This window comes from Lentzea sp. NPDC020367 (genome assembly GCF_044387305.1).
Classification (GTDB): Bacteria; Actinomycetota; Actinomycetes; order Mycobacteriales; family Pseudonocardiaceae; genus Lentzea.
This window is the reverse complement of the sequence record NZ_JBIRVV010000001.1, coordinates 340,028-397,698: the sequence shown is the minus strand read 5'-3', so window position 1 is coordinate 397,698 and position 57,671 is coordinate 340,028. Positions and strand designations below refer to the sequence as shown.

30 protein-coding genes (2 of these 30 running past the window's edge) are annotated in these 57,671 nt (G+C 69.8%); 8 read left to right on the top strand and 22 right to left on the bottom strand.

From position 1 onward, the window contains the following. From ACH413_RS01740 to ACH413_RS01730, 3 genes are all read right to left on the bottom strand, one after another. Window positions 1-1,025, bottom strand: the 5' portion of a protein-coding gene (locus ACH413_RS01740; RefSeq protein WP_360029701.1) for an FAD-binding oxidoreductase. 382 nt of this gene lie to the left of the window's left edge; the window shows 1,025 of its 1,407 coding nt (coding positions 1-1,025); the start codon lies at window positions 1,023-1,025; the stop codon falls past the left edge of the window. 64 nt (window positions 1,026-1,089) lie between these two features. Further along, entirely contained in the window at window positions 1,090-2,187 is a 1,098-nt protein-coding gene (locus ACH413_RS01735) for an ionic transporter y4hA (RefSeq protein WP_360029700.1), read from the bottom strand. Between the two features lie 133 nt (window positions 2,188-2,320). After that, the gene (locus ACH413_RS01730; RefSeq protein WP_360029699.1) at window positions 2,321-2,722 is read right to left on the bottom strand and encodes an SSI family serine proteinase inhibitor; all 402 of its coding nucleotides are present in this window, start codon (window positions 2,720-2,722) and stop codon (window positions 2,321-2,323) included. A gap of 244 nt (window positions 2,723-2,966) precedes the next feature. Here ACH413_RS01730 and ACH413_RS01725 point away from each other — a divergent pair, with 244 nt between their 5' ends. The 5 genes from ACH413_RS01725 (at window position 2,967) to ACH413_RS01705 (ending at window position 7,708) form a co-directional block, all read left to right on the top strand. Beyond that, entirely contained in the window at window positions 2,967-3,554 is a 588-nt protein-coding gene (locus ACH413_RS01725; protein WP_360029698.1) for a D-alanyl-D-alanine carboxypeptidase family protein, read from the top strand. A gap of 90 nt (window positions 3,555-3,644) precedes the next feature. Further along, window positions 3,645-4,262, top strand: coding sequence for a TetR/AcrR family transcriptional regulator (locus tag ACH413_RS01720; protein WP_360029697.1), 618 nt, complete (start codon window positions 3,645-3,647; stop codon window positions 4,260-4,262). A 57-nt stretch (window positions 4,263-4,319) separates the two neighbouring features. Beyond that, window positions 4,320-4,712, top strand: a complete 393-nt coding sequence (locus ACH413_RS01715; RefSeq protein ID WP_360029696.1) for a hypothetical protein — start codon at window positions 4,320-4,322, stop codon at window positions 4,710-4,712. 33 nt (window positions 4,713-4,745) lie between these two features. Continuing rightward, window positions 4,746-5,243 (top strand): hypothetical protein, encoded by a 498-nt coding sequence (locus ACH413_RS01710; protein WP_360029695.1) that lies wholly within the window; start codon window positions 4,746-4,748, stop codon window positions 5,241-5,243. Window positions 5,244-5,467: 224 nt separating this feature from the next. Further along, window positions 5,468-7,708: a glycoside hydrolase family 3 N-terminal domain-containing protein gene (locus ACH413_RS01705; RefSeq protein WP_360029694.1), complete on the top strand. Its 2,241-nt coding sequence runs from the start codon at window positions 5,468-5,470 to the stop codon at window positions 7,706-7,708. Here ACH413_RS01705 and ACH413_RS01700 read toward each other — a convergent pair. The 10 genes from ACH413_RS01700 to ACH413_RS01655 all read right to left on the bottom strand — a co-directional run bounded on the left by ACH413_RS01700 (window position 7,686) and on the right by ACH413_RS01655 (window position 25,102). Continuing rightward, window positions 7,686-8,459, bottom strand: coding sequence for a hypothetical protein (locus tag ACH413_RS01700; RefSeq protein ID WP_360029693.1), 774 nt, complete (start codon window positions 8,457-8,459; stop codon window positions 7,686-7,688). The two genes, ACH413_RS01705 and ACH413_RS01700, sit on opposite strands and share 23 nt — an antisense overlap. Continuing rightward, the gene (locus ACH413_RS01695; protein ID WP_360029692.1) at window positions 8,456-10,204 is read right to left on the bottom strand and encodes a class I SAM-dependent methyltransferase; all 1,749 of its coding nucleotides are present in this window, start codon (window positions 10,202-10,204) and stop codon (window positions 8,456-8,458) included. Before ACH413_RS01695 ends, ACH413_RS01700 begins: the two co-directional genes overlap by 4 nt. Continuing rightward, the gene (locus tag ACH413_RS01690) at window positions 10,201-11,337 is read right to left on the bottom strand and encodes a glycosyltransferase (RefSeq protein WP_360029691.1); all 1,137 of its coding nucleotides are present in this window, start codon (window positions 11,335-11,337) and stop codon (window positions 10,201-10,203) included. The genes ACH413_RS01695 and ACH413_RS01690 overlap by 4 nt, the downstream gene beginning before the upstream one ends. Further along, window positions 11,334-12,101, bottom strand: a complete 768-nt coding sequence (locus ACH413_RS01685; protein ID WP_360029690.1) for an alpha/beta hydrolase — start codon at window positions 12,099-12,101, stop codon at window positions 11,334-11,336. The genes ACH413_RS01690 and ACH413_RS01685 overlap by 4 nt, the downstream gene beginning before the upstream one ends. Beyond that, a complete protein-coding gene (locus tag ACH413_RS01680) occupies window positions 12,094-12,354 on the bottom strand; it encodes an acyl carrier protein (protein WP_036014077.1) in 261 nt (86 codons plus the stop codon). The genes ACH413_RS01685 and ACH413_RS01680 overlap by 8 nt, the downstream gene beginning before the upstream one ends. Next, complete coding sequence (locus ACH413_RS01675) at window positions 12,354-16,019, bottom strand: beta-ketoacyl synthase N-terminal-like domain-containing protein (RefSeq protein ID WP_360029689.1); 3,666 nt, start codon at window positions 16,017-16,019, stop codon at window positions 12,354-12,356. The genes ACH413_RS01680 and ACH413_RS01675 overlap by 1 nt, the downstream gene beginning before the upstream one ends. Beyond that, the gene (locus tag ACH413_RS01670; RefSeq protein ID WP_360029688.1) at window positions 16,007-22,516 is read right to left on the bottom strand and encodes an SDR family oxidoreductase; all 6,510 of its coding nucleotides are present in this window, start codon (window positions 22,514-22,516) and stop codon (window positions 16,007-16,009) included. The genes ACH413_RS01675 and ACH413_RS01670 overlap by 13 nt, the downstream gene beginning before the upstream one ends. Window positions 22,517-22,711: 195 nt before the next feature. Further along, window positions 22,712-23,506, bottom strand: a complete 795-nt coding sequence (locus ACH413_RS01665) for a hypothetical protein (RefSeq protein ID WP_360029687.1) — start codon at window positions 23,504-23,506, stop codon at window positions 22,712-22,714. Beyond that, a complete protein-coding gene (locus ACH413_RS01660) occupies window positions 23,503-24,348 on the bottom strand; it encodes a protein-ADP-ribose hydrolase (RefSeq protein WP_360029686.1) in 846 nt (281 codons plus the stop codon). Before ACH413_RS01660 ends, ACH413_RS01665 begins: the two co-directional genes overlap by 4 nt. Window position 24,349: 1 nt before the next feature. Further along, window positions 24,350-25,102, bottom strand: coding sequence for a nuclear transport factor 2 family protein (locus ACH413_RS01655; protein ID WP_360029685.1), 753 nt, complete (start codon window positions 25,100-25,102; stop codon window positions 24,350-24,352). Between the two features lie 55 nt (window positions 25,103-25,157). Here ACH413_RS01655 and ACH413_RS01650 point away from each other — a divergent pair, with 55 nt between their 5' ends. Continuing rightward, complete coding sequence (locus ACH413_RS01650; protein WP_360029684.1) at window positions 25,158-25,976, top strand: helix-turn-helix transcriptional regulator; 819 nt, start codon at window positions 25,158-25,160, stop codon at window positions 25,974-25,976. On the opposite strand, the gene ACH413_RS01645 is transcribed toward ACH413_RS01650, so the two are convergent. Together ACH413_RS01645 and ACH413_RS01640 are read right to left on the bottom strand one after the other, a co-directional pair. Further along, window positions 25,953-26,810, bottom strand: coding sequence for an aminoglycoside phosphotransferase family protein (locus tag ACH413_RS01645; RefSeq protein WP_360029683.1), 858 nt, complete (start codon window positions 26,808-26,810; stop codon window positions 25,953-25,955). The two genes, ACH413_RS01650 and ACH413_RS01645, sit on opposite strands and share 24 nt — an antisense overlap. Then, a complete protein-coding gene (locus ACH413_RS01640) occupies window positions 26,810-27,682 on the bottom strand; it encodes an aminoglycoside phosphotransferase family protein (RefSeq protein WP_360029682.1) in 873 nt (290 codons plus the stop codon). Before ACH413_RS01640 ends, ACH413_RS01645 begins: the two co-directional genes overlap by 1 nt. Window positions 27,683-27,983: 301 nt before the next feature. On the opposite strand from ACH413_RS01640, the gene ACH413_RS01635 reads away from it, so the two are divergent. Both ACH413_RS01635 and ACH413_RS01630 read left to right on the top strand, forming a co-directional pair. Continuing rightward, window positions 27,984-46,637 (top strand): type I polyketide synthase, encoded by an 18,654-nt coding sequence (locus ACH413_RS01635; RefSeq protein WP_360029681.1) that lies wholly within the window; start codon window positions 27,984-27,986, stop codon window positions 46,635-46,637. A gap of 28 nt (window positions 46,638-46,665) precedes the next feature. Further along, entirely contained in the window at window positions 46,666-51,867 is a 5,202-nt protein-coding gene (locus ACH413_RS01630) for a type I polyketide synthase (protein WP_360029680.1), read from the top strand. On the opposite strand, the gene ACH413_RS01625 is transcribed toward ACH413_RS01630, so the two are convergent. From ACH413_RS01625 to ACH413_RS01595, 7 genes are all read right to left on the bottom strand, one after another. After that, a complete protein-coding gene (locus tag ACH413_RS01625) occupies window positions 51,857-52,327 on the bottom strand; it encodes a GNAT family N-acetyltransferase (protein WP_360029679.1) in 471 nt (156 codons plus the stop codon). The genes ACH413_RS01630 and ACH413_RS01625 overlap by 11 nt on opposite strands. Continuing rightward, the gene (locus tag ACH413_RS01620) at window positions 52,324-52,776 is read right to left on the bottom strand and encodes a winged helix-turn-helix domain-containing protein (protein WP_360029678.1); all 453 of its coding nucleotides are present in this window, start codon (window positions 52,774-52,776) and stop codon (window positions 52,324-52,326) included. The genes ACH413_RS01625 and ACH413_RS01620 overlap by 4 nt, the downstream gene beginning before the upstream one ends. A gap of 15 nt (window positions 52,777-52,791) precedes the next feature. Further along, entirely contained in the window at window positions 52,792-53,724 is a 933-nt protein-coding gene (locus ACH413_RS01615; protein ID WP_360029677.1) for an ABC transporter substrate-binding protein, read from the bottom strand. 12 nt (window positions 53,725-53,736) lie between these two features. Continuing rightward, window positions 53,737-54,459, bottom strand: coding sequence for an amino acid ABC transporter ATP-binding protein (locus ACH413_RS01610; protein ID WP_360029676.1), 723 nt, complete (start codon window positions 54,457-54,459; stop codon window positions 53,737-53,739). Further along, a complete protein-coding gene (locus tag ACH413_RS01605) occupies window positions 54,456-55,331 on the bottom strand; it encodes an amino acid ABC transporter permease (protein ID WP_360029675.1) in 876 nt (291 codons plus the stop codon). Before ACH413_RS01605 ends, ACH413_RS01610 begins: the two co-directional genes overlap by 4 nt. Window positions 55,332-55,542: 211 nt before the next feature. Further along, the gene (locus ACH413_RS01600) at window positions 55,543-56,814 is read right to left on the bottom strand and encodes an LLM class flavin-dependent oxidoreductase (protein ID WP_360029674.1); all 1,272 of its coding nucleotides are present in this window, start codon (window positions 56,812-56,814) and stop codon (window positions 55,543-55,545) included. Window positions 56,815-56,826: 12 nt separating this feature from the next. Beyond that, window positions 56,827-57,671, bottom strand: the 3' portion of a protein-coding gene (locus ACH413_RS01595; RefSeq protein WP_360029672.1) for an LLM class flavin-dependent oxidoreductase. Its footprint extends 7 nt past the window's final position; only the last 845 of its 852 coding nucleotides appear in the window; the start codon falls outside the window, past its right edge — the gene reads right to left on this strand; it ends in the stop codon at window positions 56,827-56,829.

Genomic DNA, 57,671 nt, shown 5'->3' with positions numbered 1-57,671 from the left:
CGCGACGTCGCGACGTAACTCCCGCGCGACTGCGAGCCGCCGCCACCATTCCAACTCGGGCGGCACGAACCGTCGTTGACCTTGCACCACGCGAACCGTTCCATCGCGGCGAGGAAGCTCTGCTCCTGCTCACGACGGGAGGTCGGCTGCGAGCCGACGCGACGGACCAGGTCGTCCAGCAACGGCTTCAGGTTCACCGGCGTGCCGACGAAACAGCCGCCGACCTCGACGTACGGGGTCGAGCCACTGCCCACCCCCACCGTCGAGGTGAGTGCGTCCGGCGCTTTGCCCTGCCAGTCCGGCCAGACGCTGAGCAGCGAGGCCAACGCCGCCGACGGGAAGCCGAGGGTGAACGTCGTGAGGTTGCGCGCCGGTTCGGTGCGGAACACGAACGACGTGACGACGCCGAAGTTGCCGCCACCTCCGCCGCGCAACGCCCAGAACAGGTCGGAGTGTTCCGCGGCCGAGACCGTGCGGTGCACGCCGTCGGGCGTCACGATCCGCGCGCTGACCAGCCGGTCGCTGGTGAGGCCGAACTGCCGGGCGGTCACGCCGATGCCGCCGCCCAGCGTCAGCCCGGAGATGCCGACGGTCGCGCACGTGCCGGCCGGCATCATCCGGCCGGCGTTCGCCAGCGCGACGTACAGGTCCATCAGCAACACGCCCGCGCCGACCTCGACCGTCCCGTCGGCGCGGACGTCGATCCGGTTCAGGCCACGCACGTCGACCACCAAAGCGCCGTCCGCCGTGGAGTAGCCGGGATAGCTGTGGCCGCCGCAGCGGGCGGTGATCCGCGTGCGCTCAGCGCGCGCGATCTCGATGCAGCGCTGAACGTCCGCCGGTGACACGACACGGGCGATCGCGCTGGGACGTTGAGCGTCGTACTGCGTGAAGTAACCGAGCTTGGCGTCTCTGTAGGCGGCGTCGCCGGGCCTGATCAGCTGGACGTCCATTGTGGACTTGCCGGCCAACGCCGACACAGCTCCCAAAGCGGCCGATTGCAGAAGTGCCCTGCGACGCAACATCCCACGAACGTAGGAGTCGGACAAACCGGGGCACAACGGATCAAGCGACCGGTCAAAATCCCGGCTAGGGGTTCACAGCCAGGAACAGGAACGCCGCCAGCAGCACCAGGTGCACGCCACCCTGCAGACGCGTCGCACGACCCGGCACCACGGTGAGAACGCTGACCAGAACCGTGAGCAGCAGCAGGATCATCTGCGTCGACCCGAGGCCGAGCATCAACGGCCCGTCCAGCCAGATGGTCGCGAGCGCGATGGTCGGGATCGTGAGGCCGATGCTCGCGATCGCCGAGCCGTAGCCGAGGTTGATGCTGGTCTGGATCCGGTCGCGCAACGCGGCGCGGGCGGCGGCGATCGTCTCGGGCAGCAGCACCAGCAGGGCGATGACGACGCCGACGAACGACTGCGGGAACCCGGCGGCGCGCACGCCCGCCTCGATCGCGGGCGACTCGATCTTCGCGAGGCCGACCACGGCGATCAGCGCGACGAGCAGGAAGCCGAGGGAGAGCAGCGCGGCCTTGCCGGACGGCGCCTCGGCGTGTTCGTCGGCCTCGATGACGCCGTCCTCGTCGACGGGCAGGAAGAAGTCGCGGTGCCGGACGGTCTGGGTGAAGACGAACATCGCGTACAGGCCGAGGGACGCGAACGCGGCGAACGCGAGCTGCGGGCCGGAGAACTCAGGTCCGGGCGTGGTCGTGGTGAACGTCGGCAGCACCAGCGTGAGGGTGGCGAGCGTCATCACCGTGGCGAGCGCGCCGCCGCTGCCCTCCGCGTTGAACAGGATCGTGTGGTGCTTCATCGCCCCGAGCAGCAGCGAGATGCCGATGATGCCGTTCGTGGTGATCATGACCGCGGCGAACACCGTGTCGCGCGCCAGCGACGACGCCTCGGGCCCGCCGGACACCATCAGCGTGACGATCAGCGCCACCTCGATGATCGTCACCGCGACCGCGAGGACCAGCGATCCGTACGGCTCCCCCACCCTCAGCGCGACGACCTCGGCGTGGTGCACGGCGGCGAGCACGGTCGCGGCGAGGACCAGGGCGACGAGCGCGACCAGCACGCCCCCGAGGTCACGGCCCCAGGTCACGGCGAGCAGGAGCAAGCCGAGCACGGGGGTGATGGTCGTCCAGTGCAGCAGTGGGAAGCGCGGGGCGGCGGCCATGATCCAACCCTCGCATACCGGGCGGGCCGTCCGCCATTCGGCGCAGACCTCATTCCGGACGCAACAAAATGTGGAGCGGAGCGCCCCTGCCGCGCCCCGCTCCACATTTTTATTTCGATGCCGTGTTCGATCCCTAGAAATCGAAGAGGGCACCGGTGTGCGCCAGCATGACGCACGAGTTCGGGTAGGTGTGAACCTCGTTCACGGGCTCACCGCGCCAGAAACCGAACATGGAGACCTCGACAGGCGCGTAGTGGAACGTGCACGCCCTGTCGTCCGCCTGCATGGTTCCCAGGTCGGTGCCCGCCGAGGCCAGCGTCGCGCAGGCGAGGGCCCTGCGCGGGTGCTGGTCACCTCGTTCGCAGGTCAGGACGGTCGCCTTGAAGACGCTGTCGTCGAACTCCGAGTACTGGACGGACAGGAACAGCGCGGTACCCCGATGTGCGGCAGGGGCGGCCGGTGCGGCCTGCGCGGTGCCGGTGAAGACGAAAAGTGACGCGAACAGAGCGACGATCGCAAGAATGCGGCCGAACATGAAAGCGGTCCTCCTGAGACCTCATTAAAACGGGCCGGTTCTCGGCCGAGGCAGATGTTGCCATCATGTTTCGTCGTCGCGAAAGGGGCCAGCACCTGTTCACCGATCACATTTCCACGCTCCACCGAAAGCGTGATTGGGCCGAATGGATGTGGCGCTCGCCACGTTCACCGAGACGCAGCTGCCGACGGACTGTTACGGGTTGCTGACAGACGAGGTTGCGCGCGGACGTATTATTCGAATCATGTCCAAGACCTCCAGACGCGTCGTGTTCGGCGTGCTCCTGATCGTCACACTCGTGGTTTCCGCCGGCGGCGCGCTGGGTTACCTGGGCAGATTGACGCTCGTGTTCGACCGCCATCCCGGAAAACCGCTCGCGATTGTCGAGGAAGTGCCCGGACCACCGGACGGGCCGAACTGCTCGATCGACGCCCGCTACTTCGACGAGGACCCGCGAGGCCTGCGTCCGGAGGTGCTCAAGGCGTGGCTGGCGCTGCGCGCCAAGGCCTCTGAGCAGGGCGTGAAGCTCTGCCTGAACGACGGCAAGCGCAGCCGCGGGCAACAGCAGGCCGAGTTCGACGAGGCGGTGAAGAAGTTCGGCACCGCAGAACTCGCCTCGAAGTACGTGCTGAACCCGCCGGACCGTTCGATGCACGTGATCGGATTCGCCGTCGACATTCAGCCGATCGAATCCGCGAAATGGGTCGAGAAAAACGGCAACAGCCTCGGCTGGTGCCGTCGTTACGAAAACGAGCAGTGGCATTTCGAGTACAACGCCGGCTACCCCACCGGGGGTTGCCCCGCCCTGATCCCCAGCGCGACGGGCAGCTGACCCCCGCGCAAAGGTCTAGACGCCTGGGGTGCGCGGAAGGTTGCGCCGACGTAATCTGACAAGCCCAGTTACCAGATTGGAGCACCCCCGGTGGCCCGTGCCTACGGCGGCATTTCACCCGAGCAGCGCAAGGCGGAGCGCCGGGCGAAGCTGCTCCAGGCAGGCCTCCAGCTCTTCACGAGCGCGGGCTTCGCGGCCACCAGGATCTCCGAGCTGTGCACCGAGGCCGGCGTCTCCACGCGCAACTTCTACGAGGAGTTCGCCTCGAAGGAGGACCTGCTGCGCGACCTGCACGACCTGATCAACGCCACGGCGTTCGCCCAGGTCCGCACGGCGCTCAGCGAGCTGGAGAGCGCCGACGTGGCCGTCCGGATCACGACGCTGCTGGACGTGTTCGTGCGCAGCGTCACGGCCGATCCCCGTGCGCCGCGCCTCAACTACGTCGAGGCCGTGGGCGTGAACGCCGAGATCGAGCAGCAGCACGTGCGCTGGGTGAACACGTGGGCGGAGTTCATCGAGTCCGAGGCGCTGCGTGCGGCGGCCACGGGCGTAGCACCACGGCGGTCATACCGGCTCACCGCGATCGCGCTGGTGGGGGCCATCACGGGGCTGCTGCGGGAGTGGCAGGCGCACCAGCCGCCGCTCGCGGTCGACGAGATCGCCGCAGAGATCCGCGAGCTGATGCTGGCGGCCATCACTCGCCCGTGAGGGTGTTCCGGCACGAAAGCGACCGCACGCTCGCCGCGAGGCTCGTACGGTGCCCGCATGGTCGAGCTTCCGGCACCGCTGGCGCAACTCGCGGCCGACCGCGGCCTCGGGCCGTGCGACCACCGGTTCCGCCGGCGCGTGACGCTCTTCACCGTGCTGGGACTGGTCGCGGCGGCCGCGGTCGTCTTCCTCCTGCTGACGCTCACCGCGGCGCCCCTGTTCATCCTCGCGCTGCCGGTCCTGGTCGCCCTGCTCTTGCTGCAACGCCGCCGCGGCGCCGGTCTGTACCTGTTCGACGGCGGGTTCGTCGTGGCGAGCGGCTGGACGGCACCGCGGGTCGTGACGTGGGAAGAGGCTCAGGGCTCCACGGTCAGGCTGGACGGCACCTACGAGGACTTCCAGCGGGCGGCGACCATCATCCAGACGCGCACTGCCCGCAAGCCGCGCTGAACCGGTGGGGCATCTCTGTCCGTAACCACCCATGTGAGCCGATTCGCCGTTCTCGCGCTGTTGGTGTGCCTTGGGGCCTGTTCCGCGCAACCGGAAGAGGAGACAGCCTCGCCGGCCGAACTGGAGGCCGCTGCCGGTCCGGTGGCGGGGCCCACCAAGGTGTTGCCGGGCGACATCGCGAAACTGCAGGTCGAGGAGTCGCCCGCGGTCGGCGCAGTCGTCGCCGACCGCGAGCACAACACCCTCTACTTCAGCACCCAGGACGGCCCGTCGAAGTCGGCCTGCCTCGAACCCGAGTGCACGCTCGTGTGGCCGCCGTTGCTGGCCGCGGGCGGCCAGATCGAGGCGCCGGGCCTCGACCAGGCGCTGCTCGGCACCACGAAGCGCCCGGACGGCCTGGAGCAGGTCACGATCGCCGGCAAGCCGGTGTACCGCTACGTCGACGACGAGGGCGCCGGCGACACGACCGGGCACGGCGTGGACGACCGCTGGTTCGCCATCTCCCCCACCGGCACGAAGGCCGCCCGCTAGCACCCGAAATTTCGGCGTCCTGCGCAACTGCGTGGTGTGACGCCTGGGCCACACACTGGAACCGGCTGCTCTGCTGAGTAGCCGGTTTGTCGCGTTCGTGTTACTCAAACGATTCGTTTGTACCGGAAATCCCGAAACCGGTTTCGCGCGGAACCGGTTTCAGGTATCAACTGTGAGAGCGCTCCCATAGACGCTGCCGCCGCACGAGCCCTCTCGGAGACCACATGGATCGCGACGACGTGCCCTACCTCGACGCCACGCTGCCGACCCCAGAGCGGGTGGCCGACCTGCTGGGCCGCATGACGCTGGCCGAGAAGGTCGGCCAGATGATGCAGCTGGACTCGAGGGAGGACCTGGACGACCACGTGCTGCGCAAGCACGTCGGCTCGATCCTGCACACCTCGCCCGAACGAGTGCTGCGCGCGCAAGACCTCACCACTCAGACACGACTGCGTGTCCCGTTGCTCATCGCCGAGGACTGCATCCACGGCCACTCGTTCTACGAGGGCTCCACGATCTTCCCGACGCAGCTCGGCATGGCCGCGAGCTGGGACCCGGAGCTGGTCGAGCAGGTCGCCCGCGTCACCGCCGTCGAGGCCGCCGCGACCGGCGTGCACTGGACGTTCTCGCCGGTCCTGTGCATCTCGCGGGACCTGCGCTGGGGCCGCGTGGACGAGACGTTCGGCGAGGACCCGGTGCTGATCGGCGAGCTCGCGGCCGCCATGGTCCGCGGCTACCAGGGTGACGGCCTCGCCGACGAGACGGCGATCCTCGCGACCGCCAAGCACTTCGCCGGCTACTCGGAGACCCAGGGCGGCCGGGACGCGAGCGAGGCGGACCTGTCGCGGCGCAAGCTGCGGTCGTGGTTCCTGCCGCCGTTCGAGAAGGTCGCTCGCGCGGGCTGCGCGACGTTCATGCTCGGCTACCAGTCCACCGACGGTGTGCCGATCACGGTCAACTCGTGGCTGCTCGACGAGGTCCTGCGCGGTGAGTGGGGCTACAAGGGCACGCTCATCACCGACTGGGACAACGTCGGCCGGATGGTCTGGGAGCAGAAGCTCCAGCCCGACTACGCGCACGCCGCCGCGGCCGCCGTGAAGGCCGGCAACGACATGATCATGACGACCCCGCAGTTCTTCGACGGCGCGTTGCAGGGCGTCGAGGAGGGGCTGCTGGCCGAGTCCGACCTCGACCGCGCGGTCACCCGCATCCTGACGCTGAAGTTCGACCTCGGCCTGTTCGAGAACCCGCGCAGGCCCGACGCCGAACGCCAGCGCGTGATGATCAATCACGACGACCACGTGGCGCTGAACCTGCAGGTCGCGCGCCGTTCGCTGGTGCTGCTGCGCAACGACGGCGTGCTGCCGTTCGCGCAGGGCAAGGGCAAGATCGCCGTCGTCGGTCCCCTCGCCGACGACGCCCAGACCCAGCTCGGCGACTGGGCCGGTTCGTCCGGCCAGGCCGACTGGCTGCCCAACGGCCACCCGCGCGAGATGATCACCACGGTCCTGGACGGGCTGCGCGAGCTGTCGTCGCAGGAGATCACCTACGCCCGTGGCGCCGACATCCTCACGCTGGAGCCGGACCCCGAGGGCGACACGTTCCCCGACGGCCAGCCGCGCCCGCCCGTGGTGAAGGCCTGCGCGCCGGACGCGGCCCTGATCGCCGAGGCCGTCGCGGCGGCGCAGGACGCCGACTACGTGGTCGCCGTCGTCGGTGACGTGATCGAACTGGTCGGCGAGGGCCGGTCCACCGCCACGCTCGACCTGATCGGCGGCCAGATCGCCCTGCTGGACGCGCTGGCCGAGACCGGCAAGCCGCTGGTCGTGGTGCTGCTCGCGTCGAAGCCGCTGGTGCTGCCCGCGTCGGCGCGCAACGCCGCCGCGCTGCTCTGGGTGGCCAACCCCGGCATGCAGGGCGGCCGGGCGATCGCCGAGGTGCTGCACGGGCTGGTCGAGCCGAGCGGCCGGTTGCCGATCTCGTTCGCGGCGCACGCCGGTCAGCAGCCGACGTACTACAACCAGATCCGCGGTCAGCACGGCACGCGCTACGCCGACCTGACGCAGGAGCCGGCGTTCGCGTTCGGCGAGGGCCTGTCGTACACGACGGTCGAGTACGGCGACCTGCACGTGGAGACGGCGGTGCTGCGCCCGGACGAGACGGTCAAGGCGTCGATCACGCTGTCCAACACCGGCTCACGGCCCTCCCGCGAGACCGTGCAGGTCTACGTGAGCGACGCCGTCACGTCGGTGAGCTGGGCGGACAAGGAGCTCAAGACGTTCAGGCAGGTCGACGTGGCGCCCGGCGAGACCGTGAAGGTCGACCTGGAGCTCCCGGTCTCCGCCTGCACGATCGTCGACGCGGCCGGGCTGCGCGTGGTGGAGCCCGGCGAGTTCGTCCTGCTCGTGGGTCCGAGCTCGAAGGACCTGCGCCGGGCCGAGTTCACCGTAAAGCCGCTGTCTTGAAGGGACCGGGGACGATCGTGAGGTAGCGGGGAGGGATCTCCACCGCCTTCGTGATCGCCTTCTTCACCGCCGGGACCAGGTCCGCGTCGACGAGTGCGACAGCGGGCCTGCCCGGCGGGTCGATCAGCATGCTGGCGCCGCGCGCGCCTGCGGCCAGCGCCGCCCGCACCACCGCGTCCTGCTCGGGATCCGGGTCCTGGGCGCGGTGGTACGCCGACAGCGCGACGCCGAGGTCGTCCGCTTCCTGGACGTACGGCCGTTCCACCTGCGGTTCCTGCCGCCGGACCCGCGTGTCGACGACCAGCAGCCGTTGGCCGGGCAGGTCGAGGACCTCCTGTCGAGGTTCCTCGAACTGCTCGCCCGCGAGGTCCTTCAGCGCCAGCGCGACGGCCGTCCTGAGTGCCTCACCGGCGGACAGACCACTCCCCTGCGGCAGGTCGACGCTGCACATCAACGCGGCGCCGCCGTTCGCCTCGACTCCCGCCGCCCAGGCCGGGACGTCGTCGGACGGCAGCAGGGCGCGTTCGGTCGGCCGGTTCACCGACACCAGCTCCAGCAGGCCGTCGTCGCGCCGGTCCCCCGCCACGATCGCACCCCACCTGGCGTGCACCTTGATCGCACCGCCAAGCAGGTTCAGCACGCCCGGCGCGTACCAGACTCCTTCGGCGGGCCTGCCGAACGTGCGCCGGAACGCGTGCGGCACCAGCCTGAGCTCCGGCGCGAGCTCAGGCCGATCCGCGATGTCGATCATGCCTGCTCAGCCGATGCCTTCTGGGCCAGCAGCCGGTAGGCGTTGCCGTTGCCGGTGCGCGCGGCGACGAAGCGGTTCACCGTCTGGTCCAGCGCCAGCGCGACGAAGAACGCCGGGATTCCCAGCGACCACACCAGGAAGCTGCGGGTCCGGCGGAGCCTGACCTTCTCCGGGCGCCACGGCGCGGGCGTGCGCGGTGCCTTGTCGCCCAGCCACAGCAGCAACGCGAGCGTGAAGTCGTTGCAGAGGTGGGCTTCCTTGCGTTCGGTGGCCACCGTGGTCAGTCCGCGGTCGGCGAGCGCGTGCTCCAGGTTGCCGATCGGCATCATGTGCTGGTGCTGCGGCTGGAACCACGGCATCCAGTACTGGCCGAACAACCGGCCGAGCCGCCACTCCGGGTCCGGCAGCTCGATCAGCAGGTAGCCGCCGTCGGGCAGCACGTCCGCCGCGATGTCAAGCTCCTCCCACGGATCGCGCACGTGCTCCAGGTAGTGGTGCATGCTGATCACGTCGTACTGGCCCTTGAGCTCGCCCGCGAAGTCCTTGAAGCTGCCCCGGTAGGAGTTCTCGATCCGGCCGAGCCTGGCCGCGTCCTCGATGGCCGCGCCCTGGTCGAGCCCGTCGAACGTCGTGGCCGGCAGGACCTCCTTGGCTCCCAGGCAGAAGTGGGCGTGCCCGGAACCGACGTCCAGCCAGCGTTCGGGTTTCGTGAACGGCTCGACCATCCGCGCCCGGCCGTAGTACGGGTCGGTCTTGCCGGAGAACACCGCTTCGGCCGACGTCTCACCGAGGCCGTCGTAGAAGTCGCGGTAGTAGAAGCCCAGGCCTTCCTCGGTCAGCCGCGGGTTCTGCCAGACGTGTCCACATCGGACACACCGGTCCATCGTGAACGTGCCGGGCTTGCGCTGCACCAGGTCCGTCGCGGTGACCCAGCGGCGCAGGTCCGTGCTGCCGCAGGACGGGCAGTTGTCGCGCGGTGCCTCGTGGAAGTTCCGGTCGCGGTTCTGCTCGTACCAGGGCGCGGCGGCCTTGAGGGTCTCGGCCTGGCGCTTCTCGGCCGTGGACTTCTTGCCCCCGGACGTCTTGAACCACAGGTAGGGCGTGCGCAGCACCCGTGGCACCCACAGGTCGCGCGGGCTCAGCGGCGTTCCGGCGAACACCAGGATCGGGTGCGCCCAGTACGCGGCCAGTGCGACGAGTCCCCACTGCCAGTTCGTGATCAGGGCACCGATCACGGTCGCGTACCCGATGACCGAGCCCGCGATCCACAGCGACGGCCGCTTCCCGAGCCGCCGCAACGTCGCCGCGCGATAGCCGAGGTCGTACGGACCGGCCTTGAGCCCCGGCGCGACGGCGATGTCGACCACCGCGTGCACGTGGTCCTTGACCCGCCGCACGTAGGCCACGAACTCGGTCGGGTCGTCGGGATCGACCTCCTCGACGTACTTCTCCCGCACCAGAACGGCCTGCGACGCGCTGATGCCGCGCGCCCACTGGTCGTCGCGGTACTTGCCGGGATCGAACGCGCCGAGCAGGTCCAGCGCGGCCACCGTCGGCAGGTCGCGCGGCACGAGGTCGACGAGGTCCGCGTCGGTCTCCCACGAACCCTCCGGGTGCACCCCCGTGGCGGTGAGGAGCGAGTGCTCGCTCACGCCCGGAGCGAGCACTCGCAGCTTGGACGCGCGGGAACGCAGGCGCAGCACGTCCAGCAGGACGACGAGCACCACCAGCACGGTGAGGATCACCCGGCCACCACCTTCTCCAGTCGGTCGGCTGCGGCCGCTGCGCCGCCTGCCGCCAAGAACGATTCGCGCACCAGTCCGGCGGCGGCCGCGTACTCCGGCTCGTCCAGCACGGACTCCAGTGCGCTGCGGATGTCTGCCGCGCGCGCCCGCGAGTAGGTCAGTCGCACTCCGGCACCGGCCTCCACGACCTGGGCGGCGACGGTCGGCTGGTCGTCCCGGATCGGTGCCACGACCAGCGGCAACCCGTGTGCCAGCGCCTCGCAGACCGTGTTGTGTCCGCCGTGCGTGACGACCGCGTCCAGGTGCGGCATCAGCGCGAGTTGCGGCACGGACGGGAGCATCAGGACGTTGGGCGGCGCGGGCCGCGGTTCGGCGACCATCACGACCCGGACGGCGAGACCGGCGACGGCTTCCAGGACCTGACCGAGGAAGCGTTCGCCGGCGGGTCCGTTCAGGGTTCCCAGGGAGACCAGCACGGTACGTGGCTCCGCTCCGCGCACCAGCCACTCCCACGGGAAGTCCACCCGTTCCACGCGATGGCTCAGCGCGGGCCCCACGAACGCCACCTCGTCGCCGAACTCCCCCGCCACCAACGCCTTCGAGCTGTAGACCAGCACGAGCAGCTCGGAGAACCTGATGTCCCCGTCGGCGAAGTCGTGCAGCAGATCGCGCACCCAGGCGTCGACCTTCGGCATCGTCCTCAGTGGATTGACCAGCTCCGCGGAGGTGCTGGCGGACGTCACCCAAGGCACGCCTGCGTTGCGCGCCACCAACGGCCCTGCCAGTGCCTGTTGATCGGCGACGATCACGTCCGGCTGGAAGCCCCTGACCGCCAGGTCGACTCCGGGCACCATGGAGTGCCCGAGCGGGATCAGGAACTCCTCCCAGAAGAACTTGAGCACCGCCATCCCGCGCAACGCGAGCCAGCGCTCCCGTTTCGCGCGGATGTCGGCTTCCAGCAGGTCGTCGATCGCGGGGAAGACCCGTGCGTCGTCCGGCAGGAGTGGCTTCAGCGTGCCGGGATGCCCGACCCACGCGACGTCGTGCCCGCGCGCCAGCAACTCGCCGCCCACCGAGGCGGTCGGGTTGACGTGGCCGGTCAGCGGCGGCACCACGAACAGGAACCGGCTCATGACGGCAACCAGTCCAGCAGCACGTCGAGCAGCTCGGCCGTGGCTTCGCGGAGCACCGTGTGCCCCAGGCCGGTCACGACGTGCAGCCGGCACGCCGGAATCCGTTCCTGCAGCTCCGCGGCCGCCCCGATCAGTTCGGACTCGGCGCCGTAAACCCCGAGCACCGGGCACTGCACCTGCGTCAGGTCGAGCTTCGCGCCGGAGCCGAGGTCGTCGATCAGCGTCGTGCCGTTGAGCAACGCGTGGGCGTTCACGGCGAGCTTCGCGATCTTGCGTTGTCCCAGGGCCATCAGCTGGTCCTGCGTGCGGTCGAACTCCAGGCCGAGCGCGGCGACGGTCAGCGTGTTCGTGATGTCCTCGAACCACGCGTCGCCGACCACTCCCCCGACCGCCGACTCGACCAGCACGACGCCGCCGACCCGTTCGGGAGCCTGGACGGCCGCGTGCATCGCGACGACGCCGCCGTAGCTGTTGCCCAGCAGGAAGACCGGCTCGGTCACGCCGATCTCGTCCAGCACGGCCACCAGGTCCAGCGCGCTCTCCTCCGGCGTGTAACCGGACGGCGGCCGCTCGGACAGGCCGTGCCCGCGCAGGTCGAACAGCACGGTGCCGAACCCGGCCTGGGCCAGCGGCGCGGCGAGCGTGTAGTAGAAGCTGGACAGGTTGTCCATCACCAGTCCGTGCACGAACACCACGGTCGGTCCCGTTTCCGGCCCGAGCCGCTGCACGTGAAATCGCAGCCCTCGGGCGTGAACGTCAGACACGCGCCGTGATGTGGTCGACGAGGCGGCCGACGGACATCGCCATGATCTCGTCGATGTCCATGTCCGCCAGGAAGGCCACGAGATCCACGCCGTAGTGGGCGTTGAGCTTGTCCGCGAGCGCGACGAACTCGATCGACTCCAGGCCCAGGTCGTCGCTGAACGTGGTGTCGCGGGTGATCTCCACGCCCAGCAGGAAGTCCGGCCCGACCACCTCGGTGATCAGCTTGGCGACCTGCTGCAGCACCTCGTCCATCACATCTCCGTTCGCACGCGGGCCGCGGCTCGCCCGAGTTCTGCAATGACTTCGATCCGGGGCACGGCGAACGCGCCGCGCACCCGGCCGTCGGCGGTCACGGTCAGCTCCGCCGGATAGACCGGCCCTGCCCCGCGATCCCACAGCCACCCCCGCACGGCGTCCTTGGCCGCGATCACGCGCAGCAGCCAGTCGCGCTGGGCAGGCACGTCCAGGCCGCCGTAGTGCCGTCGTTCGGCGGAGTTCAGGTAGCGGCGCATGATCAGGTCACGCGTCGCGCTGTCGGACCAGGTCTCGGTGACCCGCAGCCACTCACCGTCCGGTGTGGACAGCATCTCGGTGCCGGGCTTGAGCTTGACCTGCCAGATCCGGTCGTTCGTGGTGAAGCGGCGGGTGGTCCAGCCGGTGATCCGGCACCACAGCGCGCCGTTCACGGTCAGTTCGGCGTCCGCGATCATCACCTGCTCGGTGACCTCGCGGATCCACGCGGTGCACTGGACGTCGGCGGTCGGCACCGGCCCGTGGAACGTCACCTGCTCGATCCCGGTCGGCAGCACGGTCTGGTCCTCGGTGCGGCAGACCTGCATCCAGTGGCCGATCAGCTGCCCGGCGCTGTCCAGCAACGCTCCCGGCGCGGGCAACGGCGTCAGCACGCCCGCGATCCCGTTGTCCGCCAAGCAGTCGATCTGCGTGACGCCCGCGAACGCCGGTCCGTGGAACATCCAGTTGTCCTTGTACAGCTCGTCTGCGGACACTGGTGCCTCACGAACGCCTTGCAGCTCCTTGCGTTCGGACTGGACCGCCTGCGGTGCCATCAGCACGATGCCCTCGGCGTAGTCGCCGACCTTGACGACGACCCGGTCCTGGCCTTCCGCGCGGGCGGAGATCTTCACGGTCGTCGCGGGCAGGGCCGTGAGCCAGCGCTTGGCCTTGACCTGCGCGAACCCGTGCACGGTGCCGCCGGTGAGCCGGCGCGCGGCGTCCGCGAACACCTCCAGCAGGCCGGTCGCGGGCACGATCGGGAACCCGTCCGCGAGATCCGGCCAGCCGGGTGCCTGCGGGAACACCGAGTGGTCGGCCAGTTCCGGCATCGTCCGCAGCGAGAACTCGCGGGTGAACCCGGCCTCGTTCGGCCGGAGCGCACCGACCACCTCGCGTGCGACGGCGTTGGTGTGGGCCAGGAGCTTGTTGACCGCCGCGGACATCGGGCTGTCGTCGGCCACCAGCACCGGTTCGGTGCCGAGCGCGTCGAGCCTGATCTTCGGCGTACCGAGCTTGAGCTTGACCTTGTGGGCCGTGCCGCGCTTGAGACCGAACGCCCACAGGGCCTCCGGTGCGATGTCGGCGTTCACGGCGATGTGCGGCCGGTCGGTCAGGGTGTCCCCGATGAAACCGGGCAGGCTGCCCTGTCCGATTTGGACGAACGCGCGGAAGCCGGCGCCGTGCAGGCGTTCCAGCAACGGCCGGAACCGGACGGGCTCGACCAGGTGCCGCAGGACCAGTTCGCGGACATCGCCGGCGGCCATCGGTTCGAGGGAGTTCGCCGACCACACCGGGATGTCCGACGTGCGGACCGGCAGTGCGTCGAGCATCTCCTTGGCCCGGCCCAGGTACGGGGCGAGCGCCGGGGTGTGGAAACCGGTGCGAAACGGCATGAGCTGCGCCATCACGCCATTGGCCTTGAGCGTGACGAGAACTTCTTCAAGGCGGTCGATCGGGCCGCAGATCACCGACTGGTGCGGGCAGTTGTCGTGGCTGACCGTCACGCCGTCGACCAGGTACCGCTCGGCGGTGTCGGCCGAGCACCCCAGTGCGGCGTAGGCGATGTCGACGACCGCGACCGCGCCGGGTCCGAGTGCGGAGACGAACTCGTCGATCGTCGGGTAGATGCCGCCGACGACCATCGCCGTCCACTCGCCCATGCTGTGCCCGGCGAGCGCTCCCGGCGTGATGCCGAGTGCCATCAGTTCGCGGGCTTCGCGGCGGCCGTCCTGCAGCAGCCCGACGGCGTGGTCGACGACCTCGCCGCTGAACTCGCGCTCGAAGCCGGGGAACACGAACGCGACCTGGTCCGTGCCGGTCAGCAGCGGTTGCGGGGAGAACCAGATGTCGTGCCGGCCTGGCCACGCCTTGCCCTGGGCGAGAACGCGTTCGGCGAGCTTGAGCTTGCGGTCGTCCGGGTTGCCGATGGCGAGCCGGAACGCCCTGTCCGCGCTGGACGTGCGGCGTTCTTGGAGTGCCCTGGCCAGTTCCTCCGCGGTGTCGGCGGCGAACGTCATCACCGGCTTGCGCGGCTTGGCGATGGTGTGGCCGTCGAGCACCGCGTGGGCGTTGATCCCGCCGAACCCGAACGCGTTGACGACCGCGCGGTGCCGTCCGGTCCACTCGCGAGCGGTCGTCACGGGCGTGAACCTGGTGCCGGTCAAGCTGCTGTGCGGGTTCTCGACGTGCAGGGTCGGCGGAAGCGTGTTGTGGTGCAGGGCGAGCGCGGCCTTGATCAGCCCGGCCATGCCGGCGGCGGGCATCGCGTGGCCGATCATCGACTTCACCGTGCCGATGCCGATCTCGTCGCCCTGCCCGCCGAACGCGGCGATCATCGTCTGGAGTTCGGCGGCGTCACCGGCGGGTGTGGCGGTGCCGTGCGCCTCGATCAGTCCCGGTGGGTTCTTCCGCGGGTCGAGGTCCGCGCTGGCCCAGGCCCGTTGCACGGCAAGGATCTGCCCGTCCGGGTTGGGCGTCATCATGCTCGTCGCGCGGCCGTCGCTCGCCGTGCCGATGCCGCGGATCACCGCGTAGACGCGTTCGTCGCCGACGTCCTCCAGCCGCTTGAGCACGACCATGCCGACGCCCTCGGACAGCAGCGTGCCGTCGGCTGAAGCGTCGAACGGCCGGATGCGCTCGGTCGGGCTCAACGCCCTGAGCTGCGTGAACACGCTCCACAGCGTCGGGTGGTGGCAGACGTGGACGGCGCCGGCGAGCATGGCGTCCGCGCGACCCTCCTGGAGTTCGCGGACGGCGTGCTCGACGGCGACCAGTCCGGACGCGCACGCCGCGTCCACGGTGTAGGCGGTGCCCTTGAGGTCGAACCGGTTGGCGATGCGCGACGCCGCGAGGTTCGGCACGAGGCCGATCGAGGCTTCCGGCTGCTCCGGCCCGAGACGGTCGCGGATGGCCTGGCGCACGGTGTTCAGCTCGGTTCCGGCGATGTTCGGGAAGAGGTCGCGCACCACCGACATGACCTCGTCGGCGAACCGGACCCGTTGGTCGAGCCGCGCACAGCCGGGCGTGAGGTACCCGCCGCGTCCGACGACCACGCCGACGCGGTCCCGGGACGGCAGCATCGACTCACCGCCCGCGTCGGCAATCGCCTCCGCGGCCGTGGCGAGCGCGAGCAACTGGTCGGGCTCCGCGCCGTCCACTGTGGACGGCATGATGCCGAACCGGGTCGGGTCGAACTCGGCCAGGTCGTCGACGAACCCGCCCTTGCGGCAGTAGAACCGGTCGCCCGTCCTGCTGTCCTGGTCGTAGTAGGTGGCCGGGTCCCAGCGGCCGGGCGGGATCTGACCGATCGCGTCGACGCCGCTGACGATGTTGCGCCAGAACGTCGCCGCGTCGGGGGCACCGGGGAAGACGGCGCCGATCCCGACGATCGCTATGCCTCCCATCGGTAGACCACCTGCACGTCCTGACCGTTCGCGATCTCGTTCAGCAGCGCGTCGACGCCCTGCTTCGGCTCGATCAGCGGGATGCCGCGCCGCGCGTACTCGTCGGCGAGCCCGACCGCCATCCCGGCACCGGCCCAGGGGCCCCAGTCAACGGCGACGACCCGTCGTTGGGCTCCCCAGAACCTCGCCATGCGGTCCAACGCGTCGTTGGCGGCCGAGTAGTCGGCCTGGCCGCGGTTGCCGAAGACGCCGCTGACACTGCCGAACAGCACGAGGAACCCGTCGCCGAACGCCTTGGCGCCGTTGACCTTCGTGGCCCAGACGCGGTCGAACGACTCCTGCGTCTTGGCCTCGATCAGCTTGTCGTCCAGCACTCCGGCACCGTGGATGACCCCGTCGATCCGGCCGAACCGCGCCTTGACGTCGTCGATCACCTTGCCCACGGCCTCGGCGTCGGTGACGTCGCACTCGTGGTAGCGGACACTCGAGGCGTTGGCGCGCAACCGTTCCATGGTCTGCCGGACTTCGCGTTCGGCGAGCACCTTGCGCGCCTTGGCCGGCACGTCGTCCTTCTCGCCCAGCTCGAACAGCGCCTTCACGAGCTCGGGCTCGGTCGTGGCGTGGCTCAGCCGGTGGTCTTCGGCCGCGATCGGGGTGCGGCCGATCAGTTCGACGTGGCAGCCCGTGCGCTCGGCGAGTTCGATCGCGGCGAGCGCGGTGATGCCGCGGGCGCCGCCGGTCAGCAGCACCACGCTGTCGGCGTCCAGGTCGAGGGTTCCCGCTTCGAGGTCTCCCGGGATCGCCTCGATGACCTGCCGCCTACCGGCCTGGTAGCCGACGACCGCCGGGCCTGGCCCGATCTCGGCGAGCAGCGCGGTGGCGATGTCGCGGTGGCTCTCCTTGGGGTTGACGTCGACCGAGCGCACCACGAGGTCCGGGTACTCGAGCGCGGCCGTGCGGATCAGGCCGTGCAGACCGATGTCCGCGGGCAGCTCGTCGGGCGTGTGGTCGAAGCCGAACGTGCCGCCGCCCGTGGTCACCACGACGAGCGCGACCCCGTTCGTCACGCACCGCTTGACCTCGCTGAAGGCCTCCGGCAACCGCGCCTGGAGCCGGATCACGACGTCGATGCCGGTCAGGTCGTCCGGGAACGCCGGTTCGACGCGCGGGCGGGCGGTGTGGCGTTCGAGCAGGTCGGCGAGTTCGAGGCCGATCCCGTTGTCGTCGATGATCAGCACGGTCCTGCCGGTGAGGTCGGCCGGTGAGGCGGGCTCGGCGGGCACCACCTGCGGCACGAGCCGGACGAGCTTGCCTCCGGACACCGGCAACGCGAGCGCGGGCGCCGGAGCGGGCAGTGCCGGGGTCTCGCCGAACCACGCGACGATCCCGTCGATCGTCTTGAGCTGGGCCAGTTCGTCGACGCCACCCGCCGCACCCAGTTCCTGGGCCAGCTCGCCCACGATCTCGGCGCGCTTGATGGAGTCGATCGACAGGTCCGCTTCCAGGTCCAGGCCCGGCAGCAGCATCTCGATCGGATAGCCCGTGCGCGTGCTGATCGTCTGGAGCACGACCGCCCGGACGTCCTTCGCGGGAGCGAGGACCGGGACCGCCGAGCCGAACCAGCCGACGATGCCGTCGATGGTCTTGAGCTGCGCGAGTTCGTCCACCTCACCGGCCGCGCCCAGTTCCGCCACCAGTTCGCCGACGATCTCCGTCCGCTTGATGGAGTCGATCGACAGGTCGGCTTCCAGGTCCAGGCCCGGCTGCAGCATCTCGACCGGATAGCCCGTGCGGGCGCTGATCGTGCGCAGCACCACCGTCGCGACGTCTTCCTGCGGCGCGGCCTGCGGTTGCGGCACGACGACCACCGGCTGGTCGATCACCTGCCTGGGTGCGGGCACCGCGGCCGGTTCGGTGCCGAGGTAGCTCAGCAGCACGTCCCGCTGGGCGCTCACCGCGTCCCGCATCCCGTCCAGGAACTTCTCGATGATCTCGTCGCGTCCCAGCCCGGAGCCGACTCGGAGAGTCGGGAACTCGGTCGCGGGCCGGAGCCCACCGGGTAGAGCGTCGCCGTTCGCGTCCCGCACGAGTCCTCCATCCACGTACCAGCCCGGCCGTGGCGGCACGACCGTGGCGGGTTCGGCCCTGTCCTCGAACAGCGGTGCGGTGTCCACCTCGACACCGGCGACCGCGAGAGCTGCCAATGTGCGCAGGAACGTCACGTGGTCGTCGCAGCGCAACGCCTGGTGCGGCCGGTCGCCGAGGGTCTTGCCGACGAGCGACGTCAGCACCCCGCCGGGGCCTGCCTCGACGAAGATCCGCGCACCCGCCGCGTACATCGACTCGATCTGGTCCACGAACCGAACCCGGCCCGCGAGTTGCTCGGACAGGCCTTCGCGCACATCGGCATGAGGAGCCGCGGATACGTTGGACCACACCGGGAACCGCGTCTCGCCCAGGTCGATCGCCGCGAGCCGGGCCGCGAACCGGTCGCGGGCACCGGCCATCAGCGGGCTGTGGAACGCGGCGGCGACCGGGATGTTCTTCACGGTCAGCCCGGCGTTCTTCAGCACCTCGACGGCGTTGTGCACGGCCTCGGTCGGACCCGAGATGACGACCTGGTCGGGCGCGTTGTGGTTCGCCACCACGACATCGGCCGGCAGCAGGGCCTCGACCTCGGCCACCGCGGCCGTCACGGCGGCCATCGTGCCGGGGTCCTCGCCGACCGCGTCCAGCATCGCCTGGGCGCGGGCCGCGCTGAGGTCCAGCAGGTCGGCGGCGCCGAACGCACCGGCCGCCGACAACGCGACCAGTTCGCCGTAGCTGTGGCCACCGGCCAGATCCGGTCGCACGCCGACGGAGTCCAGCAGTGCCGTGACCATGAGACCGGCGATGCCGAGCGTGGGCTGGGCGTTGCGGGTGTCGGTGATCTCCGCGCGCTGCCGGGACACGTCCTCGGCGGTCAGTGCAGCCGGCGGGTACATGACCCGCTCGTAGCGCGCGTCCAGGAAGTCCTGCAGTCGCGGGAAAGCAGTGACCAGGTCGAGCAGCATGCCCGGCCGCTGGCTGCCCTGACCTGGGTAGAGGAACGCGATCTGGGGCCGTTCCCCGGACCTCAGCGACACCACGCCGGACTCGCGCCAGGCCTCGACATCCGCGAGTGCCTTCCGCAGGCCCTCGTGATCGCTGGCGACGAACGCTGCCTGAACGGTGCCTTCTCCGCACGCTGCGGCCAGCGAACGCAACGGGGTGCGCTCGTCGACCAGGGCGGCGAGGCGAGCGGCTTCCCGTTGGGCGGCAACCTGATCGTCGCCGCGGATCAGGAACAGCTCGGCGGGCCAGGCGGTCAGGCCGTGGCGGGGTTCGTCGGCGCCGGTGTAGCCCGCGATGACGGTGTGGAAGTTCGTGCCGCCGAACCCGAACGCGCTCACGCCCGCGACCCGGTTCCTGCTCGCCCACGTGCGGTGGCCGAACGCGAACGGGCTGGTCTGCGCGTCCCAGAAGGCGTTGGGCTGCTTGACGTGCAACGTGCCGGGCCGAAGTCCGGTGTGGATGGACAACGCCGCCTTGATCACGCCCGCGAGGCCCGCCGCGCACTTGGTGTGGCCGATCTGCGACTTGACCGAGCCGATCGTGCAGGTGCCGGGTTCGACGCCGGAGAACATCTCGGTGAGCGACTTGAGCTCGGTCCGGTCTCCCACCACGGTTCCAGTGCCGTGCGCCTCGACCAGACCGACGTCGGTGACCGGCAGCCCGGCCGACGCGTACGCGCGGCGCAGGGCTCGTTGCTGGCCTTCCGGACGGGGCGCGGTCAATCCCAGGGACCGGCCGTCACTCGACGCGCCGATGCCCTTGATCACCGCGTAGACCCGGTCGCCGTCGCGTTCGGCGTCGGCCAGCCGCTTCAGCACGACGGCGGCCACGCCCTCGCCGAGCGCGATGCCGTCCGCCGCCGAATCGAACGTGGCGCAGCGCCCCTTGGCGGACAGGGCTTTCACCGAGGCGAACATCTGGTAGTCGTGCGCGCTGTTGTGCAGGTCGACCGCGCCGCACAGGACCATGTCGCTGGTGCCGCCGACGAGTTCCTTGCAGGCCACGTCGAGCGCGGCGAGGCTGGACGCGCAGGCGGCGTCGACGGTGCAGTTCGCGCCGCCGAGGTCGAGCCGGTTCGCGACGCGGCCCGCGATCACGTTGCCGAGCACGCCGGGGAACGAGTCCTCGGTCAGCTTCGGCAGGTGGTCGTCCAGGCCGGTGACTCCCAAGGCGGGCAACGCGGTGCGGACCGTGTAGGCGTTCGCGAGGTCCGCACCGGCTTCGGCGCCGAAGATCACCGATGTGCGTTCGCGGTCGAACACCCTGGTCTGGTACCCGGCGTCGGCCAGCGCCTTCGCCGACACTTCAAGCGCCAGCAGCTGGGCGGGTTCGATCGAGGTCAGCGAGGCGGGCGGGATCCCGTACGCGAGCGGGTCGAAGGCCGTGCGCGGGAGGAAACCGCCCCAGCGGAACGGGCTGCCGTAGCGCTCGGGCGACCAGCGGTCAGGTGGGATCTCGGTGATGGAGTCGGTACCCGCCAGGACGTTCGCCCAGAACTCGGTGACGTCGCGGGCGCCCGGCATGATCGCGGCCATCCCGACGATGGCGACGTCCAGCGGTTCCTGGGCGGTCTCGTGCTCGGTGGTCTCGGGGACGACACCGGAGACGATGTCCTCGTGCAGCTGGGCGATCGTGGTGCGTTCGGACCGCAGGGTCGCGACCTGGCCGATCATGAACATGCCCTCGCGGCGCTGTTCGTCGTCGCCGACCTCTTTGAGGACGCCGTCGTCGCGGACGAGACCGCGGCTGGCGAGCCGGAGCCGTCCCAGGTTGAGCTGTTCGAGCCTCTCCCAGCTCTCCTGCTTCGACAGTCCGGTGAGCTCGGCCCGCGCCTGCTCGAAGGTGTCCACATAGGACGTCTGTGCGCAGCGGACGGCGTGGCCTGGTGAGGTCTCCAGCAGTGCGGTGTCCTCGCACTCCAGCGCGACCTGCTGGAACACCGGCCGGATCGCGCCGTGCGACACGGCTTCCTCGGTGAACAGGTAGGCGGTGCCGACGAGAACGCCGACGGCCGCACCCCGTGCCGCGATGGACGCGGTCATGGCGGAGATCATCGCGGCCGAGCGGGCGTCGTGAATGCCGCCGGCGAACAGTGCGACGACGTCCTTCTCGCGGCCTTTGAGGACGTCGATCTGCTGCTGCCACAACGTGAAGCTGGTCCGGGGTCCGGTGTGACCGCCGCACTCCGAGCCCTCGAAGACGAACTTGCGCGCGCCCTCGTCGAGGAACCGGCGCAGCAGCGCGGGCGACGGCACGTGCAGGAACGCCTCGATGCCGGCGTCCTCCAGTTCGCGTGCCTGCGTGGGCGTGCCCCCGGCGACGATCGCGTACTTCGGCCGGACGGCCAGCACGGCCTCCATCTGCCGCGCCCGCAGTTCGGGCGGCGCGAAGCCGAGCAGCCCGACGCCCCACGGCCGGTCGCCGAGCTTCTCCGCGGTGTGCTCGAGCAGCGTCCGGACAGCCGGGCCCTCCATCAACGCGAGTGCCAGGAACGGCAGCGCGCCACCCTCGGCGACGGCCTCGGCGAACGCGGGCTGGTCGCTGACGCGGGTCATCGGCCCCTGCGCGATCGGGTACCGCAGGCCGGGGACGCGGTCGCAGAACGGTCCGCCCGACCGGATCGAGCGGTGCTCACCCGCCAGGGTGAGATTGTCCCGAATGCCCGCCGCAATCGCGCCGACCACGCCTCCGACGGTCCCAAACGAGGTACGGTAGAAATCAGCCAAGGAACCTTCTTGACCAATTTCGAGCGTGTTTTGACGAACATGAACGCGTAACCCGCGGTTCACGACGGTGTCGGCGCCATCCATCATCCGGACGGCGTTGACAATTTCGCCGGAAATATGTTTTCGAGCCTCCGCGACGAGCGTGAGCTGGCCTTCCAGCACCACTCCGCGCGCACCGCCCGCGACCGCCGCGGCAGCCGTGTCAGGGCCGATCGAACCCGCCACCCAGACCGGTAGATCGGTCAGCGCGAGCACCTGCTGGAGCAACACGAACGCGGGCGAACCACCCACTCGGCCGCCTGACTCGGCACCCTTCGCGATCAGGCCGGTGGCCCCGAACTCGATCGCCGCAACGGCTTCCGCCACCGAGGTGATCACCGCGAGAACACGGCGTTCACCCAGCTCAGCGAGGTTCGGCGCGAAGAGGGCGAGATCGACTACGACGGTGTCCACGGCTTCTGGCAGCGGCACCGTCAACGGTCCGTGCAGTCTCACCCCGAACGCGCGCGGATGACGCGCGGCCACGCGGGCGAGGTCGGCGGCAGCGTCCGGCCCGAGGTCGAGCACGCCGAGCCCACCGGCTCGTTCGGCCGCGACCACGAGGGCCGGGTTGGGGGTGCTGAACGGACTCAGACACAGCACCCGTTCTCGATCCGACAGCATGTTCACTGTGCTCACTTCCTCACCCTGCAGGGGTGGGGAGAAAGGAATTCAGCTAGGGTTCCTACTGACCGGTACGGTGACAACGCGCTCACCGTACGCACAAACCCGATGCGCCGTCGAGAGGGTGATGAAACTTTCTCACATACGTAACCTGACGAATGGCCCCGGATGGCGGGGGGCCTTACTCCAGTTCGCGGATAGCGCGACGTGCTATGGCAGACCCAGCACCTCGGTGATGTCCGCCCGGACAGACACCGCCCGTTCACCAAGATCGGCAGGCACCTCGGCGTGCGCGGTGTTGATCCGCACCAACCGAGCGCTTGGCAGGGCGCGGACCAGCGACTCCACCGGCCGGCGAATGACCGTGGGCGTGCTGAACCCGGCCCCGATCTCGATCACGAGCACGCCGTCTCCCAGCCACTCACGCAGCCGCGCTCCCGCAGGCACGTAGTGATCCGGCACGTACTCGGGCCCCTTGTGCACGTTCAGGAACACCGCTCCGCCGCATCGCGGACATGACGGCAGCGTGTCGGACTCCCCTGTCAAGACGTCATAGGTGGCCAATGCGGCGTCCACGATCGGCCTACTGGGCCACGTTTCCCGTGTGCACGGCGTCTCGCACTGGTAGCGGCCGTAGTCGCCCTGCGGCGTCCACACCCTGTCCTCCGCGAACCCGTTGCGCGCGAACAACCCGTCCACATTGGACGTCAGTACGAAGTGGTCACGGGTACCGACCAGGTCCCGCAGCCGCGTGTAGACGGGGTTCGGTCCTTCACCGAACCTGATGTCGTTGACGTGCACGGACCAGTAACCCCACAGCAACCTGGGCGGCAGCGGCAGCCCGATCAGCTGGTACCTCGCCCACAGACCCTTCTCGTGCAGCACCGGGAACAGCTCCGCGAACCGTTCGGCGTCCGAGTAGTCGTAACCCGCGGCGGCGGACAGTCCCGCGCCCGCCGCGATGAGCACGCGATCGGCTTCGTCCAGCCAGCGTTCCAGCGTCACGACAACTCCCGGTAGACGGCCTCGTCCTCGCCCCTGAACGCCACGAACACCACGCGGTCGAACCGGCCGGGGTGTGCGGCGAGCCAGTCCCGGACCGTGCCGACCGCGATGCGCGCGGCCGGTCTCCCCGGAAATCCGAAGATCCCGGTGCTGATCCCGCAGAACGCGACCGTGCGGATTCCTGGTACCTCGGCCGCGACGTCGAGGCACGCCCGGTAGGAGTCGGCGAGCGCCGTTCCGTGCGCGGGCAACAGGTTCCCGCGCACGATCGGGCCTACGGTGTGCAGCACGAACGGCGCGGGCAGGTGGTACCCGCGGGTGATCTTCGCGGTCCCGGTCGGCTCCGGCGCGCCCTGCAGGGTCATGATCCGGTGGCAGTCGGCCCGCAACCGCGGCCCCGCGGCGTTGTGGATGGCGTTGTCGACGCAGGCGTGCATCGGCTGGAAGCAGCCGAGCAAGGCGTCGTTGGCGGCGTTGACGATCGCGTCCACCCTCAGCCGGGTGATGTCGCCCCGCCACACCGCGATCGGCGCGGGCAGCGCCAGGGCGTTCGCGGACGGCCGCTGCTGACGTTCGCCGCCGAGCAGCGCGTCCAGCACGGCGACGAGTTCGGGGTCCAGCGGCGCCGGTTCGCGGACGGTGAGCACCGCCCGCAGCATGCGGCGCCGCTCCCCCGCCTCGCGCGGCAGCCGGAACCGGCCGACCCACGGGTCGTCCCCGAGCATCCGCAGGGCGAGGCTGGTGAGCAGGTCGAGTTCGCCGGCGGGCGCGGGCGCGCTGAGCGGCCGGAAAGGCTCGTCCAGCGCGACCGCGTGCCGGTAGTCGGGCAGTGTTGTGAGCACGTCAGAACAGCCCGTTGGAGTGCGGCAGCTCGGCCGGGATGGGCGCGATGACGTCCCAGTGCTCGACGATCCTGCCGTCCTGGACGCGGAACAGGTCCCAGTACGCGACCGGCTCGCCGAACTCGCCTTCCGACTGCAGCAGAACGAGATCACCTTCGGCCACCACCTGGTGCACCGTCTTGTAGACGAGGTTCTTGCCTTCCCCCGCCCACTTCGCCGCGGCCGCCCCGAACCCGTCGAGCCCGTCTGCCGCCTCCGGGTTGTGCTGCAGGTAGGTCTCGGTGGAGATGTAGTCGGTCAGCACCGAGTAGTCGGCGTCCTGAAGGATCCGCTGCGCGAACTCCTTCACCAGCTCACGACTGCGTTCGGTGCCCTCGGCGGCGGGCTGCGCCGCACCGTCCGTCTGGGACCGTCCACTCGCGGTGTTCGCGACCACGGGCGTCAGTGCGTCCCAGTGTTCGGCCAGTTTGCCGTCCCGGACCCGGAACAGGTCGAACGCGACGAGCGGCTCCGGCCCGAACCCGTGGTAAACGCCGTGCAGCGCAACGAGATCACCATCCGCGATCACCCGCGCCAGTTCGTAGCGGAAGCCTTCCGGCAGGCCGGCGACGAGCCCGCGCAACGCCTCGGGTCCGTCCGCGATGAGAGAGCTGTGCTGGCGGTAGTCGGCGGCGACCCAACGGTCCACAGCGGACGGGTCCTTGTCGCCGAACAGTTCGCCGGTGGCCTTGAGCACGAGTTCCTTGTTGTTCATGGCTGCAACGATGTCCCAGCCAGGCGCCTGCGACGAGGTAGGATCACGCCTCACCATGGTCAGAAGTGGACAGGTCGCGCAGTTCGGCTTCAGCAACCCCGACCGCGGGCAGCTGGGCCTGGAAGCGCTCGACCTCGGCGTGCTCCGCCGCAGACTCACCGAGGAAACGCTGAGCAAGGTGCACCGCACCGACTTCCACCAGCTGTTCCTGTTCACCGCGGGCACCGGCACCACCATGGTCGATTTCGTGGACCACCCGTGCTCCCCCGGCACACTCCTGCACGTCAGCCCCGGCCGGGTGCTCCGCCTGCCGACCGGTGCGGCAGAGGCGCTCATGGTGCTTTTCACCCCGGCGTTCCCACCCCTGGCGCTCAGCCCGTTCGGCCCGGTCCGGCATCTGGTCCCGAAGGCTGAGCTGGCGGTCTTCACCCGCGCCGTGCAGGACCTCCGCCAGGAGTACCGCCGCAACCTGCTGACCAACGAACCGGTGGACCTGCTCCGCCAACTCCTGGGCGCGTTGCTGCTGCGCGTCGCCCGCCTGCCCGGCTCCACCCCCGGCCACGCCGACGCCCGTTTCGAACGCTTCCAGCAGGAACTGGAGCGCTCGTTCGCCGCCACGCGCAACGCCGCCGAGTACGCGGCCCGCATCGGCTACTCGACGCGCAGCCTCAACCGCATCTGCCTGGCCGCGACGGGCCAGTCCGCGAAGGCGTTGATCGACGCCCGCGTGACGCTGGAGGCCAAACGGCTGCTCGTGCACACCGACCTGTCGTCGGCGGCGATCGGGCACCGGCTCGGGTTCAGCGAGGCCACGAACTTCACGAAGTTCTTCGCCCGCGAGACGGGCACGTCACCCGGCGCATTCCGCGAGTAGCTGGCCAAGAGCGTGGCGGGCGATGCCGGCGACGAACGGGTTGCTGTCGCCCCGGCGGGCGAGGGCGAGCACCGACAGTTCCATCGCCCAGCCTCGCGCGCGCACCCAGGTGGCGTCGTCGAACTCGGTGAGCTCGCGCCGGAACTGCGCGCGGCCTCGTTCGTCGAGGAACAGCCACGCGGTCATGAGGTCGCCCGCCGGATCACCGGCGGCGGCGCAGCCCCAGTCGATCACGCCGGTCAGCTCGCCGCCGGCGAACAGCAGGTTGCCCCGGTGGAGGTCGGCGTGCACCCACCGGAGCGGCCGGTGCCAGCGCGGGGCGCTGATCGCGTCCTCCCAGATGCCGGTGAGCCGCGGATCCCCGCCGAGCTTCGCGATCGCCCAGCGCACACCCGCGTCGCTGACGGAGATGTCGTGGCGGCCGCGGTAGGTGGTCCACGGTTCGCCCGTGGTGTCGATCTTCTGCAACGCCAGGAGCACCTCGGCCAGGCGCGCGCCGGTGTGCGGGCTGACGGCGTCGATCGTGGAGAGGTCGCCCGGCAGCCAGCGCACCACCGACCACCGGTACGGGTAGTCCTCCGCGGCCTCGCCCAGTTCCAGCGGTTCCGGCACCGCGACCGGGAGGTGCGGGGCCAGTCGCGGCACCACCTGGAAGTCCCGTTCGGCCTGGTCCTTGGCCTCTTCCAGGCGCGGGAGCCGCACCGCGAGCTCGTCGCCGAGGCGGTAGATGGCGTGGTCGGTGCCGCCGTGCCTCAGTTCGGTGAGTTCGAGGCCGTGCCAGCGCGGGAACTGGTCGCGGATCAGTCCGTCCACAAGGGACACGTCGATCCGCATCAGTCGTCCCAGCCGGGGCAGAGCTGGTCGAGCGTGCGGCTGGCGATGCCGGCGAGGAACTTGTTGGTCTCGCGGTAGTAAGGCAGCGCGAGCACGGCGAGGTGCAACGCCCAGCCCTTCGCGCGCACCCAGGTGGCGTCGTCGAACTCGGCGAGTTCGCGCCGGAACTGCTTGCGTCCACGTTCGTCCAGGTAGAGCCAGGCCGTCATGAGGTCCGCCGCCGGATCGCCGACGCCGGCGCTGCCCCAGTCGATCACGCCGGTCAGCTCGCCGTCGCGGAAGAGCAGGTTGCCGACGTGCAGGTCGGCGTGCAGCCAGCGGCCGGACCGCTCCCAGCTCGGGGCGTTCAGCGCGTCCTCCCAGAGGGTGACGAGCCTGGGATCGCCGCCGACCTGGGCGATGCAGCCGCGGACGGCGTCGTCGTGGTCAGCACCGTTCACCCGGCCTCGACCGGTGGTCCACGGCTGCCCGGTCGCGTCGATCTCGTGCAGTGCGCGGATCAGTTCGGCCAGCCGGAACGGGGTGTCCTCGCCGACGTCCCCGATCGGGGCGGTCTCGCCGTCGAGCCAGCGCACCACCGCCCACTGGTACGGGTAGTTCCCGGCCGGTTCGCCCAGCGCGAGCGGTTCCGGTACCGCGACCGGCACGTGCGGCGCGACCAGCGGAACGACGACGGCTTCCTTGCCCGCCCCGTCCTGGGCCCACTCGCGGCGCGGCAGCCGCACCGCCAGGTCGTCGCCCAGCCGGTACATGGCGTTGCTGGTGCCACCGTGCGCCACCTCGCGAATCGGCAGCCCGTGCCAGTGCGGGAACTGCGTGCGGATCAGTTCGTCCACAAGGGACACGTCGGTGGCGGTCTCGCCGTCGAGCATCGATCAACTCCCCCAGAGGCCCGGTCGCCCTCGCATGCAACACCGGGCCGCTGACCGCAGCAACCCGTTTTAGCGCCGTCCTCGGATTCCACGCGTCGTCGTGCCGGGTTCGTGGTATTCACGGGCGCCGGAACGAGCGCCCGTACGGACCACGCCGTGTGGTCGCGTTCCCAGACCGTGCCGTGGAAACGTTCCCAACGAGCAGAAGCTGTGGAATCCACTACAGGTCCGGCTGTTCGAATGTGCCAACGAGGATCGCCTCGGGGAGCACCGCGGGATTCGGACTGACGGAGCGCAGAGCATGAGCAACTCCAGTGAGAAGGTTGTCGAGGCGCTGCGTGCGGCCGTGAAGGAGGCCGACCGCCTGCGCCGTGCCAACCGGCAACTGGTGGCCGCGGCCAGTGAGCCGGTGGCGATCATCGGCATGGCCTGCCGCTTCCCCGCCGGAATCACGTCCCCGGAACAGCTCTGGGACCTGGTGTCCACCGGCAGGGACGCGATCACGGGCTTCCCCGCGGACCGCGGCTGGAACGTGGAGGAGTTGCTCGGCAGCGGGGTCGACGCCCGCGGCAACAGCGTGTCGGTGCAGGGCGGCTTCCTGCACGGCCTGGCGGACTTCGACCCGGCGTTCTTCGGCATCTCACCGCGCGAGGCCGTGACCATGGACCCGCAGCAACGCCTGCTGCTGGAAGTCTCCTGGGAGGCCCTGGAACGAGCGGGCCTCGACCCGTCCACCCTGCGCGGCTCCCGCACGGGCGTGTTCATCGGCACCAACGGCCAGGACTACGAACATCTCCTGATCCGCGGCCTGGACGACGCGACCGGCGACGTCGGCACCGGCATCGCCGCCTCCGCCGAGTCGGGCCGGATCTCCTACGCGTTCGGCTTCGAGGGCCCGACCCTGACCGTCGACACGGCCTGCTCCTCGTCCCTCGTCTCCCTGCACCTGGCCGTGAACGCCCTGCGCGGCGGCGAGTGCACGCTCGCTCTGGCCGGCGGCGTGAACGTCATGTGCACCCCAGGCTCGCTGGTCGAGTTCTCGCGCCAAGGCGGCCTGGCCCGCGACGGCCGCTGCAAGGCGTTCTCCGACGACGCGGACGGCACCGGCTGGTCCGAGGGCGTCGGCGTCCTCGCACTGGCCCGCCTGTCCGACGCGCAGGCCCTGGGATACCCCGTCCTGGCCGTGGTGCGCGGCTCGGCCGTCAACTCCGACGGCGCCTCCAACGGCTTCACCGCCCCGAACGGCCGCGCCCAGCAACGCGTCATCCGCGCCGCCCTGGACCGCGCGGGCCTCGGTCCGTCCGATGTGGACGTCGTGGAGGCGCACGGCACCGGCACCGCGCTGGGCGACCCGATCGAGGCCCGCAGCCTGCTGGCCGTGTACGGCGCGGACCGCCCGTCGCCTCTGCTGCTGGGTTCGGTGAAGTCGAACATCGGCCACACCCAGGCCGCCGCCGGTGTCGCGGGCATCATCAAGATGGTGCAGGCGATGCAGCACGGCGTCGTGCCCGCGACTCTGCACGTCTCCCGCCCGTCCACGCACGTCGACTGGTCCGCCGGTGACGTCTCCCTGGTGACCACGGCTCGGTCCTGGCCGGAGTCGGAGCGTGCGCGACGTGCGGCGGTGTCGTCGTTCGGCGTGTCGGGCACCAACGCGCACGTGATCATCGAGGCCGCCCCGACCGCTCCGGAATTGTCAGACCTGCCTGAGATGATTGGGATGGGGGGTAGTTCCCCCCAGGGGGCCGGCCAATCCGAATCGATCCCGAAGAGCGCGCCGGCCCCAGCAGGCAGCGCGGGTGCGGCAGACCAGGTGCCACTGGTCGTGTCGGCCAAGTCCGAAGCCTCCCTGCGAGCCCAGATCGACCGCGTCCGCACCCACCCCGGCGACCCGCGCGACATCGGCCACTCCCTCGTCACCACCCGCACGCTCTTCGAACACCGCGCCGTCCTCCTCGGAACCACCGAGATCACCGGCCAGGCCAAGCGCACCGAGCTCGCGATGCTCTTCACCGGCCAGGGCGCCCAACGCCTCGGCATGGGCAAGCAACTGCACGCCCACTACCCAGCGTTCGCCGAGGCCTTCGACGCCTGCACCACCCCCGAACTCAGACAGATCATCTGGGGCGACGACGAAGACCTGCTCAACCAAACAGGCAACGCCCAACCGGCGCTGTTCGCGTTCGAAGTGGCGCTCTACCGCCTCCTGCAGCACTTCGGCGTCGAACCCACCCACCTAGCCGGCCACTCCATCGGCGAGATCGCCGCCGCGCACGTCGCCGGTGTCCTCAGCCTCGACGACGCCAGAACCCTCGTCACCGAACGCGCCCGCCTCATGCAGGCCCTCCCGCAGACCGGCGCGATGGTCGCCGTCCAAGCCTCCGAAGCCGACGTCACGCCGCACCTCACCGGCAACGTCAGCATCGCCGCCGTCAACGGCCCCACCTCTGTCGTCCTAGCCGGCGAAGAAGAGGCCACCCTCGAACTCGCCCAGCGCTGGAAGCACAAGCGCCTCCGCGTCTCGCACGCGTTCCACAGCCCGCTGATGGAACCGATGCTGAACGACTTCCGCGACGCCATCAGCACCCTCACCTTCCACCAGCCGCAAATCCCCATCCAAACGCACGCAGACGTCACCGACCCTGAGTACTGGGTACAGCACGTCCGCAACACCGTCCGCTTCCACGACAACGTCCAAGCCCTGCAAGGCAAGACGTTCCTGGAGGTCGGCCCGGACGGCGTCCTGGCCGCACTGGTCGAGGGCGCCATCCCGACGATCCGCAGGGACCGCGACGAGGTCGAGGCGTTCGAAACCGCACTGGCCCACCTGCACGTCAGCGGCACGCGAGTCGACTGGCTCCCCTGCTACCCCAACGCCAAACGCGTCGACCTGCCCACCTACGCCTTCGAGCACGCGCCCTACTGGCCGTCGGTCTCGGTCAGCGCGGGCGACGCCACCGGACTCGGCCTCTCCCCCGCCGGGCACCCGCTGCTCGGCGCGGCCATGACCGTCGCCGGGTCGGGCGAACTGATCCTCACCGGCACGCTGTCCGGCGCGCAGTGGCCTGCCTTCCCCACGGCCGGATTCGTCGAGCTGGCGCTGAAAGCCGCGGACCTCACCGGCCACAGCGCCGTCGAGGAACTCACCACGATCGAACCGCTCCGCCCGGGCAACGGTTCCGTGCAGGTCCAGCTGCACGTCGGCACCGACGGCCGCTTCGCCCTGCACTCGCGTGCCGACCAGCAGGAGTGGGTCAAGCACGCCGAAGGCAGGCTCGGCACCGGCACGCAGCCTGAGAACATCGCCGTGTGGCCGCCGAAGGGCGCGCAGGTCGTCGACAGCTCCCACGACGAGAGCCTCCGCGCGGTCTGGCGGCGGAAGGACGAGATCTTCGTCGAGGTCGCACTGTCTCAAGACGCCACCGGTTTCGGCATCCACCCGGCCTTGCTGGACGCCGCACTGAACGCCGCGTCGTTCCTCGGCGTCGAAGGCGATCCCGCGGACTGGCGTTCGGTCACCCTGCACGCCACGGGCGCCGAAGTCCTTCGCGTCCGGCTGTCCGAAAAGGACGGGCAGGTTCAGCTCACCGCCGCCGACGCCAACGGGGAGGCGGTCCTGGACGCCGCCATCTCGTTCCGCGAGTTGGCGGCGACGCAACGCACCGAACTGTACCGGCTCGACTGGGTCCCGATCGAGGTCCACGGCGCCAACGACTGGGCCGTGCTCGGCGAGGACCTCCTCGAACTCGGTGTTCCGGTCGTGGACTCGTTGGCGGGCGAGTTCACGCCGGACACCGTCCTCGTGCCGGTCACCGATTCCTGGCAGGCTCTGCTGCTGATCCAGGAGTCGCTCCTGACCTCCGCGCGACTGGCGTTCGTCACGCGAGGCGCCCTGTCCGGAGACGACCTGGCGGGCGCGGGCGTGTGGGGCCTGGTGCGGTCGGCGCAGGTCGAGCACCCCGGCAGGTTCCTGCTGCTGGACGTCGAGGACTCCCTCCCGGACGGCCTGACGTCGCTCTTCGACCTCGGCGAGACCCAGGCCGTCGTCCGCGACGGCGAGGTGCGCGTCGGCCGGTTCAGCCGCGCCGCCCACTCCACCGAACACTCGTGGAACGGCACCGTCGTCGTCACGGGTGACGTCCCCGAGATCGCGCAGCACCTCAGCGAGCTACCAGGGGTGCGCGGGATCGTCACGATCACCGACTGGGACTCGCTGCCCGAAACCCTGTCCACCGTGGACGATCTGGCCGCGGTCGTGCACGCGGCCGACCTCCAGGACGACGGCGTCGTCGGCGCCCTGACCCCGGACCGGCTCGACACCGTCTTCCAGGCCAAGGCCGACACGGCGTGGCTGCTGCACACGCTGTGCGGCGACGTTCCGTTCGTCGTGCTGACGTCGGTCGCCGAGGTCGTCGGCGCGGTCGGCAAGGGCGCGCACGCCTCCGCGAACAGCTATCTCGAAGCCCTCGCCGCCCACCGCCGCGGTCTCGGCCTGCCGGGCCTGGCGCTCGCGATGGACACGTGGGACCCGGCCCTGTTCGACGCCGCGATCGGGACCGACGAGGCGTTCCTCGCGCCGTTCGTGCCCGAGCGCGCCCGCCCAGGTCGCCGCACCGCCTCGAACGCCCGCAGCGGCGACCTGGCACTGAAGCTCACCGGCCTCCCGTCCGCCGACCGGCTGCCGTTCGTGGTCGAGGTGGTCCGCGAGGAGGCCGCGAAGGTCATCCACGCCGGCGCGATCGCGGAGGACAGGGAGTTCCGCGCGCTCGGCTTCGACTCGCTCACCGCCATCGAACTGCGCAACGCGCTCGCCCTGGCCACCGGCCTCTCGCTGCCCGCGACGCTGATCTTCGACTACCCGACCCCGCAGGCCGTCGCCGAACACCTCCTGGCCGAACTGACCGGCGAGGGCCTCTCCGACGACGTCGTCGCCCAGGGCCAGGCCGATCTCGACGACCCGATCGTGATCGTCGGCATGGCCTGCCGCCTGCCCGGCGACGTGCACTCGCCGGAGGACCTCTGGCAGTTGCTCGTCACCGGCGGCGACGGCGTCACGACGTTCCCCCACGACCGCGGCTGGGAGGCCGAGGCGATGGGCGGCACCGTCGAGGGCGGTTTCCTGCACGGCGCGACGCAGTTCGACGCGGGCTTCTTCGGCATCTCCCCGCGCGAAGCCCTCGCCATGGACCCGCAGCAACGCCAGCTCCTCGAAGTCGCCTGGGAGGCCGTCGAACGAGCCGGCATCGACGCGACGTCGTTGCGCGGCACGAAGACCGGCGTCTACATCGGCACGAACGGCCAGGACTACACGAACCTGATCCTGCGCTCCCGCAACGAGGTAGAGGGCCACGCGTCAACGGGCCTGTCGTCCGCGGTGATCTCCGGCCGCCTCTCCTACACCTTCGGCCTCGAAGGCCCCGCCCTCACCGTCGACACCGCCTGCTCGGCCTCGCTGGTCGCCCTGCACCTGGCCGTGAACTCGATCCGCTCCGGCGAGTCGACGATGGCCCTGGTCGGCGGCGTGACGGTGATGTCGACCCCGATGAGCTTCGCCGGTTTCAACGCCCAGGGCGGCCTGGCCGGTGACGCGCGCTGCCGTTCGTTCTCCGAGGACGCCAACGGCACGGGCTGGGCGGAAGGCGTCGGCGTGCTGGTGATCGAACGCCAGTCCGACGCCCTGCGCGCGGGCCACCAGATCCTCGCCGTAGTGCGCGGTTCCGCCATCAACCAGGACGGCGCCTCGAACGGCCTGACCGCCCCGAACGGCCCCGCGCAACAACGCGTGATCCGCCAGGCCCTCGCCAACTCCGGTCTGTCCACTTCGGACGTCGACGCCGTCGAGGCGCACGGCACCGGCACCGTCCTGGGCGACCCGATCGAGGCCCAGGCACTGCTGGCGACGTACGGGCAGAACCGCACGTCGCCGCTCCTGCTGGGTTCCATCAAGTCGAACATCGCCCACGCCCAGGCCGCCGCCGGCGTCGCGGGCGTGATCAAGCTCGTCCTGTCGCTGCGCAACGGCGTGCTCCCGCGCACGCTGCACGTGACGTCGCCGACCTCGCACGTGGACTGGTCGGCGGGCAACGTGTCGCTGCTGACCGAGAACACCCCGTGGCCCGCGGTAGACCGCCCTCATCGCGCCGGCATCTCGTCGTTCGGCCTGTCCGGCACCAACGCCCACGTGATCATCGAGGCCGCTCCGACGGCCCAGGAATTGTCAGACCTGCCTGAGATGATTGGGATGGGGGGTAGTTCCCCCCAGGGGGCCGGCCAATCCGAATCGATCCCGAAGAGCGCGCGGGCCTCGGCAAGCGCCCCGAATTCGACGGGCCCGGCGCCGTTGCTCGTGTCCGCGAAGTCGCCCGAAGCCCTCCAAGCCCAGATCGACCAGATCAACGCCCTCGTCCAGAGCGGTGCGAACGCACAAGACGTCGCCTACTCCCTGCTGCACCACCGCGTGACGTTCGACCATCGCGCCGTGCTGCGAGACGGCACGACACTGGCAGAAGGCATCGCCTCCCCCAAAACGCTCGCATTCCTGTTCAGCGGCCAAGGCGCCCAACGCCTCGGCATGGGCAAGGAGCTGTACGAAACCCAGCCGGTCTTCAAAGCCGCACTCGACGAGATCTCCCAGCACCTCGACGTCACCCCGGTCATGTGGGGCGACGACGCCGACGCGCTCAACCAGACCGGCAACACGCAGCCCGCCCTGTTCGCCTTCGAGGTCGCCCTCTACCGCCTCGCCGAAAGCACCGGCCTCACCCCGAAGTACCTGGCGGGCCACTCGATCGGCGAGATCGCGGCCGCCCACGTCGCCGGCGTCCTCACCCTCGAAGACGCCGCCAAACTCATCCAGGCCCGCGCCCACCTCATGCAGGCCCTCCCGCAGACCGGCGCGATGATCGCGATCCAGGCCACCGAAGCCGAGATCACCCCGCACCTCACCGAGAACGTCTCCATCGCCGCCGTCAACGCGGAGAACTCCGTCGTCATTGCAGGCGACGAAAACGAAGCACAGCGGATCGCCGCCAAGCTCAAGGGCCGCAAGTCCACCCGCCTCAAGGTGAGCCACGCGTTCCACAGCCCGCTGATGGAACCGATGCTCAACGACTTCCGCGAAGCCATCAGCACCCTCACCTTCCACCAGCCGCAAATCCCGATCCAAACGCAGGCGGACGTCACCGACCCCGAGTACTGGGTGCAGCACGTCCGCGACACCGTCCGCTTCCACGACAACGTCGAAGCCCTGAAAGCCAAGGGCGCCAACGCGTTCCTGGAGATCGGCCCCGACGGCGTCCTGAGCGGTCTCACCGACGCCGTCCCCGCCCAGCGCCGCGACCGGACCGAGACCGACGCGTGGCTGACCGCGCTGGCCCGCCTGCACGTCATCGGCGTCAAGGTCGACTGGCAGCTCGAAGGCCGCACGATCGACCTGCCCACCTACCCGTTCCAGCACGAGCGCTACTGGCCGGAGATCGCCCAGGCACCGGCGGCCGGCCGCGACCCGATCGACGCCGAGTTCTGGGCCGCCGTCGAGCAGCAGGACGCCACTCAACTCGCCACCACGCTCGACATGGACCCGCAGACGTGGGCCGGCGTGCTGCCGGGCCTGTCGGCCTGGCGGCAGAAACGATCCGCGAAGTCCACTGTGGACTCCTGGCTGCACGAGGAGTCGTGGACGCCCATCACGGGCCTCAAGCCCGCGCAAGGCGCGTGGTTCGTCGCAGTGCCGATGTCGCTGTCCGAGGACGCCTGGGTGCAGACGTTGCTCGCCTCTCTCGGCAACGACGTCACGGTGCTCGAGGTGGCATGGGCCGACCGCGAGTACCTGACCGGGCAGCTGGTCGAGTTCAACCAGAAGCGCTACACGGGCGTGATCTCGTTGCTGGCGCTGGACGATCTCGACGAACTGGCGCCGGTAGTCGGCACGACCGCGCTCATCCAGGCGTTGGGCGACGTGGACATCAACGCGCCGTTGTGGGTCATCACGCGCGGCGCGGTGTCGACCGGACGCCACGACCTGCTCACGCAACCGTGGCAGACCGGTGTGTGGGGCCTGGGACGCGTCGCGTCGCTGGAGTACCCGCAGCGCTGGGGCGGTCTGATCGACCTGCCGGACGACATCGACGACCGCATCGCGCACCGGTTCACGTGCGTGCTGTCCAGCGACGAGGACCAGGCGGCGGTCCGGTCCGCCGGGGTGTTCGGCAGGCGCGTTGTCGTTGGCGCGCAAGCGAACGGTGTCGAGTGGACGCCGTCCGGAACCGTGGTGATCACCGGTGGTACCGGCGCTCTCGGCGCGCACCTGGCCCGTGACTTCGCTCAGCGCGGCGCCGCGAAGATCGTCCTGGTCAGCAGGCGCGGCCTCGGTTCCCCAGGCGCTGTGGACCTCCGGGCCGAGATCACCGCGCTCGGAGCGGAAACCGTTGTCGTGGCGTGTGATGTCGCCGACCGGGACGCTGTCGCCGAGCTGCTGACGCCGGACGTCAAGGCCGTCGTGCACGCGGCCGGTGTGCTCGACGACATGATGTTCGACAGCCTGACGCCCGACGCGTTCACCAAGGTGTTCGAGTCGAAGGTGAACTCGGCGTTCGTTCTCGACGACCTGACGCGCGGCATGGACCTGGACGCGTTCGTGCTGTTCTCGTCGGTGGCGGGCTCGGTCGGCAACATGGGCCAGGGCAACTACGCCGCCGCGAACTCCGTGCTCGACGCGATCGCCCAGCAACGCCACCAGGCAGGTCGTGCCGCGACGTCGATCGCCTGGGGCGCCTGGGCGGGCGACGGCATGGCGGGCGACGACCGCGTCGCCGAGCACATCAAGCAGGTCGGCGCGGCGTCGCTGGACCCGGAGCTCGCGATCACCGCGCTGCGCCACCTCGTCGCACACGGCACGCCCACGGCGGTCGTCGCGGACCTACGCGCGCCGCAGCTGCTGATGGCGTTGCTGAGCCTGCGCCCGACGCCGGTGATGTCCGAACTGCCCGGCGCCCGCGAGGCCCTGGACGAACTCGCCGCCGCCCGCGCCGAGAGCGACTCGGCCGCCGCGGAGTTCCGGCGTTCGCTGCGATCCCTGCCCGCCGACGAACGCGTCGGCCCGGTGCTCGACCTCGTCCGCGAGCGTGCGGCGGTGGTGCTCGGACACGCGGGCAAGGAGGCGGTCGCGTCCGACAAGGCGTTCCGCGACATCGGTTTCGACTCGCTGACCGCCGTCGACCTGCGCAACCACCTCTCCTCGATCACGGGACTCGCGCTGCCCGCCAGCCTGGTGTTCGACTACCCGACACCGCTGGCGCTCGCGGAGTTCCTGCTGGACGAGCTCCTCGGCGACACCTCCGTCATCGCCGAGGAGCACGTTCGCCTCGCGGACACCGACGACATCGCGATCGTCGGCATGGCCTGCCACTTCCCCGGCGGCATCGACTCGCCGGACGACCTGTGGCGCGTGCTGATGGCGGGCGAGGACGTGATCACCTCGTTCCCGGCGGACCGCGGCTGGGACACGACCGAACCCATCCGCGGCGGTTTCCTCGACGGCGCCGCGGACTTCGACGCGTCCTTCTTCGGCATCTCCCCGCGCGAAGCCCTCGCGATGGACCCGCAACAACGCCTGCTGCTCGAAACCTCCTGGGAGGCCTTCGAACGCGCGGGCATCGATCCCGCTCAGTTGCGAGCCTCACGGACCGGCGTCTTCGTCGGCACCAACGGCCAGGATTACCAACACGTCGTGATGGCCTCCAACGAAGACCTCGAAGGCCACGCGGGCACGGGCCTGGCCGCATCGGTGATCTCCGGCCGAATCTCCTACGCGCTGGGCCTGGAAGGACCCGCCGTCACCGTCGACACCGCCTGCTCCTCAGCCCTGGTCGCGCTGCACCTGGCCGCCCAGTCACTGCGCGGCGGCGAATGCTCCCTGGCCCTGGCCGGCGGCGTCACGGTCATGGCGACCCCCACCTCGTTCTCGGGCTTCTCCCGCCAGGGCGGACTCGCCCAGGACGGCCTGTGCAAGGCGTTCTCCGACTCCGCGGACGGCACGGTCTGGTCCGAAGGCGTGGCCGTCCTGGTGGTAGAGCGCCACTCCGACGCTGTCGCCGCCGGACACCCGATCCTCGCCCTGGTCCGCGGTTCGGCGTTCAACTCCGATGGCGCCTCCAACGGCCTCACCGCCCCGAACGGCCCCTCGCAGCAACGCGTGATCCGCGCGGCCCTCGCCTCGGGCGGCCTGTCGGTGTCCGATGTGGACGCCGTCGAGGCCCACGGCACGGGCACCGTCCTGGGCGACCCGATCGAGGCGCACGCCCTGTTGGCCACCTACGGCCAAAACCGCGCCGAACCACTGCTGCTCGGCTCCGTGAAGTCCAACCTGGGCCACACACAGGCGGCAGCGGGCGCGGCGGGCGTCATCAAGATGGTGCTGGCGATGCACCACGGCCAACTCCCCCGCACCCTGCACGTCACCTCGCCGTCGTCCCACATCAACTGGTCCACGGGCGCCGTCGAACTCCTGACCTCCACCACCGCCTGGCCCGCGGTGGACCGGCCTCGGCGCGCGGGCGTCTCGTCGTTCGGCATCTCGGGGACGAACGCGCACGTGATCTTGGAAGCGCCGAGCGCCCCAGAACTGTCAGACCTGCCTGAGATGATTGGGATGGGGGGTAGTTCCCCCCAGGGGGCCGGCCAATCCGAATCGATCCCGAACGGCGAGGCGAACCCCGCAGACACGGCGGGCACGCCAGGCGCGGCGAGTGCGGTGCCGTTGCTCGTGTCGGCGAAATCAGCGGGCTCGCTGCGCGCCCAGGTCGAGCGGATCAAGGCCGTTCTCGCCGCCGGAGCGAACCCGCTCGACGTCGCCCACACCCTGTCGAAGCGGTCGCGGTTCGCCCATCGCGCGGTCCTGATCGACGGCGAGGAAGTCGCGAACGGGATCGCCGGCGAGCACACGCTCGCGGTGCTCTTCTCCGGCCAGGGCTCGCAGCGCCTCGGCATGGGCAAGGACCTGTACGAGCGGTTCAGCACGTTCGCGGACACGTTCGACGCCGTCCTCGCCCACTTCGAACCGGGCCTGCGCGACCTCATCTGGGGCACTGACGCCGACGCGCTCGACCAGACCGGCAACGCGCAGCCCGCCCTGTTCGCGTTCGAGGTGGCGCTGTTCCGGCTGCTGGAGGAGTTCCGGATCAAGCCCGCCCACGTCGCGGGCCACTCCATCGGCGAGATCGCGGCCGCCCACGTCGCCGGAGTCCTCACCCTCGAAGACGCCGCCAAGCTCGTCCAGGCACGCGCCCGCCTCATGCAGGCCCTCCCGCAGACCGGCGCGATGATCGCGATCCAGGCCACCGAGGCCGAGGTCACGCCGCACCTCACCCGCAACGTGTCGATCGCGGCCGTCAACGCTCTCAACTCCGTCGTCATCGCCGGCGACGAGCAAGAAGCCGTCACGATCGCGGCCAACTGGAAGCACAAGCGACTCCGCGTCAGCCATGCGTTCCACTCGCCGTTGATGGAGCCGATGCTCGACGACTTCCGCGAGGCGATCAGCGGGCTCACGTTCCACGCACCGGTTGTAGGAATGTCAACATCCGGCGACGTCGCCACCGTCGACTACTGGGTGAACCACGTCCGCGACACCGTCCGGTTCCACGACAACGTCCAGTCGCTCAGGAGCAAGGGCGTCACGCGGTTCATCGAGGTCGGACCGGACAGCGTCCTGTCGGCCCTGGTTGACGGCGTGCCGACGTTGAGGCGTGACAGGACTGAACTGCACAGCTTGATGACTGCACTCAGTCAAGTACATGTTGACGGAATCAATGTTGACTTGACTCAGATGTTGATTCGAGGTGTACAAATCAACATCCCGACGTACGCCTTCGAGCGCGAGCGGTTCTGGCCGAAGGCATCCGTCGGCGGCCGTACAGGTGACCTCACGGCCTATGGCCTCGCATCGGGCGGACACCCGCTTCTCGGCGCGGCGGTCACCGTCGCGGGCACTGACGAGTTGGTGCTCAGCGGACGGCTCGCGAAGGCGACGCATCCGTGGCTCGGCGAGACGTTCCCGGCGACCGGGTTCCTGGACTTCGCGATCCGCGTGGGAGACCTCGTCGGCTGCGATCGCGTCGAACACCTCGCCACGGCCGTGCCGTTGCGTCTGCCGGAACGTGACGCCGTCGCCGTGCAGGTGCGCGTCGGCCCACCGCAGGACGGCAAGCGCACGGTGAGCGTGCACGCCCAGCACGGCGACACGTGGGTGGAGCACGCCACTGGCACGCTCACCACCGAGCCGTACCACGCGACGTTCACCGGTGACGGCGTCGAGGTCGAACTGCCCGACGGCGTGGACGACGCCGCCACGTTCGGTGTGCACCCGTTGTTGTTGGCGCAGGCCCTCGAAGGCACGAGCGAACTGCTCGGTGAGGGCGTGCCGTTCGAGTGGCGAGACGTGTCGCTGCACGCCATCGGCCCGGAGCGGCTGAAGGTCCAGCTCACGCGCAACGGTGACTCGGTCGAGGTTGCGGCCGCCGATGCCGAGGGCAACCCCGTGTTGTCCGTGCGCGCGTTGACCGTGCACGTGCCTGAGGTTCCGCAGGACCAGCGGGTGCGTGAGGCGTTGTTCCAGGTGAACTGGGTGCCGGCGCGACTCGGCGAGGCGTCCGAGATCAACGCCCGAATCGTCGAGGTCCGGGGCGGCATCGACGCCGAGGCCGCACACCGGGCGACGATCGAGGCGTTGGAGGTTCTACAGAACGCCGACGAGCGCACGGTGTTCGTCACGCGGGGCGCTCAGGAGCCTGTCCGCGATCTTGGTGCGTCGGCGGTCTGGGGCCTGGTGCGGGCCGCGCAAGCCGAGGATCCCGGACGTTTCCTGCTGATCGACCTCGACGAGTCGAGCACCGTCGAACCCGGCATGCTCATGAGCGAGGAGCAGCAGCTCGTCGTACGGGACGGCGTCGCCCACGCCGGTCGGCTGGCGCGCCTGGGCGAGCACGAGACGCTGCCCGTCGACTGGTCCGGCACCGTGCTGATCACCGGTGGTACCGGTGGCCTGGGTGCGGAACTGGCGCGGCACCTCGTCGCGTCCGGAGCACGAAGCCTGCTGCTCCTGAGCCGGCGCGGACCCGACTCCCCTGGTGCGGTGGAGCTGCAGGCGGAACTGATCGCGCACGGCGCCATCGTCACGATCGCCGCCTGCGACGTCGCCGACCACGACGCGCTGGCCGCCGTCCTCAATGGACACGAAGTGACCACCGTCGTGCACACGGCGGGTGTGCTGGACGACGGTGTGATCGCGTCGATGACGCCCGAGCGGTTGACGAAGGTGTTGCGGCCCAAGGTGGATGCGGCCTGGAACCTGCACACGCTCGTCCCGGAGGCGCAGTTCGTCCTGTACTCGTCGGTGTCCGGCGTGCTCGGCACCGCGGGCCAGGGCAACTACGCGGCGGGCAACGCGTTCCTCGACGCGCTGGCCCAGTACCGGCGTTCGCTTGGGCTGCACGCGGTGTCGCTGGCGTGGGGCGCGTGGACGTCCGAGGTCGGCATGACCGGGCAGATGGACGCGGCGGCGTTCGAACGGCTGGAGAAGTCCTCGATGCCGCCGATCTCGCTGGAGCTCGGCCTGGCGCTGTTCGACGCGGCGGTCACCACAGACGCGGCGCAGGTCGTGCCCGCACGGGTGATCAGCGGCACCACGAACGGCATGGTGCCGCCGCTGCTGCGCGACCTCGTGCGCGGCGGGCGCCGAACCGCGGCGAACCGCTCCGACGTGCAGCTCGGCCCGGACCGCCTGGTGGACCTGGTGCTGTCCGAAGCCGCCGCCGTCCTAGGACACGGAACCGCTGCGACGATCGACGCCGGTCTGGAGTTCAGCCAGCTCGGCTTCGACTCGCTGACGTCCGTCGAATTGCGCAACCGCCTCGACGCGGCGACCGGCCTCACGCTCCCGGCGACGCTCGTCTTCGACTACCCGACTCCCCAGGCGCTCGCCGGCCACCTGGCCGTCGAACTGTTCGGCGGCACCGCCGAGACCGAGTCGTTCGCGGGCGCCGTCAGCGACGAGCCGATCGCGATCGTGGGCATCGGCTGCCGGTTCCCCGGCGACGTCATGAGCCCTGACCAGCTCTGGGACCTGGTGGCGGCCGGACGGGACGCGATCAGCGGCTTCCCTGCGGACCGCGGCTGGGACGCGGGCGTGGTCGGCGACGGCGACGGGCAGTCGGTGACCGGCCACGGCGGCTTCCTGAACGGCATCGCGGACTTCGACCCGGCGTTCTTCGGCATCTCCCCGCGCGAGGCCGTCGCGATGGACCCGAACCAGCGCCTCGTCCTCGAGACCGCCTGGGAGGCCCTCGAACACGGCGGCCTCGACCCGCTGGCCCTGCGCGGGTCGCGCACCGGCGTCTTCCTCGGTGCCGGCGGCCTCGAATACGGCCAGCTGGTGATCAACTCCGAACAGGCCCGTGAGGGCTTCTCCAGCACCGGAACGTCTCCGAGCGTCGTGTCCGGCCGCCTCTCTTACGTACTCGGTCTGGAAGGACCGTCGATCACGGTCGACACGGCGTGCTCGTCGTCGTTGGTGGCGCTGCACATGGCCGTGTCCGCGCTACGGAACGGTGAGTGCACTCTGGCGCTCGCAGGCGGCGTGCAAACGTTGGTGTCGCCGGGCACTTTCATGGAGTTCAGCCAGCAAGGCGGCCTCGCGCGTGACGGCCGTTGCAAGGCGTTCTCCGATTCCGCCGATGGCACTGCATGGGCCGAGGGCGTCGGCGTGCTCGTGGTCGAGCGTCTGTCCGATGCACTCGCTGCTGGGCATGACGTGCTCGCGATCGTGCGCGGCTCTGCGGTGAACTCGGATGGCGCGTCCAACGGCCTGACCGCACCCAACGGTCCGTCGCAGCAACGTGTGATCCGTGCGGCGCTCGCTGCTGCTGGGTTGTCGACCTCCGATGTGGACGCCGTGGAAGCGCACGGCACCGGAACGGCCTTGGGCGACCCGATCGAGGCGCAGGCACTGCTCGCGACCTACGGCCAGGACCGCGCGGAACCACTGCTGCTGGGTTCGTTGAAGTCGAACATCGGCCACTCGCAGGCCGCGTCGGGCGTCGCGTCGGTGATCAAGATGGTGATGGCGATGCGGCACGGCGTCCTGCCGCGCACGCTGCACGTCACCGCACCGTCGTCGCACGTGGACTGGTCGGCGGGGTCGGTGTCGCTGCTGACTTCGGCGACCGCGTGGCCCGCGGTGGACCGGCCTCGGCGCGCGGGCGTCTCGTCGTTCGGCATCTCGGGGACGAACGCGCACGTGATCTTGGAGGCGCCGGCCGCGGGGATCCCCCCAATTTCCAGCGTACCGGCCGTGAGCGCTGGTCAGAGGGGCGCGCTGGAATCTGTGGACAACTCCGGGCCTGTGGACAACCCGCCCCTTGTCGATCTTGCCGACTCGGAATCGTCCGTCTCGCGTGCGACGATTGGAGTGGGGACTTCGCGTCCCCCCAAGGGGGCCCCCGTCGTTGTTTCGGCGAAGTCCCCCGATTCGCTGCACGCTCAGATCGAGCGGATCACGGACTTCGCCGAACGAACCGGGGCGAGCGCGCACGACGTTGGGTTCTCCCTGCTCAGCCGGTCGCGCTTCGACCACCGGGCGGTCCTGCTCGACGGCGCCGAAATCGCCACCGGACAGGCGAGCAAGAAGAAGCTCGCCGTGTTGTTCTCCGGGCAGGGCTCGCAGCGGCTCGGGATGGGCCGGGAGCTGTACGAGCGGTTCGAGGCGTTCAAGACGGCGTTCGACGAGGTCGATCGACACCTCCGCATCAAGAACGTCGTCTGGGGCACGGACGAAGCCGCGCTGAACAGCACGGCCAGGACGCAACCCGCGCTGTTCGCGATCGAGGTCGCTCTCCACCGGCTCGCCGAGAGCTTCGGCGTCGAGGCCGACGTGGTCACCGGGCACTCGGTCGGCGAGATCGCGGCGGCGCATGTCGCCGGCGTGTTCAGTCTCGAAGACTCGGCAACGCTCGTCCGAGCGCGCGCGAACCTGATGCAGGCGTTGCCCGCCAACGGTGCGATGTTCGCGGTCAGGGCGAGCGAGAGCGAGGTCATCAAGCACCTCAACGACGCCGTGTCCATCGCGGCGGTCAACGGGGAGAACGCAGTGGTCATCGCGGGCGACGAGGCGCAGGCGCGGAAGATCGCCGGGAACTGGGAGCACAAGCAGCTCAAGGTCAGCCACGCGTTCCACTCCCCGCTCATGGACCCGATGCTCGACGACTTCCGCGACGCCATCCAGCACATCCGTTTCCAGGAGCCGAAGATCCCGGTGCAGGCCACCGGTGATGTCACGACGGCCGAGCACTGGGTTCGGCACGTGCGGGACGCTGTGCGGTTCGCGGACAACGTTGCGCACATCGGCGACGCCACGTTCCTGGAGATCGGGCCGGACGGGGTGCTGAGCGCGCTGGTCGACGGTGCGATTCCGGCGCTGCGCAAGGACAAGGACGAGGTCACGGCGTGGACGACGGCGCTTGCGCGGTTGTTCGTGCAAGGGGTGGACGTCGACTGGGCGCCGTTCTTCCCGGAGAACAAGAAGATCAAGCTGCCCACCTATCCGTTCCAGCACGACCGGTACTGGCCCACGCCGCGCAAGAACGCCGGTGACGTCGCCGCGGTCGGGCTCGGGCCGGTGGACCACCCGGTGCTCGGTGCCGCGATGACGCTCGCCGGGTCCGATGCCGTGGTGTTCACCAACAGGCTCACGGAAGACCACCCCGAGGCTGCGTTCGCGGAGATCGCGTTCCGGGCGGCCGATCAGGTCGGGTGCGGGCTCGTCGAGGAGCTGGTCGTCAGCGGGCCGTTGACGGCAGGCGTGTTGCAGGTGTCGGTTTCGCCGCTACAAGAAGGAAAGCGGCAGCTCACCGTCCACACGCGACAGGGTGACGAATGGGTGCTGCTGGCGAGTGGTGTGCTCGGAGAAGGTGAGTACGCGAGCGACTTCCCGGTCGGTGAGTGGCCGCCGAAGGGTGCCGTCGAGATCGGGGAGAACACGTGGCAGCTCGGGGACGCCACGTTCGCCGAGGTGTCGCTGGAATCCGGCGACACCAACCAGTACGGCGTGCATCCCGAGCTCATCCAGAAGGCGATGCTCAGCGAGGACGTGCCGCTGGAGTGGCGGAGCCTGTCGTTGCACGCGATCGGTGCGTCGACGCTGAGGGTCCGGCATCTGGGCGGCGCGATCGACGCCGTTGACGGGCAAGGGTCGCCGGTGTTCTCGGCACGGACCGTGGTCCTCGGCTCGCCTCTGACGAAACAACAGCAGCAGGATTCGCTGTTCCGGCTGGAGTGGGTGCCCGCGCCGCGGTTCGCCGAGGCTGAGGCGGCCGTCGTCGAGATCAGTGGCGGCGAGAACTACGTCGAGGAAGCTCATTCTCTTGCTGTGCAGGCACTTCACACGGTTCAGCAGGACGAGCGGGTCGTGTTCGTGAAGCGCGGCGACGACCTGGCGGCGTCGACGGTGTGGGGGCTGGTCAGGTCGGCGCAGTCGGAGAACCCCGGACGGTTCCTGCTGGTCGACACGGACGACTCCGCGCCGCTGCCGATCGGGTTGCTGGACGTGGGCGAGACGCAGGCGCGAGTGCGGGACGGGCAGGTCCAGGTCGCTCGGCTTGCCCGCGTCACCGACGCCGTGGAGACCGCGAAATGGGATCCGGACGGCACGGTGCTCATCACCGGCGGAACGGGTGGGCTGGGCGCGGAGCTGGCGCGCCACCTCGTCGCGGAACGGCGTGCCCAGCGGCTGCTGCTGGTCTCGCGGCGCGGACCGGATGCGCCGGAAGCCGTTGCGTTGCAGGCGGAACTGACGGCGCACGGTGCGGACGTCACGATCGCCGCCTGCGACACCGCCGACCTCAAGGCGGTACGGAAGGTGTTGAAGGGCGTCGAGTTGACGGCCGTCATCCACACGGCGGGTGTGCTCGATGACGGCATCATCGGCTCGTTGACGCCGGAGCGGCTCGCCACCGTCCTCACGCCCAAGGTCAACGGCGCGTGGAACCTCCACGAGGCCACGAAGACGCAGAAGCTCAAGGCGTTCGTGCTGTATTCGTCGGTCTCGGGCATCGTGGGCGCGCCGGGACAGGGCAACTACGCCGCCGCGAACGCGTTCCTGGACGCACTCGCCGTCCATCGGCGCGAGCAGGGGCTGCCGGCGACGTCGCTGGCGTGGGGTCCGTGGGCGCAGTCGAGTGGCATGACGGCGCATCTGCAGGACAGCGCCATCGATCGCATGGGGCGGGGCGGGATGCCGCCTTTGACCGTCGAGGAGGGCATGCGGCTGTTCGACGACGCCACGTCGCGTGACGAGGCGTTCCTGGTGCCGGCGCGGATCAGCACCGGGCGTTCGGACGGGCCCGTCGCGGCGGTGTTGCGCGGTCTGGTCCGCGGCGGCAAGCGGGCAGCAGGGGCGTCCACTGTGGACTACGGAGCGACGCTGGCGGCGCTGCCCGCGGAGGACCAGCTCCAGCACGTCCTCGACCTGGTGCGCGGGCACGCGGCCGGCGTCCTCGGGCACGCGACGCCCGTGGCGATCGACCACGACAAGCAGTTCCGCGACCTCGGTTTCGACTCGCTGACCGCCGTGGAGCTGCGCAACAGCATCGCGGCCGCCGCCGGGCTCAAGCTCGCGGCGACGCTCGTCTTCGACTACCCGACGCCCGCCGAACTGGCCGCGCACCTGCACGGCCTGCTGGTCAGCGCGCAGGACGAACGGCCCGCGCTCACCACCGAGCTCGACCAGGTGGAGATCGCGCTCGCCGCCGGAACGCCGGGGGTCGCGGCGCGGCTGCGCAAGCTGCTCGCCCAGTACGGCGGCACGGCCAAGAAGGAAGCCGCGCGCGAACGCCTCACCGAGGCCTCCGCGGACGACGTGTTCGCGTTCATCGACAACGAGCTCGGCCGACGCACCGAGCGCTGACCCACTTCACGACGGAAGGTTTCCGGCGATGCCGAACGAAGAGAAGCTCGTTGAGTACCTGAAGTGGGTCACGGCTGACCTGCACGAAACGCGTCAACGGCTGGAGGAGGTCGAGTCCGGGCGCCACGAGCCGATCGCGATCGTCGGCATCGCGTGCCGCTTCCCGGGCGACGTGCGTTCCGCCGAGGACCTGTGGGACCTGGTCTCGGAGGGCCGTGACGCGATCACCGGTTTCCCGACGGACCGCGGCTGGGACCTGGGAACGCTGGCGGGCGGGGACTCCGCGACGTTGCAGGGCGGGTTCCTGTACGACGCGGCGGAGTTCGACCCCGGTTTCTTCGGCATCTCGCCGCGTGAGGCTCTCGCGATGGACCCTCAGCAACGGCTGCTGCTGCAGACCACGTGGGAGGCCATCGAGCGTGCGGGCATCGACCCGGCGTCGTTGCGTGGCAGCGAAACGGGCGTGTTCGTCGGCACGAACGGCCAGGACTACGGACACGTGCTGATCGCGTCGGAGGAGGACGTCGAGGGTCACGCCGGAATGGGCACGGCCGCAAGCGTCATCTCGGGCCGTATCTCGTACACGTTCGGTTTCGAGGGTCCTGCCGTCACCATCGACACGGCGTGTTCTTCTTCTCTCGTCGGGTTGCACCTCGCTGCTGCTGCGCTGCGCAACGGCGAGTGCTCGCTCGCGGTCGCGGGTGGCGTCACGGTCATGGCGACGGCGTCGAACTTCGCCGGCTTCACGCGTCAGGGCGGCCTCGCGGTTTCTGGGCGTTGCAAGGCCTTCTCCGATGACGCCGACGGGACCGGTTGGTCCGAGGGCGTTGGCGTGTTGTTGGTGGAGAAGCTCTCGGACGCACAACGCAACGGACACCCCGTGCTCGCCGTGGTGGTGGGCAGCGCCGTCAACCAAGATGGCGCGTCCAACGGCCTTTCCGCGCCGAACGGCCCCTCGCAACGGCGGGTGATCCAGGCGGCGCTGGCCTCGGCGGGGTTGGCGGCCGACGAGGTGGGCGCGGTCGAGGCGCACGGCACCGGGACCGTGCTGGGTGACCCGATCGAGGCGCAGGCGCTGCTCTCGACCTACGGCGCCGAACGGGCCGAGCCGCTGCGGCTGGGCGCGGTGAAGTCGAACATCGGGCACACGCAGGCGGCCGCGGGCGTGGCGGGCGTGATCAAGATGGTGATGGCGTTGCAGCGGGAGACGCTCCCCCGGACGCTGCACGTGAGCGCGCCGTCGTCGCACGTGGACTGGGCGGCGGGCAACATCGCGCTGCTGACGGAGGCGGAGCCGTGGCCGCGCGGGGAGCAGCCGCGGCGGGCGGGGATCTCGTCGTTCGGCGTGTCGGGGACGAACGCGCACGTGATCATCGAGGAAGCCCCGGAATTGTCAGACCTGCCTGAGATGATTGGGATGGGGGGTGGATCCCCCCAGGGGGCCGGCCAATCGGGATCGATTCCGAACGGCGGGCGGGCATCAACGCCGGGCGACGGACAGACCGCGGCTGCTGACAGCGGGCAGAGCACAGCTCCCACCAACGGACAGAACAAGACGACCGGCGACGGGCAGGGCGCGGTGTGCCCGTTCGGCTTCGGCGCGACCTCCACATCGGCAGACGAGGCTCCTCTGGTCGTGTCCGCGAAGTCCGCGCGCGCTCTGGAAGCGCGAGCCGAGCAGGTCCGCGAACTCATCAAGAGCGGCACGAACCCCGCACACCTCGGCCATTCCCTCCTCACCACCCGCAGCACCGGCTTCGAGCACCGAGCCGTCCTCCTCAACGGCGCCACCCTCGCGAGCGGCCAGACCCAGCGCAAACCGGTAGCCGCTCTCTTCAGCGGCCAGGGCGCCCAACGCCTCGGCATGGGCAAGGACCTCTACGAAACCTCCGACACCTTCCGCACCGCGTTCGACAACGTCGCCCAACACCTCGACGTGGACCTCGACGACGCCATGTGGGGCACGAACGAGGACGCGCTCAACCAGACCGGCACCACCCAGCCGGCACTGTTCGCCCTGCAGGTGGCCCTCTACCGGCTTCTGGAGAGCTACGGCTTCAAACCCGACCACGTCGCCGGCCACTCCATCGGCGAGATCGCGGCGGCGCACGTCGCCGGCGTCCTCAGCCTCGAAGACGCCGCCACTCTCGTGCAAGAACGCGCACGCCTCATGCAGGCCCTACCGCAGAACGGCGCGATGTTCGCCGTCAAGGCGACGGAAGCGGAAGTCAGGAAGCACCTCACCGCACAGGTCGACATCGCCGCCATCAACGGCCCCAACGACATCGTCATCGCCGGCGAAGAAGAACCAACGAAGACCATCGCGCAGAACTGGGAGCACAAGCAGCTGCGGGTCAGCCACGCCTTCCACTCCCCGCTGATGGAGCCGATGCTCGGAGCCTTCCGCAACGCCATCAAGCACATCACCTTCACCAAGCCGCGCATCAACATCCACACCAGCGGCGACGTCACGACCATCGACTACTGGGTCAGCCACGTCCGCGACACGGTCCGCTTCACCGACAACATCAACACAATCGGCGAGGCCACGTTCATCGAGATCGGCCCGACCGGAGTGCTCAGCGCACTGGTCGACGGCTGCATCCCCACGCTGCGCAAGGACAAACCCGAACCGGCGGCGGTCCTCACCGCGCTCGCGAAGCTCTACGTCAGCGGCGTGAACGTCAACTGGCAGAGGTTCTACCCCCGCGGCAACAAGATCGCGCTGCCCACCTACCCGTTCGACACACAGCGGTTCTGGCCCAGGGGCGGTACAGCACCAACAGGACCGGCCAAGTCCCAGCCCGCCCTGCACGAACTGCACTGGGTCGACGCCACCGTCACCGCGAGCCCCATCGCGGCGGCCAGGTGGGCGATCATCGGCGGGGACGAGTTCGACCTCGCGCACGTCCTCTACAGCGCCGGGCAGACCGTCACCGGATACGGGGAGACGCTCGCCGAGGCCGCGAAATCCACCAAGCCCGACGTGTTCATCGTGGCGGTCAGCGGTGACGGAACACCAACAAGTACCCACGCACAGACTCAGCGCGTCCTCGCGATCCTCCAAGAGGCCAACGACTACAGCGCGCACATCGTGTTCGTCAGCGGGGAGAACGACCTCACCGCGGCGGCCACGGCAGGTCTCGTGCGCAGCGCGCAGATGGAGAACCCGGGAAGGTTCCTGCTGTTCGACACCGACGGGCTGGACGTTTCCGGCGCGTTGCTGCCCAAGCTGGTGGCGTGGGACGAGCCGCACGTGCGGGTCCGCAATGGACAGACGACGGTGCCACGACTGAAGGAAGCCCAGAAGACCGAAGGCAACCACGAGTGGGACCAGGACAAGACGGTCCTGATCACCGGCGGCACCGGCGGCCTTGGTGCCGAGTTGGCGAAACACCTCGTCACCAGGCACAACGTCAAGCACCTGCTGCTCGCCAGCCGGAGAGGCGAGGAGTCGCCCAAGGCCACCGCACTGCGCCAGGAACTCGAAGCACAGGGCGCGACGGTCACGATCGCGGCGGCCGACGTCTCGAAGGCCGACGACGTCACCGGTCTCCTCAGCGCGGCACAGAAACCCTTGCAGGCCATCATCCACACGGCCGGCGTGCTGGAGGACGCGCTGATCGACGCGCTCACCCCGGACAGCGTCACGAACGTCCTCACGCCCAAGGTCGACGCGGCCTGGCACCTGCGCAACGCCACGGACGTCCAACTGATCCTCTACAGCTCCGTGTCGGGCGTGATGGGTGCGGCGGGGCAGGGCAACTACGCGGCCGCCAACTCCTACCTCGACGCCCTCGCCCAGAGCACCGAGAACACCATCAGCCTCGCCTGGGGACCGTGGGCGCAGGACTCCGGCATGACGGCCGGGCTCAGCCAGGCCGCGATGGACCGGATGCAACGGTCGGGCATGCCGCCGCTGGCCGTCGAGCAGGGCCTCGCGTTGTTCGACGCCGCACTCGCGCACCGCACACCCCTGCTGGTCCCGATCCACGTCGCCGCCCAGCGAGGCCCTGTCTCCAAACTCCTGGGAGGCAACGCAGAACAGCCGCAGGAGAAAGCCGCCGTCACGGTGTTGGACCGGCTGCGCAACGCCACACCCCAGGATCGCGAGGGAATGGTCCGCGACCTGGTCACCGGCACCAGCGCGGCACTCCTCGGCCACCCGGACCCGAGCGCGGTCGACCCGCAGAAGGACTTCCTCGAACTCGGCTTCGACAGCCTCATCGCCGTCGAACTGCGCAACCAGCTCAACGAACTCCTCAGCCTCAAGCTCGCCGGATCAGTCGTCTTCGACCACAAGACCCCGGCGAACCTGGCCCAGCACCTCGTCACCGAGCTCGGCACCCTCCACAGTGGAGGAACCAGCGCGACCGGCCTCGAGGTGGCCGCGGAGGACACGGTGTTCGGGCTCTTCATGGAGGCCGTGACCAAGAACAACGTCGCCGCCGGCCTGCAGATGCTCAAGGGCGTCGCGAACCTGCGCCCGATGTTCTCCTCCCCCGCCGAACTGGACGACCTGCCCGAGGCCGTCACGCTCGCGGACGGGCAGAAGCTGCCCAAGCTCATCTGCATCAGCGCACCCGGCGCGACGGCGGGCGTGCACATGTACGCGCGGCTCGCGGCTCACCTGCGAGGCAAACGGCAGGTCAGCGCACTCCCGCTGATCGGGTTCGGCTCAGGCGAACCACTTCCGAAGGACGCCGCCGCGGTCAACCGGTGGGTCGCCGAGGCGGTGCTGCACGCGAGCGACGGCGACCCGTTCGTGCTCGTCGGCCACTCCTCCGGCGGCACCCTCGCCTACCTCGCGGCGGGCGTCATCGAGGAGACGTGGGGCATCAAACCGGACGGCGTGATCATGCTCGACACGCTGAGCCTCAACTACGACAACCGCGAGGGCATGGACTTCGAGTCCGTCACCAGCAACTACTTCAACACGATGGACTCCCCCGCGGTCAACATGAACAGCGCGCGCCTGTCCGCCATGGCGCACTGGTTCCCGCGCATCATCGACACCGGCATCCACACGACCGTGCCGAAACTGCTGGTCCGGTGCGCGAACGAGGTCAGGGGAACGGATCTGGTGACCACGAACCAGGACGTCTCGGTGCCCGCCGACGACATCCGGCTCGTGGCCACCGACCACATGGCGATGGTGAAGGAGGACGCCCACCTCACCGCCGAGGTGATGGAGGACTGGCTCAAGGCCTTCCGCCCCGTCACGTCCTGACGAGCAGGGCCTTCTCGAACGGCAGCGGCCCGGCCGGCGGGACCGTCACGTCGAACAACGGCGTGTAGCCCGCCGCCAGGTACAGCCCGCGTGCCTCCGGCTGGCGCGGGCCGGTGGTCAGGTAGAGGCGCCGGTAGCCGAGCCGGACCGACTCGGCCTCCAGCACCGACAGCACCTGCCGGGCCAGGCCCTGGCGGCGGTACGACGAGTGGGTCCAGATCCGCTTCAGCTCCGCGGTCTCCGAGTCGTACCGCCGGAACGCGCCGCCCGCCACGGCGGTTCCGCCCCGCAGCAACACCATCAGCCGTCCGTCAGGCGGTGTCAGCGACTCGTCCGGGAACCGTTCCATCCGCTCCCGAGCCGCCTGTCCGTACCTGCTCACGTACTCCTGCAACAACTCCGCCATCATCCCGGCGACCTCGGGAGCGTCCGGCCGAGTCCAGACGACCTCGTCGGTCATCCGGCGCGCCGGTCCGCCAGCCGCACGACGTTCGGCGAGCGCTCCACCCGGACCCGGCTGCTCGACGCGACCAGATAGCCGACGCCGCGCACGGTCTGGATCACGTCCGAAGCGTCGGCCAGCTTCTGCCGGATCCGCCGCACGTGCACGTCGACCGTGCGGGCACCGCTGTAGTCGTCGTTGACGCCCCAGACCGCCGCCAGCAGGTCACGACGGCGATGCACCCGGTCGGTGTGCTCGCACAGGTGCAGCAGCAGCTCGAACTCCAGCCGCGTCGTCTCGACCACCACGTCGTGCACCAGCACCTGCCGCGTGTCCGGCAGGATCCGGACGTCCACCGCCTCGACCGCCGCCTGGGCCGCGGGCATCAGGCCCACGTCGTTCAACGCGCCGAGGAGCCGCAGCGCGGTGTCCTCGTCGTCAGTGTCGATGGTGATGCTGAACCTCATGACGCACCTCCCTGCTCAGCTCTTCGGCAGACCCTGCGGGTTGATCTCGGACGTCGGCACGGCCTCGTCGGACAGGCCCCAGCGCTGGAGCACCTCGGCGTACTTGCCGTTGGCGATCAACTGGTTCAGCGCCTCCTGGACCGGGCCCACCAGCCCGCTGTCCTTCTTCGTGGTCACGGCGATCTTGCCCTGGACGCTGGCGCCGCCGGAGAAGTTGCCGATCACCTCGGTCTGCCCGGACGTCGCCGCGTGGTACGCGGAGGTCGGGTTCGGGCCGAGGTAGGCGTCGATGCGGCCGGACTGCAGCGCGAGGTAGTAGTCCGACGAGTTCTGGAAGTACTTGATGTCCGTGGCCTTCAGTCCCGCCGCCACGTTCTGGGTGCTCCAGTCGACCAGGATCTTCTCCTGGTTGGTGCCCGACGTCACGGCGATCACCTTGCCCGCCACGTCCTTGGGCTCCTTCACCTTCCAGGTGCCGCCCTTCTTCGCCTCGAACGCCAGCGTGTCGAGCCGGTAGGTGGCGAAGTCGTACTTCTCCTTGCGCGCCTCGGTCACGGTGATGTTCGACAGGCCGAGGTCGTAGGCGCCGCTGTCCAGGCCGACGAACAGGTTCTCCCAGGACGAGACCTCCAGCTTGGGCTTGAGGCCCAGCACGTCGGCGACCAGCGACGCGATGTCGGTCTCGACGCCGATCACGGTCTTGTCGTCGGTGGCGTAGAACCGCAGAGGTGGTGCTGTGCCGGCGGATCCGCCGATCGTCAGCTCCCCCTTGGTTCTGAACTTCTCCGGCACCTTCGACGCGATCTTGTCGTCCTTGGTGGCGGTGACCCTCTTCTGGTCGGGACCGAGGTTCACGCTCAGGCCCGCGACCTCGACGGGCTCTTCGCCACCGGCGGTGCCACACGCCGCCAGACCGAACACCAACGCGGCGAGAAGTACTTTGCGCACAACGAACTCCTTCTACAGAACCTTGGACAGGAAAGCGCGGGTGCGCTCGTGGACCGGGTGATCGAGCACCTGCTCCGGTGTTCCCTCTTCGACGATCACGCCGTCGTCCATGAACACGATCCGGTCGGCCACCTCGCGGGCGAAGCCGATCTCGTGCGTGACCACGACCATCGTGGTGCCGGAACGGGCGAGGTCCCGCAGCACGTCGAGCACCTCGCCGACCAGTTCCGGGTCCAGCGCCGAGGTCGGTTCGTCGAACAGCACGACCTTCGGTCGCGTGGCCAGGGCTCGTGCGATCGCGACGCGTTGCTGCTGACCGCCGGAGAGCTGCCGGGGATACGCGTCCGCCTTGTCCACCAGCCCGACCCGTTCGAGGAAGTGCCGGGCCTGCACCGGATCGGCGACCTCCGCGATGTTCTCCAACGCGGTGAGGTGCGGGAACAGGTTGAAGTTCTGGAAGACGAACCCGATGTCCTTGCGCTGCTTGAGGATCTCGCGTTCCTTGAGCTCGTGCAGCTTCCCGCCGCGCCGCTGGTAGCCGATCAGCGCGCCGTCGATGGTGATGAACCCGCGGTCGACCTTCTCCAGGTGGTTGATCGTGCGCAGCAGCGTCGACTTGCCGGAGCCGGACGGCCCGAGCACCACCACGACCTCACCGGCCGCGACGTTCAACGACACCCCGCGCAGCACCTCAAGTGAGCCGAAGCTCTTGTGCACGCCCAAAACCTCGATCACCGGCGGTCTCCTCGCGCGAAGTAGCGCTCGACGTAGTGCTGGCCGATCGAGAGCAGGGTGGTCAGGATGATGTACCAGACGGTCGCGACCATCAGCAGCGCCACGACCCGTGCGTTGCGGCCGTAGATGACCTGCACCTGGTAGAAGAGCTCGCCGATCGCCATCACCGAGACGACCGAGGTGCCCTTGAACAGGCTGATCACCTCGTTGGCGGCGTTGGGCAGGATCGATCGCATCGCCTGAGGCAGAACGATTCTGCGGAACTGGCGGAACCTCGGGATACCCAAAGCGGCTGCTGCTTCCAGCTGCCCGCGGTCGACGGAGATCACGCCGGACCGGACGATCTCCGCCGCGTAGGCGGCCTGGTGCAACGCGAGGCCGAGCACGGCGGCGCCCATCGGGCTGATCAGCGCGATCGTCTCGAAGCTGACGAACTCCGGCCCGAACGGAATTCCGAGCGAAAGCCGTTGGTACAGATAAGAGATGTTGAACCAGAACAGCAGCTGCACGATCAACGGGATCGAGCGGAACGCCCAGATGTAGGTCCAGCCGACCGCCGAGAGGAACGGGCTCTTCGACAGGCGCAGCACCGCGACCACGATGCCGAGCGCGAAGCCCAGCACGGTGCCGAGCACGGTCAGCACGATGGTGGTGCCGACGGCGGTCAGGATCGACTGGGCGGTGAAGTACCGCGCGAACGTCGGCCAGTCCCAGGCGGGGTTCGTGACCAGGCCGTGCACGAACTGCGCGGCGAGCACCAGCACGAACGCGACTCCGACCCAGCGCCACGGGTGGCGGGCCGGCACGACGGGTAACGAGGAGAGATCATCGTCCTTTGTGGACACAAGCGTCAGCGTGCCGGAAGAGGTCATGGCGAGTCCTTGCTGCGGCGGGGAACGTGAGACGAGCGAGAAGAGTCAGCTCGTACAACAGTCGATGCGACAGCGGGAGGACAGGATCAACGCGGCGGCGCCGTTCATCCTGTCCTCCCTTCCCTGCGCTCTTGAGGAGAGCACTCACTCAACGACGCTCACGTTAAGTACCGATGAACCACTCCGGCAAGGACGTCCACGTGCTGAACAACTATCGGATACCGAGATGATCCCTCAGCGTCGGACCTGAGTACTCGGACCGGAAAACGCCGCGCTCCTGCAGCAGCGGCACGACGGTGTCCGCGAACTCGTCGAGCCCGCCCGGCGTCACGTGCGGCACGAGGATGAACCCGTCGGCCGCGTCCTGCTGCACCAGGTCGTTGATCTGCGTGGCGACGCTGTCCGCCGAGCCGATGAACGTCTGCCGGGCGCTCACGTCGATCACGAGGTCGCGGATGGACAGGTTCTTGGCAGCGGCCTTGTCACGCCACTCCCGCACCGTGGTGGCCGGGTCCTTGAACATCCGCACGCTCGCCCGGCCCTTCGCGATCGTGTTCTCGCCGATCAACGGCTCCACGTCGGGCAGCGGGCCGTCCGGGTCGTAGCCGCTGAGGTCCCGGTTCCACACCTGCTCCAGGAACCGGATCGCGGTCGCCCCGCTGACCTGCTGGCGTCGCACGACCGCGGCCTTCTCCTGCGCGTCCGCGTCCGTGTCGCCGAGGATGAACGTGGCTGCGGGCAACACCACGAGCTGGTCGTGCGTGCGACCGTACTTGGCCAGCCTGCCCTTCACGTCGCCGTAGAACTTCTGACCCGCCTCCAGCGTGCCGTGCCGCGAGAAGATCGCGTCGGCGGTGGCGGCGGCGAACTCGCGCCCCTCCTCGGAATCGCCTGCCTGAAGGATCACCGGACGTCCCTGCGGCGAACGGGGAACACCGAACGTGCCGCTGATGTCGAAGTGCTCGTCCTTGTGCTCGAAGGCGCCCACGCCGGTGTCGAACAGCTTCCACGCCGTGCGCAGGAACGACTCCGCGCGGGTGTACCGGTCCTCCTGCTTGAGGAAACCACCGCGCCGGAAGTTCTCGCCGGTGAACGCGTCCCACGAGGTCACGACGTTCCAGGCGGCACGGCCGTCCGACAGGTGGTCCAAAGACGCGAACTGCCGGGCCACCTCGTAGGGTTCGTTGAAGGTCGAGTTGATCGTGCCCGCGAGGCCGAGGCGCGAGGTGACGGCGGCCAGCGCGGCGAGCACGGTGAACGTGTCCGGCCGGCCGACGACGTCCAGGTCGTAGATCTCGCCGCCCTGCTCGCGCAGCCGCAATCCCTCCGCGAGGAAGAAGAAGTCGAACTTCGCCCGTTCGGCCGTCTGTGCCAAGTGGACGAACGACTCGAACTCGATGTGACTGCCCGCCTGCGGATCGCTCCACACGGTCGTGTTGTTCACGCCGGGGAAGTGCGCGGCGAGGTGGATCTGCTTGGTCATCTCGCGCTCCCTCTAGGCGAACTGGTTGGCGGGCCGGGCGAGGCCGAGGTGGCCGCGCAACGTCCTGTGCTCGTACTCGGTGCGGAACAGCCCGCTCCGGCGCAGTTCCGGCACGAGCTCGCGGGTGATCTGCCGGAGATCGCCGTGCAGGCGGAAACCCGCGAACCCCTCGGAGTGCCAGGCGACCAGCTGCTCCAGCGGGGTGGACACGTCGACATCTCGGAACACGAGCCTGTCGGTGGCCGAGACTTCGTCGGCGAACACGATGTCCCCCAACGGGTGCGAGGCCGCGATCAGGGGATGGCCCTGTGGCGGGCGCGGCGTGATCGACGGCCCGCGCACCTTGAACCACCGGCCCTCGAAGTCGATGTAGTGCAGCTTCTCGCGGTCGATGAACCGCCCGGTGGCCTCGTCGCGGATCTCCGCGTCGTCCTCCCAGCTGTCCCACAGCCGGCGCAGGACCTCCGCGTAGTCCGCCGCCTCCTCCCACAACTCGGGCTCGGCGCCGACCGAACGACGCCCGAAGTGCCCGGCGTCGGCGGGATCGGGCGCCACGGCCAGCTGAACGCCCGCCCGTCCCCCGCTCACGTAGTCGAGCGTCGCGATCGCCTTCGACAGGTGGAACGGTTCGGTGTGCGTCACCACCGCCGTCGGCACCAGGCCGACGTGCGTGGTCAGCGGCGCGATGCGCGCGGCGGTGAGCACCGCGTCCAGCCCCGGCTGCCCGCCGAGCGAGTCGCCGAACGTCACGAAGTCGAGCGTGCCGTGCTCGGCCTCGCGCACGAGCTCGGCCCAATGCCTTGCGGTGAAAGCCTCTTCGCCGGTCGCGTGGAGCGCGGCGGCCAGGTGCAGTCGTG

What these genes read in the sequence shown, in the direction of transcription:
- ACH413_RS01620 (WP_360029678.1), bottom strand. Translation starts at nt 52,776, where the DNA reads ATGAGGTTCAGCATCACCATCGACACTGACGACGAGGACACCGCGCTG.
- ACH413_RS01680 (WP_036014077.1), bottom strand. Translation starts at nt 12,354, where the DNA reads ATGGACGAGGTGCTGCAGCAGGTCGCCAAGCTGATCACCGAGGTGGTC.
- ACH413_RS01675 (WP_360029689.1), bottom strand. Translation starts at nt 16,019, where the DNA reads ATGGGAGGCATAGCGATCGTCGGGATCGGCGCCGTCTTCCCCGGTGCC.
- ACH413_RS01705 (WP_360029694.1), top strand. Translation starts at nt 5,468, where the DNA reads ATGGATCGCGACGACGTGCCCTACCTCGACGCCACGCTGCCGACCCCA.
- ACH413_RS01625 (WP_360029679.1), bottom strand. Translation starts at nt 52,327, where the DNA reads ATGACCGACGAGGTCGTCTGGACTCGGCCGGACGCTCCCGAGGTCGCC.
- ACH413_RS01650 (WP_360029684.1), top strand. Translation starts at nt 25,158, where the DNA reads ATGGTCAGAAGTGGACAGGTCGCGCAGTTCGGCTTCAGCAACCCCGAC.
- ACH413_RS01605 (WP_360029675.1), bottom strand. Translation starts at nt 55,331, where the DNA reads ATGACCTCTTCCGGCACGCTGACGCTTGTGTCCACAAAGGACGATGAT.
- ACH413_RS01600 (WP_360029674.1), bottom strand. Translation starts at nt 56,814, where the DNA reads ATGACCAAGCAGATCCACCTCGCCGCGCACTTCCCCGGCGTGAACAAC.
- ACH413_RS01690 (WP_360029691.1), bottom strand. Translation starts at nt 11,337, where the DNA reads ATGAGCCGGTTCCTGTTCGTGGTGCCGCCGCTGACCGGCCACGTCAAC.
- ACH413_RS01645 (WP_360029683.1), bottom strand. Translation starts at nt 26,810, where the DNA reads ATGCGGATCGACGTGTCCCTTGTGGACGGACTGATCCGCGACCAGTTC.
- ACH413_RS01725 (WP_360029698.1), top strand. Translation starts at nt 2,967, where the DNA reads ATGTCCAAGACCTCCAGACGCGTCGTGTTCGGCGTGCTCCTGATCGTC.
- ACH413_RS01715 (WP_360029696.1), top strand. Translation starts at nt 4,320, where the DNA reads ATGGTCGAGCTTCCGGCACCGCTGGCGCAACTCGCGGCCGACCGCGGC.
- ACH413_RS01700 (WP_360029693.1), bottom strand. Translation starts at nt 8,459, where the DNA reads ATGATCGACATCGCGGATCGGCCTGAGCTCGCGCCGGAGCTCAGGCTG.
- ACH413_RS01630 (WP_360029680.1), top strand. Translation starts at nt 46,666, where the DNA reads ATGCCGAACGAAGAGAAGCTCGTTGAGTACCTGAAGTGGGTCACGGCT.
- ACH413_RS01655 (WP_360029685.1), bottom strand. Translation starts at nt 25,102, where the DNA reads ATGAACAACAAGGAACTCGTGCTCAAGGCCACCGGCGAACTGTTCGGC.
- ACH413_RS01640 (WP_360029682.1), bottom strand. Translation starts at nt 27,682, where the DNA reads ATGCTCGACGGCGAGACCGCCACCGACGTGTCCCTTGTGGACGAACTG.
- ACH413_RS01635 (WP_360029681.1), top strand. Translation starts at nt 27,984, where the DNA reads ATGAGCAACTCCAGTGAGAAGGTTGTCGAGGCGCTGCGTGCGGCCGTG.
- ACH413_RS01730 (WP_360029699.1), bottom strand. Translation starts at nt 2,722, where the DNA reads ATGTTCGGCCGCATTCTTGCGATCGTCGCTCTGTTCGCGTCACTTTTC.
- ACH413_RS01735 (WP_360029700.1), bottom strand. Translation starts at nt 2,187, where the DNA reads ATGGCCGCCGCCCCGCGCTTCCCACTGCTGCACTGGACGACCATCACC.